General features: G+C 68.7%; 53 protein-coding genes and 1 tRNA gene (1 of these 54 cut by a window edge). 25 read left to right on the top strand and 29 right to left on the bottom strand.

The window, feature by feature from the left end; translation table 11 throughout:
- The first annotated feature begins 89 nt into the window (after positions 1 to 89).
- The 3 genes from EV647_RS34300 to EV647_RS34310 all read left to right on the top strand — a co-directional run bounded on the left by EV647_RS34300 (position 90) and on the right by EV647_RS34310 (position 2921).
- Positions 90 to 563, top strand: a complete 474-nt coding sequence (locus tag EV647_RS34300) for a GyrI-like domain-containing protein (protein WP_134010537.1) — start codon at positions 90 to 92, stop codon at positions 561 to 563.
- A 36-nt stretch (positions 564 to 599) separates the two neighbouring features.
- Positions 600 to 1655, top strand: coding sequence for a DUF5937 family protein (locus tag EV647_RS34305; protein ID WP_134010539.1), 1056 nt, complete (start codon positions 600 to 602; stop codon positions 1653 to 1655).
- 63 nt (positions 1656 to 1718) lie between these two features.
- Positions 1719 to 2921, top strand: coding sequence for an MFS transporter (locus EV647_RS34310; protein ID WP_134010542.1), 1203 nt, complete (start codon positions 1719 to 1721; stop codon positions 2919 to 2921).
- On the opposite strand, the gene EV647_RS34315 is transcribed toward EV647_RS34310, so the two are convergent.
- Positions 2902 to 3954 carry an FAD-dependent oxidoreductase gene (locus EV647_RS34315; RefSeq protein ID WP_134010544.1) on the bottom strand — a complete coding sequence of 351 codons (1053 nt, stop codon included), beginning with the start codon at positions 3952 to 3954 and terminating at the stop codon, positions 2902 to 2904. The two genes, EV647_RS34310 and EV647_RS34315, sit on opposite strands and share 20 nt — an antisense overlap.
- Before the next feature lie 53 nt (positions 3955 to 4007).
- Between EV647_RS34315 and EV647_RS34320 the strand changes: the two genes are divergently transcribed.
- Positions 4008 to 4892, top strand: a complete 885-nt coding sequence (locus EV647_RS34320; protein ID WP_134010546.1) for a LysR family transcriptional regulator — start codon at positions 4008 to 4010, stop codon at positions 4890 to 4892.
- Here EV647_RS34320 and EV647_RS34325 read toward each other — a convergent pair.
- From EV647_RS34325 to EV647_RS34365, 9 genes are all read right to left on the bottom strand, one after another.
- Positions 4868 to 5350: a 2,4'-dihydroxyacetophenone dioxygenase family protein gene (locus tag EV647_RS34325; RefSeq protein WP_134010548.1), complete on the bottom strand. Its 483-nt coding sequence runs from the start codon at positions 5348 to 5350 to the stop codon at positions 4868 to 4870. The two genes, EV647_RS34320 and EV647_RS34325, sit on opposite strands and share 25 nt — an antisense overlap.
- A gap of 10 nt (positions 5351 to 5360) precedes the next feature.
- Positions 5361 to 6035, bottom strand: coding sequence for an SDR family NAD(P)-dependent oxidoreductase (locus EV647_RS34330; protein WP_134010551.1), 675 nt, complete (start codon positions 6033 to 6035; stop codon positions 5361 to 5363).
- Positions 6036 to 6074: 39 nt separating this feature from the next.
- Entirely contained in the window at positions 6075 to 7265 is a 1191-nt protein-coding gene (locus EV647_RS34335; RefSeq protein WP_134010553.1) for a N(5)-(carboxyethyl)ornithine synthase, read from the bottom strand.
- Between the two features lie 51 nt (positions 7266 to 7316).
- A complete protein-coding gene (locus EV647_RS34340; RefSeq protein WP_134010555.1) occupies positions 7317 to 7934 on the bottom strand; it encodes a hypothetical protein in 618 nt (205 codons plus the stop codon).
- Between the two features lie 73 nt (positions 7935 to 8007).
- Complete coding sequence (locus EV647_RS34345) at positions 8008 to 8703, bottom strand: hypothetical protein (protein WP_134010557.1); 696 nt, start codon at positions 8701 to 8703, stop codon at positions 8008 to 8010.
- A gap of 78 nt (positions 8704 to 8781) precedes the next feature.
- Complete coding sequence (locus EV647_RS34350) at positions 8782 to 10308, bottom strand: precorrin-2 C(20)-methyltransferase (RefSeq protein ID WP_134010559.1); 1527 nt, start codon at positions 10306 to 10308, stop codon at positions 8782 to 8784.
- Complete coding sequence (locus EV647_RS34355) at positions 10305 to 10934, bottom strand: precorrin-8X methylmutase (RefSeq protein ID WP_134010561.1); 630 nt, start codon at positions 10932 to 10934, stop codon at positions 10305 to 10307. The genes EV647_RS34350 and EV647_RS34355 overlap by 4 nt, the downstream gene beginning before the upstream one ends.
- Positions 10931 to 12028 (bottom strand): nitrite/sulfite reductase, encoded by a 1098-nt coding sequence (locus EV647_RS34360; RefSeq protein WP_238177547.1) that lies wholly within the window; start codon positions 12026 to 12028, stop codon positions 10931 to 10933. The genes EV647_RS34355 and EV647_RS34360 overlap by 4 nt, the downstream gene beginning before the upstream one ends.
- A gap of 10 nt (positions 12029 to 12038) precedes the next feature.
- Entirely contained in the window at positions 12039 to 13211 is a 1173-nt protein-coding gene (locus EV647_RS34365; RefSeq protein WP_134010563.1) for an MFS transporter, read from the bottom strand.
- A gap of 150 nt (positions 13212 to 13361) precedes the next feature.
- On the opposite strand from EV647_RS34365, the gene EV647_RS34370 reads away from it, so the two are divergent.
- Positions 13362 to 13844, top strand: coding sequence for a MarR family winged helix-turn-helix transcriptional regulator (locus EV647_RS34370; RefSeq protein ID WP_134010565.1), 483 nt, complete (start codon positions 13362 to 13364; stop codon positions 13842 to 13844).
- Between the two features lies 1 nt (position 13845).
- Here the strand turns inward: EV647_RS34370 and EV647_RS34375 are convergent, their stop codons facing one another.
- Entirely contained in the window at positions 13846 to 14790 is a 945-nt protein-coding gene (locus EV647_RS34375; protein ID WP_134010567.1) for a phosphotransferase enzyme family protein, read from the bottom strand.
- A 123-nt stretch (positions 14791 to 14913) separates the two neighbouring features.
- Between EV647_RS34375 and EV647_RS34380 the strand changes: the two genes are divergently transcribed.
- Together EV647_RS34380 and EV647_RS34385 are read left to right on the top strand one after the other, a co-directional pair.
- A complete protein-coding gene (locus EV647_RS34380; protein ID WP_238177548.1) occupies positions 14914 to 16335 on the top strand; it encodes an MFS transporter in 1422 nt (473 codons plus the stop codon).
- Between the two features lie 23 nt (positions 16336 to 16358).
- Positions 16359 to 16985: a TMEM175 family protein gene (locus tag EV647_RS34385; RefSeq protein WP_238175866.1), complete on the top strand. Its 627-nt coding sequence runs from the start codon at positions 16359 to 16361 to the stop codon at positions 16983 to 16985.
- Here the strand turns inward: EV647_RS34385 and EV647_RS34390 are convergent.
- From EV647_RS34390 to EV647_RS34430, 9 genes are all read right to left on the bottom strand, one after another.
- Entirely contained in the window at positions 16927 to 18480 is a 1554-nt protein-coding gene (locus EV647_RS34390; protein ID WP_134010571.1) for a carboxylesterase/lipase family protein, read from the bottom strand. The two genes, EV647_RS34385 and EV647_RS34390, sit on opposite strands and share 59 nt — an antisense overlap.
- Before the next feature lie 56 nt (positions 18481 to 18536).
- Positions 18537 to 19301: a precorrin-6A synthase (deacetylating) gene (cobF, locus tag EV647_RS34395; RefSeq protein WP_134010573.1), complete on the bottom strand. Its 765-nt coding sequence runs from the start codon at positions 19299 to 19301 to the stop codon at positions 18537 to 18539.
- Positions 19302 to 19316: 15 nt separating this feature from the next.
- The gene (frdD, locus tag EV647_RS34400; RefSeq protein WP_238177549.1) at positions 19317 to 19685 is read right to left on the bottom strand and encodes a fumarate reductase subunit FrdD; all 369 of its coding nucleotides are present in this window, start codon (positions 19683 to 19685) and stop codon (positions 19317 to 19319) included.
- Complete coding sequence (locus tag EV647_RS34405; RefSeq protein ID WP_134010575.1) at positions 19667 to 20047, bottom strand: fumarate reductase subunit C; 381 nt, start codon at positions 20045 to 20047, stop codon at positions 19667 to 19669. The genes frdD and EV647_RS34405 overlap by 19 nt, the downstream gene beginning before the upstream one ends.
- On the bottom strand, positions 20044 to 20796 hold the full coding sequence (locus tag EV647_RS34410) for a succinate dehydrogenase/fumarate reductase iron-sulfur subunit (RefSeq protein WP_134010577.1): 753 nt from the start codon (positions 20794 to 20796) through the stop codon (positions 20044 to 20046). Before EV647_RS34410 ends, EV647_RS34405 begins: the two co-directional genes overlap by 4 nt.
- Positions 20797 to 20798: 2 nt before the next feature.
- Entirely contained in the window at positions 20799 to 22541 is a 1743-nt protein-coding gene (frdA, locus tag EV647_RS34415; RefSeq protein ID WP_134010579.1) for a fumarate reductase (quinol) flavoprotein subunit, read from the bottom strand.
- A 2-nt stretch (positions 22542 to 22543) separates the two neighbouring features.
- Entirely contained in the window at positions 22544 to 22777 is a 234-nt protein-coding gene (locus EV647_RS34420) for a hypothetical protein (RefSeq protein WP_134010581.1), read from the bottom strand.
- 84 nt (positions 22778 to 22861) lie between these two features.
- A complete protein-coding gene (gene zwf / locus EV647_RS34425) occupies positions 22862 to 24358 on the bottom strand; it encodes a glucose-6-phosphate dehydrogenase (RefSeq protein ID WP_134010583.1) in 1497 nt (498 codons plus the stop codon).
- 83 nt (positions 24359 to 24441) lie between these two features.
- Positions 24442 to 24819 carry a VOC family protein gene (locus tag EV647_RS34430; protein WP_134010585.1) on the bottom strand — a complete coding sequence of 126 codons (378 nt, stop codon included), beginning with the start codon at positions 24817 to 24819 and terminating at the stop codon, positions 24442 to 24444.
- Between the two features lie 152 nt (positions 24820 to 24971).
- Between EV647_RS34430 and EV647_RS34435 the strand changes: the two genes are divergently transcribed.
- Both EV647_RS34435 and EV647_RS34440 read left to right on the top strand, forming a co-directional pair.
- On the top strand, positions 24972 to 25316 hold the full coding sequence (locus tag EV647_RS34435; protein ID WP_133788012.1) for a YciI family protein: 345 nt from the start codon (positions 24972 to 24974) through the stop codon (positions 25314 to 25316).
- Positions 25313 to 26494 carry an RNA polymerase sigma factor gene (locus EV647_RS34440; RefSeq protein ID WP_134010587.1) on the top strand — a complete coding sequence of 394 codons (1182 nt, stop codon included), beginning with the start codon at positions 25313 to 25315 and terminating at the stop codon, positions 26492 to 26494. Before EV647_RS34435 ends, EV647_RS34440 begins: the two co-directional genes overlap by 4 nt.
- Before the next feature lie 32 nt (positions 26495 to 26526).
- Here EV647_RS34440 and EV647_RS34445 read toward each other — a convergent pair whose 3' ends face one another.
- Positions 26527 to 29043, bottom strand: a complete 2517-nt coding sequence (locus EV647_RS34445) for a tetratricopeptide repeat protein (protein ID WP_134010589.1) — start codon at positions 29041 to 29043, stop codon at positions 26527 to 26529.
- A gap of 95 nt (positions 29044 to 29138) precedes the next feature.
- Here EV647_RS34445 and EV647_RS34450 point away from each other — a divergent pair, with 95 nt between their 5' ends.
- The 3 genes from EV647_RS34450 (at position 29139) to EV647_RS34460 (ending at position 30527) form a co-directional block, all read left to right on the top strand.
- Positions 29139 to 29441: a hypothetical protein gene (locus tag EV647_RS34450; protein ID WP_134010591.1), complete on the top strand. Its 303-nt coding sequence runs from the start codon at positions 29139 to 29141 to the stop codon at positions 29439 to 29441.
- Positions 29442 to 29517: 76 nt separating this feature from the next.
- On the top strand, positions 29518 to 30147 hold the full coding sequence (locus tag EV647_RS34455; RefSeq protein WP_134010593.1) for a maleylpyruvate isomerase family mycothiol-dependent enzyme: 630 nt from the start codon (positions 29518 to 29520) through the stop codon (positions 30145 to 30147).
- Complete coding sequence (locus EV647_RS34460) at positions 30144 to 30527, top strand: VOC family protein (RefSeq protein WP_134010595.1); 384 nt, start codon at positions 30144 to 30146, stop codon at positions 30525 to 30527. The genes EV647_RS34455 and EV647_RS34460 overlap by 4 nt, the downstream gene beginning before the upstream one ends.
- Here the strand turns inward: EV647_RS34460 and EV647_RS34465 are convergent.
- Genes EV647_RS34465 through EV647_RS34475 form a run of 3 tightly spaced genes read right to left on the bottom strand, consistent with a single transcriptional unit; the run spans position 30514 to position 37347 of the window.
- Complete coding sequence (locus EV647_RS34465; protein ID WP_134010597.1) at positions 30514 to 34422, bottom strand: AAA family ATPase; 3909 nt, start codon at positions 34420 to 34422, stop codon at positions 30514 to 30516. The genes EV647_RS34460 and EV647_RS34465 overlap by 14 nt on opposite strands.
- The gene (locus tag EV647_RS34470) at positions 34419 to 35783 is read right to left on the bottom strand and encodes a triacylglycerol lipase (RefSeq protein WP_134010599.1); all 1365 of its coding nucleotides are present in this window, start codon (positions 35781 to 35783) and stop codon (positions 34419 to 34421) included. The genes EV647_RS34465 and EV647_RS34470 overlap by 4 nt, the downstream gene beginning before the upstream one ends.
- A 43-nt stretch (positions 35784 to 35826) precedes the next feature.
- Positions 35827 to 37347, bottom strand: coding sequence for a serine hydrolase (locus tag EV647_RS34475; RefSeq protein ID WP_134010601.1), 1521 nt, complete (start codon positions 37345 to 37347; stop codon positions 35827 to 35829).
- A gap of 98 nt (positions 37348 to 37445) precedes the next feature.
- On the opposite strand from EV647_RS34475, the gene EV647_RS34480 reads away from it, so the two are divergent.
- Complete coding sequence (locus EV647_RS34480; RefSeq protein WP_134010603.1) at positions 37446 to 37979, top strand: helix-turn-helix domain-containing protein; 534 nt, start codon at positions 37446 to 37448, stop codon at positions 37977 to 37979.
- A gap of 43 nt (positions 37980 to 38022) precedes the next feature.
- On the opposite strand, the gene EV647_RS34485 is transcribed toward EV647_RS34480, so the two are convergent.
- Positions 38023 to 39042, bottom strand: a complete 1020-nt coding sequence (locus EV647_RS34485; protein WP_134010605.1) for an aldo/keto reductase — start codon at positions 39040 to 39042, stop codon at positions 38023 to 38025.
- A 112-nt stretch (positions 39043 to 39154) separates the two neighbouring features.
- Between EV647_RS34485 and EV647_RS34490 the strand changes: the two genes are divergently transcribed.
- Entirely contained in the window at positions 39155 to 40018 is an 864-nt protein-coding gene (locus tag EV647_RS34490; RefSeq protein ID WP_202876416.1) for an AraC family transcriptional regulator, read from the top strand.
- 228 nt (positions 40019 to 40246) lie between these two features.
- On the opposite strand, the gene EV647_RS34495 is transcribed toward EV647_RS34490, so the two are convergent.
- Positions 40247 to 40318 (bottom strand) — tRNA-Arg (locus tag EV647_RS34495).
- Between the two features lie 195 nt (positions 40319 to 40513).
- Here EV647_RS34495 and EV647_RS34500 point away from each other — a divergent pair.
- The 11 genes from EV647_RS34500 (at position 40514) to prmC (ending at position 52698) form a co-directional block, all read left to right on the top strand.
- Complete coding sequence (locus EV647_RS34500; RefSeq protein ID WP_134010607.1) at positions 40514 to 40699, top strand: PspC domain-containing protein; 186 nt, start codon at positions 40514 to 40516, stop codon at positions 40697 to 40699.
- Between the two features lie 46 nt (positions 40700 to 40745).
- A complete protein-coding gene (locus tag EV647_RS34505) occupies positions 40746 to 41276 on the top strand; it encodes a hypothetical protein (protein WP_134010609.1) in 531 nt (176 codons plus the stop codon).
- Between the two features lie 62 nt (positions 41277 to 41338).
- On the top strand, positions 41339 to 42997 hold the full coding sequence (gene argS, locus EV647_RS34510; protein ID WP_134010611.1) for an arginine--tRNA ligase: 1659 nt from the start codon (positions 41339 to 41341) through the stop codon (positions 42995 to 42997).
- Positions 42994 to 44400 carry a diaminopimelate decarboxylase gene (gene lysA, locus EV647_RS34515; RefSeq protein WP_134010614.1) on the top strand — a complete coding sequence of 469 codons (1407 nt, stop codon included), beginning with the start codon at positions 42994 to 42996 and terminating at the stop codon, positions 44398 to 44400. Before argS ends, lysA begins: the two co-directional genes overlap by 4 nt.
- Positions 44397 to 45704, top strand: a complete 1308-nt coding sequence (locus EV647_RS34520; protein WP_134010616.1) for a homoserine dehydrogenase — start codon at positions 44397 to 44399, stop codon at positions 45702 to 45704. Before lysA ends, EV647_RS34520 begins: the two co-directional genes overlap by 4 nt.
- Before the next feature lie 5 nt (positions 45705 to 45709).
- Positions 45710 to 46774 carry a threonine synthase gene (thrC, locus tag EV647_RS34525; protein ID WP_134010618.1) on the top strand — a complete coding sequence of 355 codons (1065 nt, stop codon included), beginning with the start codon at positions 45710 to 45712 and terminating at the stop codon, positions 46772 to 46774.
- 4 nt (positions 46775 to 46778) lie between these two features.
- Positions 46779 to 47747 (top strand): homoserine kinase, encoded by a 969-nt coding sequence (gene thrB / locus EV647_RS34530; protein ID WP_238177550.1) that lies wholly within the window; start codon positions 46779 to 46781, stop codon positions 47745 to 47747.
- 323 nt (positions 47748 to 48070) lie between these two features.
- Positions 48071 to 50275: a transcription termination factor Rho gene (gene rho, locus EV647_RS34535; protein WP_134010620.1), complete on the top strand. Its 2205-nt coding sequence runs from the start codon at positions 48071 to 48073 to the stop codon at positions 50273 to 50275.
- Between the two features lie 111 nt (positions 50276 to 50386).
- Complete coding sequence (rpmE, locus tag EV647_RS34540; protein WP_130387310.1) at positions 50387 to 50593, top strand: 50S ribosomal protein L31; 207 nt, start codon at positions 50387 to 50389, stop codon at positions 50591 to 50593.
- 204 nt (positions 50594 to 50797) lie between these two features.
- The gene (gene prfA, locus EV647_RS34545; protein ID WP_134010622.1) at positions 50798 to 51874 is read left to right on the top strand and encodes a peptide chain release factor 1; all 1077 of its coding nucleotides are present in this window, start codon (positions 50798 to 50800) and stop codon (positions 51872 to 51874) included.
- The gene (gene prmC, locus EV647_RS34550) at positions 51871 to 52698 is read left to right on the top strand and encodes a peptide chain release factor N(5)-glutamine methyltransferase (RefSeq protein ID WP_134010624.1); all 828 of its coding nucleotides are present in this window, start codon (positions 51871 to 51873) and stop codon (positions 52696 to 52698) included. The genes prfA and prmC overlap by 4 nt, the downstream gene beginning before the upstream one ends.
- Before the next feature lie 107 nt (positions 52699 to 52805).
- On the opposite strand, the gene EV647_RS34555 is transcribed toward prmC, so the two are convergent.
- The 3 genes in view from EV647_RS34555 to EV647_RS34565 are tightly spaced (at most 19 nt apart) and all read right to left on the bottom strand, a layout consistent with a single transcriptional unit that may run on beyond the window.
- Positions 52806 to 53702 (bottom strand): endonuclease/exonuclease/phosphatase family protein, encoded by an 897-nt coding sequence (locus EV647_RS34555; RefSeq protein ID WP_134010625.1) that lies wholly within the window; start codon positions 53700 to 53702, stop codon positions 52806 to 52808.
- The gene (locus EV647_RS34560; protein ID WP_238177551.1) at positions 53699 to 54652 is read right to left on the bottom strand and encodes a hypothetical protein; all 954 of its coding nucleotides are present in this window, start codon (positions 54650 to 54652) and stop codon (positions 53699 to 53701) included. Before EV647_RS34560 ends, EV647_RS34555 begins: the two co-directional genes overlap by 4 nt.
- 19 nt (positions 54653 to 54671) lie before the next feature.
- Positions 54672 to 57429 carry the 3' portion of a BTAD domain-containing putative transcriptional regulator gene (locus EV647_RS34565; RefSeq protein ID WP_134010628.1) on the bottom strand. Its footprint extends 50 nt past the window's final position, so 2758 of the gene's 2808 nt are visible here — the last part of the coding sequence; its start codon lies off the right edge, out of view; its stop codon occupies positions 54672 to 54674.

Here is a 57429-nt window from a genome sequence, read left to right on the forward strand (position 1 = left end):
CCCGCTCTCAGTAGACGCTCAGTAATCCACCGCGGCAAGCTCCGCAGGGGTTAAGTTGAGCGCAACGACGTCCTTGGAGGGAATACGTCATGCCGGAGATCGTGGAGGTTGGGGAGCGGCCGTACGTCGCTCTGCGGGGCAAGGTCGCGATGGACGGGATCGCGGCGTTCGCGGACCGGATGGGCGAAGTGATCGACTGGCTCGCGGCCAAGGAGATCGCGCCGAACGACGCGCCGTTCTTCAAGTACGACGTGGTCGACATGGACGCCGGCCTGGTGATGGAGATCGGGTTCCCGGTCGACGACCTGCGCTCCGGCGAGGGCGAGATCGTCACCGGCGTACTGCCGGCCGGACGCTACGCGACCGCCACCCACCACGGTCACCCCGACGGCCTGCTGGGAGCTACCCGCGATCTGCTCGCCTGGGCCGAGGAGCAGGGCCTCGAATGGGACACCGACGGCACGCACTGGACCGCCCGCCTGGAGATCTACCGCTCCGACCCGCGCGAGGTCCCGGACATGAACGACTGGGACACCGACCTCCAGTTCAAGCTGAAGGACTAAGGGCGTGACTTCCGCTCCCGCGCCAGACACGCCCTAGTGCCGACCGTTCTCGCCGGCGTGACCCGGCTCGAGCCTGAGCGGATTCGTCACGTCGCCTCGCCGCTGATCGAGCTCGGCTGTGCGCTCCATGTGCTGGCCGAGCCCGCCCACCACGACCGCGTTGACTGGGCTGCTGCGCTCCCGCTGTCCGCTGAGCTCCGTGAAGAGCTGGAGCAGTGGAGCTGGACCGTGCGCGCCGTACGGGCTCGCTTCTTCGCCACCAGCGCCGCCACCGGTCTGCCCACCTGGTCCGACGAGCTCTCCGCCCTCCGCGAACGCCCGCCCGAGGAGGTGGCCGCGGAGCTCGTCAGGCCGTTGCGCGGTCGCCCGCTGAGCAGCCGCTCCATCGACACGGACGCCGTACAGCACTGGGCTCGCAGCCGCGGTCGCTCCGTCGCCGCACTGGTCGAGGCCCTCCTGACAGCACCTGCTGAGCCGGTACGCCGTTTCCTCGACGTACTGGATGCCTGCTGGCACGAGTGGTTCGGTGCGCTCTGGGAGGAGTCCAAGGACTCGCTGGCCGCCCGTGGACGGCACGATCGGGACCTGGCCGTCCGGAACGGTGTTGCGACCATGCTGCGCTCGCTGGACAGTGCGATCGACCTGCGGGACGCAGACAGCGTCGTCGTACAGAAGGTACAGAGCAAGCGCATCGACATCAGCAGCCGCTCACTGTTGCTTGTCCCGAGCAACTACATCGCGCCGCACCTGTTCGTGGGTGAGGTCCCCGGTGAGCCGATCACGGTCATCTACCCGGCCACCGGCCGTGCGGCCGCCGTACCGACCGCGCAGCAGATCCGTGCCCGCCTGGACGCGCTGGCGTCCGCCGACCGCCTCCAGGTCTGCCGCGCCGTGGCCAGCGAACCACGCACGGCCGGCGAGATCGCCGCCCTCTGGGGCCTGCACCCGACGCAGGTCACCCGCCACCTCCGAGCGCTCACCCGGGCCGGCCTGGTCACCGCCGAACGCCAGGGCCGCTTCGTCGCCTACCGCCTGGACAACGACGCCCTGACCGCCCTCGGCGCCGACCTACTGACGCTGATCATGCGCTGACGGACTGACGGAAGTCCGCAGTCCAACAGCAACGCCGGGAAACCGCTTGTTGGATGAGCAGCTGTGACCTCTTCTCTCTCGCCTGCCGTACGGCGGCTGATCGCCGCGACGCTCGTCAACACTCTGGGGAACGGTGTCTACGCAGCAGTCGGGGCGCTCTACCTGACCCGCGCCGTGGGACTGTCCGTCGGTCAAGTCGGTGTGGGTCTGACAATCGCCGCACTGGTCGGACTGGTGGCGAGTACGCCGCTCGGCGTCGTCGCCGACCGGCTGGGTCCCAAGCGGGCATACGTCGGGTTCCTGCTACTCCAAGCCATCACCATGACCGCGCTGACCCAGGTGCGGTCGTTCGGCTGGTACGTCGCCGTAGCGGCGGTGACCGCTATCGCGGACTCGGGGCAACGCGGCGCGAAGGGAGCGTTGATCGCCGGAGTCGCACCGGCCGACCAGCGGGTGCGGACGCGGGCGATCCTCCGGGTCGTCACGAACATCGGCATGGCCGTCGGCATGGCGGCTGCCGGTGTGGTGCTCGCGGTCGACCGGCGCGAGGTGTACGTCGTAGCGCTGCTGGCGAACGCAGCGACGTACGTGGTGACCGCCGGACTGGTGCGGTTCGGGATGCCGGCCGTTGCGCGAGTGCCGGCAGCGGCAGGGCCGTCGGGGCTGACGGCGGTGCGGGATCGCCGGTTCCTGGTGTTCGTCGGGCTGGACGGCGTACTGAGCATGCATGGTGCGCTCGCGCAGGTCGGCATTCCGCTGTGGGTCGCGACTGCGACGGATGCGCCGCGGTGGATGATCTCCGTGCTGCTGGTGCTGAACTCCGCTGCGGTGATCCTGCTGCAGGTACGCATCTCGCGCGGCACAGAACGTCTGACCGGCGCCGCCCGGGCTGGGCGACGAGCAGGAGTGCTGTTGGCGATCACCTGTCTCGTGCTGGCGCTGAGCGATGCGACGTCCGGTGCAGTGACGATCGGTCTGCTGATCGCGGCGGCGCTGGCGCATGTCCTGGGCGAGATGCTGCAGTCTGCGGGCGGCTGGGGGATCAGCTTCGAGCTGGCGCCACCTGGTGCCCAGGGGCAGTACCAAGGCGCCTATGCCATGGGGCATCAGATCGGTGACCTCGTGGCACCGCTGCTCATCACGACGGTCGCAGTGTCGTGGGGCTGGCCGGGTTGGTTACTGACGGCAGGTGTCTTTCTGGTCGCCGGGCTCTTCGTGCCGGTCGTGGTGCAGGAGCCAGAACCCGCTATGCAGCCAGCGGTTTGAGGAGGTCCCGTAGCGCGCGGGCGGCGGTGAAGCCGGCGCGGTTGGCGCCGATGGTGCTGGCCGACGGGCCGTAGCCGACGAGGTGGATGCGCGGGTCGGCGACGGTGGCGGTGCCGTTCATGCGGATGCCGCCGGACGCTTCGCGGAGATGCAGTGGTGCGAGGTGGGCGAGGTCGGCGCGGAAGCCGGTCGCCCAGAGGATGGTGTCGACGTGCAGGCTGCTCCCGTCGGCCCACTCGACACCGTCCGGCGTGATGCGCGAGAACATCGGCAGGCGGTTGTAGACACCACGGGCCCACGCAGCCTGCTCCTGCGGTCGCAGGTGCAGGCCGGTGACGCTGACCACGCTGCGAGGCGGCAGACCGGCGCGGACGCGTTCCTCGACGCGCGCGACGACCTGGCGTCCGTACTCGGGAGTGAAGTCCTCATCGGTACGCCACTCCGGCGGCCGACGTGTCACCCATGTGGTGTTCGCGACCTCCGAGATCTCAGCGAGCAGCTGCACAGCAGACGCTCCACCACCGACAACCAGGACCTGCTGCCCAGCCAGCTCGGCTGCGCCGCGGTAGTCGGCGGTGTGCAGCTGACGCCCCTGGAACGTCTCGATCCCCGGGTACCAGGGGATGAACGGCCGGTCCCACGTCCCACTCGCGTTCACGATCGAGGCGGCCCGATAGAGGCCCTTGGACGTGTCCAGTTCGAACCCGTCGTCCACCGAGCGGACGCTCTCGACCGCTACAGGCCGCAGTACCGGGAGGTCGAACTGCTTCTCGTAGTCCGCGAAGTACGCCGGCACGAACTCGTTGGCTCGTTCCGCACCGGCACTGGACGGCACCGGTACGCCGGGCAGGTTCGCGATCCCGTGGACGTCGTGCATGGTCAACGAGTCCCACCGGTGCTGCCAGGCGCCACCGGGTTCCGCGTTGCGGTCCAGGACGACAACCTCGTCGTACGGCGTGAACCCCATCCGCACCAAGTGGTACGCCGACGACAGGCCTGCCTGTCCCGCTCCGATCACTGCTACGTCCAGCACACCAGGAGCAACGCCGGACCAGGTCGGGGTCTTCCCGGCTACCGTGGACGACCATGGATCTCGGCGCGATGTACGGCGTAAAGCTGGACTGGATCGTCAGTTTCGTCGCAGTCGCGCGGTACGGCGGGTTCTCCGCCGCCGCGAAGGCGGTGTACCGAGGCCAGTCCCGGATCAGCGAGCATGTCGCGGAGCTCGAACGCGCGCTCGACGTACAGCTCTTCGATCGCACGGCCCACCCGCCCCGCCTCACTCCCGAGGGCCGCGCGCTGCTCCCGCAGGCCGAGGAGATCCTGCGCCGCGTGCAGAACCTGTCCGCCGGGGGAGCCGTCCGCTTCGGCGCCTACCCGAGTGCTGCGGCCTGGCTGTTCCCACAGGTCGTACGACGTCTTCCGGACCGCATCCGCCTGCTGCTGGTCGAAGGGCCGAGTGTGGACCTGGAGGCCGCCCTGGTCCGCGGAGACATCGACCTCGCGATCCGCCCGGTGCATCCGCTCGTCGCAGACGAGTCCCTCACCCACGAGATCCTCTGGCGCGAACCGCTCACCGCCGTCTTCCCCGAGAACCACCCGCTGGCTTCCTGCCCGTCGGTCACCCTGGCGCAGTTGGCCGAACTGCCGCTGATCTCGATCGGCGAGAGTGACGGGCCCCGACAGTTCGAGTCCCACCTGGCCTTCGCGCAGAAGGGCCTCAGCCCGGAGTCCACCTTCCGCACGAACCAGCCGCAGACCCTGCTGTCGCTGGTCCGCCACGGCCTCGGCGTTGGCGTCACCAACGAACTGGCGGTGACGACCGCGAACCTCGACGGGGTCCGGCTGATCCCGATCCACGACGCCGGGGTGGAGCGTCAGGTCGCGCTCTTCACCCGGCGCGACCGACCGCAGTCCCCAGCGCTGCGGAAGGTTGTCGAGGTGCTTCAGCGGATGAACTGGTCCACGTAGTCGGCGCCGAGGCCGTTGGCGCCGTAGTGGTCCCGGCAGAGCTGGATCTTGGTGAACGTGTCCTCGTAGCCGGTCTGGTTGCCGGCCTCGTCGACGTAGATCATCGCCCCGGAGATGTTGAAGAACGTGATCATCTCGGTGCACTCCTCCGGGACGCGGAGCGTGTGGATCTCCCCGGGCGGCTCGTACACGAACGAGCCGGCGTCGGCGACCCAGTCGTGTTCGTCGTACTGCCACTGGCCCTTGATCACGTAGCCGAAGACTGCGCTCGGATGCCGGTGCCGGGAGACGATGCCGGCCCGGGTGACCTTGAGCAGGTTGCACCACTGGCCGGTGACCGTGTTCAGCATCAGCGGCCGGAACCACACGTCGGGAGCCTGCGGCACCCAGAGCCGCTCGTCGTCGGGGACCGCCTGCACGGCGATCTCCGCCGGGACACCTGCGGATACCGGGATCATCGGGTTCTCCTCACATGCTCAGATAGCCGCCGTCGACCGGTACGACGGCGCCGGTGACGAAGCCCGCGTCGGGGCCGGCCAGGAAGGCGATCACGCCCGCGACCTCGTCGGGCGTGCCCCACCGGGCCATCGGCGTACGGGACAGGATCCGGTCGGAGGCGACCGGGTCAGACTGCAGCGCGGCGGTGAGGTCGGTGGCGATCCAGCCGGGCGCGACCGCGTTCACCCGGATCCCGTCCGCCGCCCACGCGACCGCCAGGGACTTGGTGAGCTGCACGATGCCGCCCTTGGAGGCGCTGTACGCCGGAACGAGTGGTCCACCGAAGTAGCTGAGCATGGACGCCACGTTGACGATGCAGCCCCCGCTCACGGCGAGCAGGTCGTGCGCAGCCTCGGCTGCCCGCATCGCGCCGGTCAGGTTGATCTCGACCACGTCCCGGAACACGTCCGGCCGGTGCTCGTCACCTCTCCGGATGATTCCGGCAGCATTGACCAGTACGTCGAGACGCTCGAGCGACCCGATCAGCTCCTCCACCGAGCCGTCGATCCGCAGATCCAGCTCGACCTGCTCAGGACCCGCACCGAGGCCCACCGCGACGACGTGCAGTCCGTCCGCGGCGAGCCGCCGTACCGCGGCCGCACCGATCCCGCTCGTTCCTCCGACGACGAGCGCGGTCCGTGTCATGCCGCCCAGCTTGACGGTCGCTTGTGCCCGCGGCCAGCGTCACCCGGAAGCCGGATCGGACCGATCCGCGGCGAGACGTGGGTACGGGTGCTCGGGGGAACGGTGCTGGAAGGAGAGGATGTCCGGATTGCGGATGGTGCCGGCCTCGATCTCGATCGCCCGGCTGATGGTGGGGTCGGCGTGCCAGGCGGCGGGACCTTCGAGCACCGTGCGGATGAACGGCAGCAGGGCCTCGCTGATCTCCCAGGTCGCCGAGTTCCACAGGTACGACGGACTGTGGTCGACGCCGTAGTACGTGATGTTGTCGCCGACCACGAACGTCGGGTCGTCGAACCCGGTCGGCCGGGCCCAGCTGAACCCCATGCCCAGGTCGCAGGAGACGTCGACGATCAGGCTGCCCGGCGCGAAGTGCGCGAGATCCTCCTCGATCAGGAACGTCAGCGGCGCGTTCGGGTCCTGCAGCACACAGTTCACGACCACGTCGTGCTCGGCCAGGAACCCGGCCAGCGGCACCCGGCCCTCGTCGGTCAGCGCGTGACTGCGGCGCGGATCGAGGGCGGCGCCGGGATCGACCTCGTCCTGGTCGTACTGGACCATCCGCGCCGAGTGGATCGGTGAGCCGACGGCGGCCACGTCACGGCCGGTGAGGACGTCGACGTCGTGGATGCCGTGCGCGTTCAGCGCGGTGACGGCTCCTCGGGCGGTCGCGCCGAAGCCGATCACGACCGCTCGCAGCCGACGTCCGTAGTCGCCGGTCGAGCCGATCAGCTCGAGCGCCTGCAGCACGGAGCAGTATCCGGCGAGCTCGTTGTTCTTGTGGAAGACGTGCAGGCTGAACTGGCCGTCGGCGGTCCAGTGGTTCATCGCCTCGAACGCGATCAGCGTGAGCCGCCGGTCGATCGCGAGCTGGGTGACCTCGTCGTCCTGGACGCAGTGCGGCCAGCCCCACAGGGTCTGCCCGACCCGCAGCCCGGCGAGATCCTCGGGCTGCGGTTTGGGCAGCACCACGACGTCGGCGACCGCGATCAGCTCGTCCCGGCCGACGACACCGGCCACCGATTTCGCCAGGTACTCGTCGGAGATCCCGAACCGCTCGCCGTACCCGGTCTCGAGGAAGATGTGCTGGCGCACATCCTCGTCGATCCGCTCGAAATGGTGCGGATGAATCGGTAGCCGATGCTCGTTCTCCTTGCGGGAACGACCGACGACACCGAGCGTTAACTGGTCCACATGGGCCCCTTTGGTTACTGCCCGTTGTAGCACAGCGGGCCGCGGGGCGGCTCAGTCGGCGCTGGTCTCGATGTCGTCGTGGCTCCCGCCGGCCTTTCCGCCCATCACCGCCGCGACCAGCGTGATCAGCGCAGCGGCGCCTACCGCGATCAGACCGCCCAGGGTCAGTGTCTGGTCCGCGATCGGCACCGACGGCAGTTTCATCCGGTCCAGGACGTCGTACTGCGAACCCGCCGTCCCCGCGAGCACGGCGACGATCGCGGTCACGACGATCCCGATCAGCCAGACGCCGAACCCATGCAGGGCGCCGGCGGAGCCCGCCAGCCGTCCGGCGACGTATCCGCCGTGGTAGTACGCGAACCCCAGGATCAGGAGCAGGAGCACACCGGAGACGATCCCGATGGTGCCGGCCGTGTTCGCGCTGTTCATGGCGTCGTACCAGTCGAAAGTGCCCGAGTAGTCGACCGCTGCCGCGATCGCGCCGGCGATCCCGGTCAGCAGCGCGGTCAGCCCGATCGCGACCAGCCAGCCGTAGAACGTCCCGCCGCCTGTGGAGCGCCTGTGGACCCGTTCCCGGGTGGGCGGTGCGCTTCGCTCCTCCTCGTCGTACAGATCGGACGGGCCGAGCCGGTCGACGCGTGTGTCTTCCTGATGTTGCTGCTGGGTCATCTCAGCTTCTCCTCATCGGACAAGCCCCGTGTGCTTGTCCGGTACCCAGCGCGGAAACTGACAGTCTGTTTACTTACAACAACTCGTCGATGCGGTCGTGGTAGCGCCTGCCGGACTTGCCGCCGACGATCGCGGCCAGGAGCGTCAGAATCAGCAGGGCGGCCGCTGCGGCGATGCCGCCGAGCAGGAGGGTGTTGTCGGCGAGCGCGACGTTCGGCCAGTTGATCTCGTCCACCAGGCCGTACTGGCTGTCCAGCACCCAACCGGCGCCGCCGGCGAGCGCTCCGACGAGCAGAGCGATCATCCAGACGCCGAAGCCCTGGCGTCCGCCGTCGAAGCGAGCCAGCCGGCCTGCGACGTACCCGCCGATGTAGAACGCGAGCGTCACCATGAAAATCGTGACCCCTGCCGCGGTGAGCGAGGCCGCGCCGGGCTGCGCCTTCGCATCGCTGGTGGTGTAGTCCAGGATCTCGGCGGTGCCGAGCGCGGCCGCGGCCACGGCGGCCATCAGCAGCACCGACATCGAGATTGCGATCAGCCACCCGAAGAAGGCCGCACCGAACTTGAACCCGCGGTACGAGAGCAGGTCCAGATCGACCTCTGGCTCGGCCTCGGCGGCCGGGGGCGTGCGCAGCGGCTGGTCCGGGTCGATCGCGATCGTGCTCATCGCCCGGCTCGCGGCCGCGCGCGCCTCCTCGTACCGCTGCGTGCTGGCGTCGCCGGCGGGCGTGGTGATCGTGGCGGTGTCGCCGGGGTACTGCTGAGTCATCTCCGCAGGCTCCTCACAGGTCGGTTCGGGGCGGTCCCTACCCGTCCGCACTGCGCCTGACACGGCTGGAGCACTGATTTAACCGGCTCCTGGGGTGTCCTCACTCACCGTCGCCGGATATCGACGCGGAGTGAACACCAGCGAGCCGGCCGGCCGGGGCACAGTACGGGTCTGTGACGAGCCGATCAGGAGCAGGCACCGCATGTCAACCGTTTGAGGATCCAGTTCCGCCAGTGTTGTCACCGTGATCGTCTCCTCCGGCCCGCCCACGTCGCGTCCGACCACGACCGGCGTACCGGGGGAGCGGTGCTGCAGCAGCAGGTCACGGGTCGCCTCCACCTGCCAGGTGCGGGACCTGGAGGCGGGGTTGTAGATCGCTATCGCCAGGTCTGCCTGCGCGGCCGCGGTCAGGCGCTGGGCGATCACCTCCCACGGCTTGAGCCGGTCAGAGAGCGACAACACGCAGTAGTCGTGTCCCAACGGCGCACCGACCCGGCTGGCGACCGCCTGCGCGGCCGTCATGCCAGGCAGCACCCGTACGGCGATATCGGCGTACTCCGGCTCTGCTGCGATCTCTGTGACCGCACTGCCCATGGCGAACACACCCGGGTCACCGGACGAGACCACAACCACCGTGGAGCCCTTACGGGCCAGATCGAGTGCGAACGCGGCCCGCTCCGACTCGACGCGGTTGTCCGAGCCGTGCTTACGCTGACGGGCCCGGTCCGGCAGGCGGTCGACGTACGTCGTATAGCCGATCACGTCGTCCGCACCGGCGATCGCGGCGCGTACCTCCGGCGTCATCCACTCCGGGCCGGCCGGTCCGAGGCCGACGACGGTGACGGAGCCTTCGGTGGCGGTCTTGGTGACAGGGGTGGCGAAGGTGTTGTTGATGGGGCTCGGGAGAAGGGCGAGGGAGAAGTACGGGACCTCGTCCGGGTCGACCTCGTTGAGCGGTGCTGTGCGCTGGGCGTCGGTTGTCGCCCGTTCGACGTACCAGGCCTCGTCGGCGCGGCCGGCGAGTTCGAACGCCTCGCGGACCCCGGCGAACGTGCGGCCGAGCTTCATCACCGCGGCCGCGTCGGTGGAGCGGAGGCGGTCGGCCAGTACGTCGGGTGGCAGGGTGCCGGGCAGGACGGTGAGGATCTCGTCGCGCTCGCACAGTGGGCGGCCGAGTACGGCGGCCGCGGCGCTGACCGAGGTGACGCCGGGGACCACCTCGCACGGGTAGCGGTCCGCTAGGCGCTTGTGCATGTGCATGTACGAGCCGTAGAACAGCGGATCGCCTTCCGCGAGCACGACCACGTCCCGGCCGGCGTCGAGGTGCGCTGCGAGTCGGGCGGCGCAGTCGGCGTAGAAGTCGTCCATCGCGCCCTGGTACCCGCCCGGGTGGTCGGTCGTCTCCGTCGTGAGCGGGTAGACGAGGTGCTCCTCGAGTTGGCCGGGTGTCAGGTACGGCGCGGCGACCGACCGCGCGATGCTCCGCCCGTGCCGCGCACTGTGGAACGCGATCACGTCCGCGGCCCCGATCAATCGAGCCGCTTTCACCGTCACCAGCTCCGAGTCACCAGGGCCCAGCCCGACCCCCCACAGCCGACCAGTCACTCTGCCTCACTCGCAATCGCGTTGATGGCGGCCGCGGTGATCGCGCTGCCACCCCGGCGTCCTCGGACGACGAGGTACTCCAGCCCGAGCTGGTTTGCCGCCAAGGCTTCCTTGGACTCTGCCGCGCCGATGAACCCAACCGGGATGCCCAGCACCGCCGCAGGCCGCGGACCGCCGCCCGCGATGACCTCCAGCAAGCGGAAGAGCGTGGTCGGCGCGTTGCCGATAGCAACAACTGCGCCTTCCAAGTGGTCGAGCCAGAGGTCGACTGCCGCAGCACTCCGGGTGGTCTCGAGCTGCTGCGCCAGCTCAACCGTTCGCGGGTCCTGCAACGTGCAGATCACCTCGTTGTCCGCCGGGAGCCGTCGCCGCGTGATGCCGGCCGCGACCATCTGCGCGTCGCACAGGATCGGTGCGCCGTTCTGGAGCGCGGTCCGGGCGTTCTTCACCACGTTCGGCGACCAAGCCAGGTCGGCGACCAGGTCGGTCATCCCGCACGCGTGAATCATCCGTACGGCGACCTGTGCCACGTCGGCCGGAAGCCCGTCGAGCGCCGCCTCGGCCCGGATCGTCGCGAACGACCGCCGGTAGATCTCCGCGCCGTCCCGCTCGTACTCGTAACTCACACCCGTTCCCCGTCCACCAGATAACCGTTGCCTACAGCAAGAACATCGACGAATCCGGCGCCCGGCTTCCCGCACCGCCGCTCACAACCCGACCAGTGCACCCGCCGCCCCCGCCCAACCACGTGCGCCATCCCACCTTGCATTCTGGCCGCGTCCGCGCGTACATCTGCCAATGCCTTCGCACACCCCGGCTGACCCGCACAGGCCGTGACACCTTCCCAGATGGAATCGGGTGTGGTCACCAGTCCGACCTCTTCCAGCCCGCTGCTATCCGCCGGCACCACAACAGACCGCCACGGCGTGATCCGAACCTCATCCCCAACCCGCACCAACGCGGCAGCCTGCTCCTGCGTCAGACTTCCCAGCGGAACCGTGACAACGAGAGCAGTCCCATGCACCCCAGCGACCACCCGCGCCGTCTCAGCCGGCAGCGCCTCAGTCGCCTGCAACCCAAGCCGCTCCAGGACTAACTTCTCACCACGAGCGACTTCCGCGATCCGCCACTCCTGGTCGCGCACCTCCAGAAACGCCTCCGCCGCAGCCAGCATGAGCTCCGGCACCACGTCCCACTCAACCCGCACAGCGCGGGTCCCGAGGCTCAGCAAGGCAGTGCGCTCGTCCAGCGCTCGCACAGCCACATCTGCCGCTTGCTCGGCCAGATCCCCGCGTCCATCGTCCAGCGCGAACAGGAACCGTCCCGGCAGGTCAGCCAGTGCGGGGCGGTCGCACAGTGCCCTGTCCAGGGCAGTGGCTACAGGAAGTACGTCGTACCTCGATTGCTGGTCCAGACCGGAGAGTGGTGACGCCAGGATGTTGCGGACGCGTTCATGTGCGATCGAGGGCAGCAGACCGGCTGCGAAGAGCCGGTCCGACAGGTCCTGGGGCCCGTCGGCCTGGAGTCCGCGGATTTGTACGTTGCCTCGCGACGTGAGCTCCAGCCGACCGTCACCCAGTTCAGCGGCAGCAAGACGCAGTACGTCGAGCTGCGTCGCCGTGAGCCGTCCACCGGGGACCCGGACGTGTGCGAGACCGCCGTCTGCCGCTTGGTGCACTGCCAGCACACCAGGGCATCGATCGCCTTCAGTCCTCGCCACAGCCGTGATGCTACGTCCCCCGAACCTGGTGTGTTCTGGCACACAGCAGGAACCCGACTGCCAGCAGCGCACACCCGCCTCCGGCCACCATCGTCACCGGCACCGACCACGCGTCCACCACCAGCCCCCCGAGTAGCGCCCCGGCCGACAACACCGCCTGGAACGAGGAGGTGAACCAGACGGTCGCCGCCTCCCGTGACTCGGGCACGGCCTGGGCGAACATGCTCATCGAGCAGACCGGTACGCCGCCGTACCCGAGTCCCCAGACCACGAGGAGCAGCAACGCTCCCGCCGTACTGCGGCCAACCATTGGCATCAGGAGCGTCGCTGCGGCGATCAGCGCGGCACAGGTGGCGAACGTGGTGAGGAGACTGCGAGCTGCCCACAGGCCGGCGACGACATTGCCGATCAGACCTGCGGCGCCGTAGACGAGCAGGAACAGGCCGACGAGCTCTGGGCGCACGACCTCGCGGAGGAACGGCGTGACGTAGGTGTAGGTCGCGAAGTGCGCCGTGACGATCAGAGAGGTGACGACGAGAGCGGTGCGACTGCTGCGGAAGGCCTTGCGGAGTGCTGCGGCGTGGGTGACCTGCAACGGCGGCAGTGGCGGCACTGTGGTGCGCAGTGTGAGTAGTGCCAGTAGAGCGAGAACGCCGAGCGCTGCGAACGACGTACGCCAGCCGGCGAGCTCACCGACGAACGTCCCTGCAGGTACGCCGAGCACCGAGCCGAGGGGGACCGCGGAGAAGATGACGGCTGTCGCTCGCGGCGCCCAGCGCTCCGGGACGAGTCGTCCGGCGAGACCGGCGCCTATGGACCAGAAGCCACCGATAGTCAGGCCGACGAGGAAGCGGGCAACCAGTTCGAGCCAGAACACCGGCGCGGCCGCTGCGAGGAAGCCCGCGACCGCCAGCAGGACCATGAGGACGCAGAGCATGAGGCGTCGGTCCAGCCGAGCCGTCGCGAGCGTGACGACTGGTGCGGCGACAGCGGCGACAAAGCCGGGCATTGTCATCAGCCAGCCGGTGCGGCCCGGGGTGAGCGCGAAGTCGGTGCCGATCGGGCTGAGCAGGCCGATCGGGAGGATCTCGGTGGTGACAATTGCGAAGATCCCCAGCGTCACCGCGCCGACCGCGAACCACTGGATCGTCCGTGGTGCGGTCCGAGTTGTCAGAACAGTCATACGTTCCAGGCAACGTGCCGCGACGCGGGACAGCTCGCGGTTTCGCGACAGCGCGCTCGGCACCCGGCAAGGCGTCGCATTTCCGCGCCCGGAGGAATGATCCGGCTCGGGATGATCTCTGGGTAGATGATCCGAGCTAGTCTCGAAGGTATGGCGCAGCTTCCGGAACGTACCGTCCCCGACCTCACCGGCTACCTCACGCACGCCGGCCACGTCCTGGAGACCCAGCTGTCCGCGGCGCTGGCGGAGATCGGCCTGACGCTGCGGATGCAGTGTGTACTGCGGCACGCACTGGAGGCCGAACGTACGCAGATCCAGATCGCCGAGCTGGCCTACATGGACAAGACCACGATGGTCGTCACCGTCGACGCGCTCGAGAAGGCCGGGTACGCCGAACGCCGGCCCTCCGCGACCGACCGCCGCGCCCGCATCATCGCCGTCACCGACGCCGGCGCCGAGATCGCCGCCGCGGGCCAGCTGATCGTCGACCGCGTCCATGCCGAGGCCCTCGAAGCCCTCGCCGCCCCGCACCGCAAGACCTTCGTGGACGCAGTAACCACCCTCGTCGAGGGCCCCCTCGCCACCCCCGTCACCGCCCAGCCGGTCCGCCGCTCCCGCCAGCGCGCAGGCTGAACTATCCCGGCAGGTACTCCGTCAGCTCCTGCCAGGACAGCTTGCTGTCCTGCGAATCGGCGTGCGGCTCCCGGAACAACTGGACGTACGACGCGATCTCGGACAGCACCCACCAGGCGTCGAAGAGCTCCAACGCCGCGGCCCGTGGGCTGACCGGGCCCGCCTCCGCCTGGTAGGCCGCGAGGACGTCGGTCGGCCCGCCGAGGACCGCCTTGAGGTCGCGTTCGCGCGGCGCGAGCCGCACGGTCACCCAGTCGACCAGGTGCATCCGGCCGTCAGCGGTGCGCAGGACATTGGCACTGTGCGGCTCGCCGTGCGTCACCACCCAGGGCTCGTCCGACGCCTCGATCTCGCGGACCAGCGCGTCGTACCGCGCGAGCTCGCCGCGAACGTGGTCGAGCGCACCGACCAGCCGCAGTCGAGTGGGCTCGGCGTACGGGCCCGCGGACCACGGGCGGTCGAGGTCCGCGAAGAGGGTGTCCCGGGCTGGTATGGCGAAATCCCAACGCTGTAAGGCTTCCGGGGCTGATGCTGTGTGGAGCCGACCGAGGATCCGAGCGATCTGTGCCCGCTCCACTGGATCGTCCCACGTGCCGTCTTCGGTGCTCCAGCCGTCGAGATGCGGCAGGACCGCCAGAGTCCACCCCGGCAGCACCTCGCGAACCAGCCGACCGGATCGATCGGTCAACGGCGACACAACGAACTCGTAGCCGCGGTCAGCCAGTTCCTTGGTCGTCTGCATCGCCGCTTCGATCACCGGCCCGCCGGTCGAGCCGACCCGATCGGCGGTGACGAACCATCGCGGTACGCCGGCGTCGGAGGCGATCCAGTGGTGACTGCCGAAGCCGACCGGCGCATAGGTCACCTCGGCGGCCTGGAAGCCCCAGTGCTCGTTGAGGATCTCGGCCACCAGGTCCCGCGGGATCTCGCTCGGCTCGTCCCTCACCCGGCGACCTTAACCGCGGCCCCGGTCGAGGGGCAGCTCAATTTCGTGGATCATTCGGTAGGAGATCGTCTGTTACAGAACTATCTGTTATGGTCTTTTCAGTCAACGACTGAGGAGAGACCTGTGGACGTGGATGTGGTGGAGTCGGTGGGGACGCGGGCGCGGGGGAAGGCGCTCGTCGTTCTGTGCGTGATGCAGTTGATGATCATCTTGGACGGGACTGTGGTGACGGTTGCGTTGCCGACTGTTCAGGCGGAGTTGGGGTTTTCGCAGGCGGGGTTGGCTTGGGTGATGAACTCGTACCTGATCGCGTTCGCCGGCCTGCTTCTGCTGGCGGGACGGATCGGGGATCTGATCGGGAGCAAGCGAGTCTTCGTCGCGGGGCTCGGGTTGTTCACCGCGGCGTCGTTGTTGTGCGGGGTGGCGGGCAGTGCGGAGGTGCTGATCGCCGGCAGGTTCCTGCAGGGTGTCGGCGGGGCGCTGGCCTCGGCGGTGATCCTGGGCATGATCGTGAGTCTCTACCCGGCACCGGGGGAGCAGGCGGGGGCGATGGGCGTCTACAGCTTCACGGCTGCCAGCGGTGCGTCGATCGGGCTCATCTTCGGTGGGGTGATCACTCAGACCATCGGCTGGCACTGGGCGTTCCTGATCAACGTCCCGATCGGTGCGGTCGCACTGGCGTTCGCCGTACGTCTCCTCGCGCACCAGCCGGGACTCGGTCTCGCCAACGGTGCTGACGTACTGGGCGCCATACTGGTGACCGCAGGGCTCTCGCTGGGGGTCTACACGATCGTCCAGACCGCTGAACCGCAGGCGATGCTGACTCGCACGCTGGTACTGGCCGCTGCCTCGCTCCTGCTGCTGGCCGCGTTCGTCGTACGCCAGTCGCGCATCAAGAACCCGTTGCTTGCCCTGCGCATCTTCAGGCGCCGTCAACTCACGGTCGCCAACGGCGTAGTCGTACTACTCTTCGCCGCCGGTTTCGGCTTCCAGTTCACCACCGCCCTGTACGTGCAGCGCGTGCTCGGCTACGACTCGCTCACCACCGGCCTGGCCTTCCTGCCTGCGCCGCTCATGAACGGGCTGATGTCCCTCTCCCTCGCACCGCGCCTCACCGTCCGCTTCGGCCCACGGAAGATGCTGATCGCCGGACTGGTCGTCTTCCTGCTGGCGCTGCTCTGGATCAGCCGTGCACCAGTAGACGGCTCGTACGTCGTCAACGTCGGACCAGTGCTTGCAGTGATGGGTGCCGGCATCGGTGTGGCCATCCCGGCCTCGATCATGCTGGCCATGTCCGGTGCGGACGTCAGCGACGCTGGACTGGCCTCAGGACTCAACAACACCGCCCAGCAAGCCGGTGCAGCTGTGGGCACCGCGGTACTGGCCACCCTGGCCGCATCCACCACCTCACACCGCCTCGCCGGAGGTGCCGGCGACCTGCTCGCATTACGTGACGGCTATGGCGCCGCGTGGCTCGCAGCGGCCGGTTTCGTACTGGCAGCCCTCCTGCTGTCGATCAGCCTGCTCCGGACCAGCCCCCGCTGACGGCTACTGTGGCAGGGGTGAGTATGTCGAGAGACCCCGACCGCCTTGTTCTGTTCTCCGACGCGGTCGTGGCGATCGCCATCACCTTGCTGGTGCTGCCGCTGGTCGACCTCGTGCCTGAGGTGAAGGCGGAGGGTGGTGACGCGGTCAGTGTGATCAGCGAGCACCGCCAGGAGATCTTCACGTTCCTGCTGAGCTTCGTGGTGATCGCGAGCTTCTGGCTGGGGCACCACCGGCTGTTCGAGCACATCCGCGCCTACACCCCGGCCATGATGCGGGTGAACCTGCTGTGGTTGCTCACCATCGTCGTACTGCCGTTTCCGACCGAGATCGTCGGTGCCTTCGACAGCGACGAGTTCACGGCCGGTCTCTACATCGGCACGATCCTGGCGCTCAGTGTGTGTCAGTCCGTGCTCACGTGGATGGTCCGTGGTCACAAGGAGTTGGAGAGCCCGGACAACCCGATCGGGCAGCAGGAGCTTGTCGGCTCTCTGCTGCTGACCGGGTTGACCGTGCTTGCCTACCTCCTGGCGTCGCTGGTGCCAGGCGTGCACTTCTACGCGATGTTGCTGCTGCTGTTGTCGCCTGTCTTCATGCGGGTGTGGAAAGGCCGCTCCAGAACCCGCACTGGTGCTCAGCAGTCAGATTGACCCGCTTGATGCCGCCCTGGTCCGTCGGCGCGAGTGAGAGCCCGTCGACGGCGTGTACACCGGTCGGCGACCAGTGCGGTCGGTCGGGTCCGTTCGGGTTGCCGGTCCGCGCGAACGCCGTCCAGTAGTCGATCATCTGGTTCGACAGCCTCTGCTGCGGCTGCGACATCGGGAAGTCGTACCCGCCGAGCCGGAACAGATACGGGAGCTCCATAGCGTGCGCGGCTCCCAGCCCGGGCGCAGCGATCGGGGAGTGCTTGTCGGCGAACTCGTACGCGTACACCGGGACCTTGCGCGCCGCCTGCTGATCCGTCGCGACCTGGGTGCACGACCAGATCCGGTCCGTGGTCACAGCACCCCACGCTGCAGCTGGTGACTCGTAGCGCGACTGCGGGTAGTGCCGCAGTACCTCAGCCGCCTTCGACGCGCCGACCATGTTCTTCACCAGCGCCGGGTAGTCCTTGATGTCCCCGAACGCGGCCAGCCACCCGTTCGCCTCGTCGTGGTTGTTCCCGGAGATGATCGGCACCCGGTGGAACAGCCCGGCCTTCATCGCCTTCGCCGGACTGAGCGGTACGACGGGATTCCCGCCGTACCCGATCTGGGTGAACTGGAGCATGTCGTCAACCAGTACGTCGGCCTTCATGCCGCGCAGGCACTCGAGCGTCGTGCAGTGCTTGCCGGCGGCCCACTCCTTGCCGTTCGCCTGCACCCGGCTGACCGGGATCCAGGGGGAGTCCGCGGCCTGACCCGGGTACTGGCTGTTGTCGGCCCAGTTGAAGGCGCACGAGCCGCTCTGCATGATCGCCTTCGCGAACAGGCCGGTGGCGGTCGGCGAGGTCAGCTGTGCGCACACGCTCATCCCGCCGGCGGACTCACCCGCGACCGTGACGTTGCGCGGGTCACCGCCGAACGCGCCGGCGTTGCGCTGCACCCAGCGCAGGGCGGCCTGCTGGTCCTGCAGACCGAACGTGCCGGAGCCCGGCAGGCCCGGGTACCCGAAGAAGCCGAAGATGCCGAGGCGGTAGTTGACCGTGACAACCACCACGTCACCGCGGGCGGCGAACTTCGACGCCTCGTAGCTGCTGCCGGCCCCGGAGAAGAACCCGCCGCCGGGGATCCACACCACGACCGCCCGTGGTTTCGCGGACGGCTTGGCGGGAGTCGTCACGTTCAGATACAGGCAGTCCTCGGCGGTCGAGCCGTCCGGCGCCTCGGAGTTCGCCTGCTGCGCGCACACGCTGCCCGGCTTGGACGCCCGTACGCCGGTCCAAGCCTGCACGGGCTGCGGCGCCTTCCACCGCAACGCCCCGACGGGCGGAGCAGCGTACGGAATCCCGTCGTACACCAACGCATCCCCGACAGTCTTACTAGCCACCAACCCGCTGTCAGTCCGTACAACGTTCTGCTGCGCCGCTTCACCAGGTCCGGCCAGGCCCACCAACAGCCCTACCGGCGCCAACGCGGCCGCCACACTCACCAAGAGTCTCTTCATGCCAGGAGCGTCGCCTACAGCACCACGGCCCGACTTCGGTCCTGCGGCCAGAGCTATTAAGACTTTGGTCTACGTCTGAGCAGGTAGGTGTCCATGATCCAGCCCTTGCGGTCGCGGGCCTCGGCGCGGACCTTCTCGATCTCGGGTGCGACCTCCCGGAGCGGACCGGAGATCAGGAGCTCGTCGGGCGTACCAAGGTAGGCGCCCCAGTAGATGTCAGCGTCCTGATCGACATGCTCGGTGAACGCGGTCTGCGCGTCGAGCATCACCACGACGTCGTCCACCCCGTCCGGCCACTCCTTCGCGAGCCGGCGGCCGGTGGTGATCTGGATCGGGCGCCCGACCTGGTTCAGCCCGACCTTGTGCCGCGCGGCGAGTGTCGACACGCTGCTGATCCCGGGAATCACCTCGACCTCGAAAAGGAGTTCACCGCGGGCAAGGATGTCGTCCAGGATCGCCAGTGTGCTGTCGTACAGCGACGGGTCGCCCCACACCAGGAACGCGCCCACCTGGTCCTCGCCGAGCTCGGTCGCGATCAGGTCCGCGCAGACGTCGGCCCGGCGCCGCCGCCAGTCGTCGACCGCCTCGACGTACGCCGACGTCGTACGATCCCGCTCCGGGTCCTGCCCGACCACGACCCGGTAGTCCTTCGACGTCGCGTACCGCCGCAGGATCTCCGACCGCAGATCCACCAGCTCCTGCTTGACCTCGCCCTTGTCCAGCACGAAGAACACGTCGACGCGGTTCAGCGCCGACACGGCCTGTATCGTCACCTGCTCCGGATCACCCGCACCGACCCCGACAACCACAATCTCCCGCATGCGCGGCAGCCTATGTCAGACCGTCAGCAGCAGTCCGGCCGCGATGACACATCCCACAAGAGCGCCGCCGTAACACAGCACCACGATCGGTACGGCGTACCGCTTGAGCTGTAAGCCGTCGTACAGGGTGTAGCGGAATCTGTGCGCCCAGTGGAACAACGCCAGCGCGCACAGGCCGAACAGCACCAGGCGGGTCAGTGGATTGTGCAGTACGGCGTACAGGTGGGCGTGGGAGGGTGCCGACAGCAGACCGACGGGAAATGCGATGCCGAACAGGAACAGCAGGATCGGCACCATCAGTGCGGCCACCATGCCGCCCGAGCTGAACAGCATCCACAGCAGGGGTTCGGGGGAGCGGCGGTGGTTCATCTCAGTACCAGCCACGCGACGGCAGCCGACAACACCAACCAGGCCAGGTAGTGCGCGGCAACGATCTGCTGCGCCGGCACTCGGCGTCCGCGCACCTTGATCGCGATCGCCCGCGGTGCCAGACCGAACCACGTCACCACATGCAGCAGCACGAACAGCATCGCGACCACATTGATCGCCACCACCCACCACTGCCCGCTCCAGTCAAGGAATCGCTGGTACGACGCCGTGCCGTCGCTGACCGCATTCACCAGCAACAGCAGGAACACCACGAACCACGCGACGAAGACGCTGCTGAGCTCACGCAGTACGAACAGCACATACGCACGGCGTTCGAGCCACCAGAGGAGGTGAACCGGCCGCTGGTAGACGCTCACCGCCTGCTCCGAGAAATCCGCGGCATCAGCAGTTCCTTGATCGACTGCGTCGCGGCCGTCAGCTTGTAGCGCTGGATCGCGCCGGCCGGATCCACGCCCTTCGGGCACACGGCACTGCATTCACCCACGAACGTGCAGGCCCAGACCCCTTCTGGCGAAGACAGTACGTCGCGACGCTCGTCGGCACCCTCGTCGCGCGAGTCGAGGTTGTAGCGCTGTGCCAGGGCGATCGCCGCCGGGCCGAGGAAGTCCGGCTCGAGGCTGTAGACCGGGCAGGCCGAGTAGCACAGCATGCAGTTGATGCACATGCTGAACTGCTGGTACTCGTCGAGCTCCTCCGGCGTCTGCAGGTACTCGCCCTCCTCGACCGGACTCTGCACCTCCCGGACCACCCACGGCTTGACCTTCGGCAGCTTGGTCATGAAGTCGTCGATGTCCACCACCAGGTCGCGGACGACCGGGAAGTTGTGCAGCGGCTCGACCCGGATCGGGCCGGGAGCGTAGTCGGTGAGGAAGGTCGCGCAACTCAACTGGGGTTCGCCGTTCACCGTCATACCGCAGCTGCCGCAGATCCCCATCCGGCACGACCACCGGAACGACAGGGTGCCGTCCAGATGGTCCTTCACGTAGGTGAGGCCGTCCAGGATCGCCCAGTGCTCCCGCAGCGGGACCTGGTAGGACTGCATGACCGGCTCGCTGTCGACTCCTGGCCGGTAGCGGGCCACCTCCAGCGTGATCTCGGTTGCCATCGCTATCTCCCGTAGATCCGTTCGCCCGGCGGCCAGCGGGTGATCGTCACCGGGAGGTACCCGACCCGGCTGGATCCGTCCGGTTGGCGTCGTACCAGCGAATGCGCCAGGAACCGTTCGTCGTCGCGGGCCGGGAAGTCCGTCCGCTGGTGCGCGCCACGCGACTCCTCCCGGAGCGTTGCGCTGTCGATGATGCACTCGGCAACATCCAGCATGAACCCGAGTTCGAGCCACGCGATCAGCTCGGTGTTGAAGTTGGTGCTGTGATCGTCGATCCCCGCATGCCGGAATCGCAGTCTCAGTTCCGCGAGCTCGTGCGCGGCCTTGGTCAGCGAGTCGCCGTCCCGGTAGATCCCGGCGCCGTTCTCCATCGTGGCCTGCATCTCGGTCCGGATGTCCGCGATCCGCTGGTGGCCCTCGACCCGCCGGCCCAACTCCGTCGCCAGCCGGCGCGCTTCGTCCCGCCCCTGCGCGACGATCGACGACGGCACCTCGCGGTGATAGCGAGCCGCGAACACCGCGGCGGCGCGGCCGGCCCGGTTGCCGAAGACGAGGCACTCCGGCAACGAGTTCGACCCCAGCCGGTTGGCGCCGTTGATGCTCACGCACGCCACCTCGCCGGCGGCGTACAGGCCTTCGAGCGGGGTCGCGCCGCGAATGTCCGTGTGAACCCCGCCCATCATGTAGTGCACGACCGGGCGCACCGGGACGAGCTCGGTCACCGGATCGATGTTCTGGTACTTCGAGCACAACTCCCGCACGAACGGCAGCTTGAGGTCGATCAGCTTCGCCCCCAGGTGCCGCAGATCCAGGTTGACGATCGGTCCGTACGGCGTATCGATCGTGTTGCCCTTCTCCATTTCGTGGACGAACGCCTGCGACAACCGGTCCCGTGGGCCGAGTTCCATGTTCCGCAGGACCGGTTCGGGCGTCGGCGTACCGAGGTCGTAGTCCTGCAGGTAGCGGTAGCCGTCCTTGTTGAGCAGCCACCCGCCCTCGGCCCGGGCCGCCTCGGTGATCAGGATCCCGGTGAACGGCAGACCGGTCGGGTGGTACTGGACGAACTCCATGTCCTTGAGCGGGGCGCCGGCCCGATAGGCGAGCGCCATCCCGTCGCCGGTCTTGATGTTGGCGTTCGTCGTGAACGGGAAGACGCGTCCGCAGCCGCCGGTGCACAGGATCACCGCGTTCGCCGTGATGGTCTCGATCCGCCCGGTCGCCAGTTCGATCGCGACCACGCCGTACGCGCGTCCGTCGTCGACCAGGATCTTGGTGACGTACCACTCGTCGTACCGGACGATGTCGGAGTAGGAGAGCGCGGTCTGGAAGAGCGTGTGCAGCAGGTGGAACCCGGTCCGGTCGGCCGCGAACCAGGTGCGCTTCTTCTTCATGCCGCCGAACGCGCGAACGGCGATCTTCCCGTCCGGCTGCCGGCTCCAGGGGCAGCCCCAGTGCTCGAGCCGCAGAAGCTCCCGAGGGGCCTCGGCGACGAACGCCTCGACCGCGTCCTGGTCGCACAGCCAGTCGCTGCCGGACACTGTGTCGTACGCGTGCTCGTCGAGCGTGTCGTCGGGTGCGGCCACGGCCGCGGCACCGCCCTCGGCGGACACGGTGTGGCTGCGCATCGGATAGACCTTCGAGATCACGGCAACGCGCAGTGCCGGGTTGGTCTCGGCCACCGCAATGGCAGCTCTCAACCCGGCACCGCCACCTCCGACCACGACCACATCGTGATAGTCAGCCATGATCAGGCTTCGTGATCGCCGCTGTGCTCGTCCATCAGCACTTTGCCGTCGTGCCGCACCGTCCGGATCCGGACGCTGCCGTCGTGGAACTCGTGCCGCATCTGCCGGCACCCACAGGCGAACAGCTTGTCGTCGAGCCGGAAGCCCTCGAAGTCGTCTTCCTGGCTCCGGTCGGCATCTCCGAGCCGCCCACACGGCGCCCGTTCCCCAGTGAGATGCGTCTTGGTCCCCGTCATTCCCCCACCTCCTGCCCCTCCGAGGTGTTCGTGACCTACATCACACCATCGATAGTGCGCCTCGGCCGACGGGACGGCAATGGGTCAGTGCTTGGCCTGACGCCACTCGCGTTCGAAGGGCAGCCGCCAGGCGCGCGGGGCGATCAGCTGGTGGATCGCGTTCGGTCCCCAGGTGCCGGGCTGGTAGGGCTTGACCGGCGGCGGGTCCTCGAGCAACGGGGCGGACCGGTCCCACAGCGACTCGATGCCCTCGGCCGTGGTGAACAGCGTGTGGTCCCCGCGCATCGCGTCCAGGATCAGCCGCTCGTACGCCTCCAGTACGTCGCCCGCGCTGCCGGTCTCCTGGGTGGAGAACTGCATCGACAGCTTCTCCAGCCGCATCCCCGGACCGGGCCGCTTGCCGTAGAACGACAGCGACACCCGCGACGAGTCGGCGAGGTCGAAGGTCAGGTGGTCCGGGCCCTCCGAGCCGACGCCGGAGCCGGACGGGAACATCGTCTTCGGCGCCTCCTTGAAGGCGATCGAGATGATCCGCTGGCCCTCGGCCATCTTCTTGCCGGTGCGCAGGTAGAAGGGGACGCCGGCCCAGCGCCAGTTGTCGATCTCGACCTTCAGCGCGATGAACGTCTCGGTGTCCGAGTCCGGCGCCACGCCCTCCTCGCCGCGGTAACCGGAGTACTGCCCGCGGACCACGTCGCCGGGGTTGATCGGCAGCATCGACCGGAAGACCTTGTTCTTCTCCTCCGAGATCGCCCGCGGCTCCAGGGCGGTCGGCGGCTCCATCGCGACGAACGACATCACCTGCATCAGGTGTGTGACGACCATGTCCTTGAACGCGCCGGTCGGCTCGTAGAAGGTGGCGCGCTGGTCCAGGCCGAGCGACTCCGGGATGTCGATCTGCACGTGGTCGATGAAGTTCCGGTTCCAGATCGGCTCGAACAGACCGTTCGCGAACCGGAACGCGAGGATGTTCAGCGCGGCTTCCTTGCCGAGGAAGTGGTCGATCCGGAAGATCTGCGACTCGTCGAACGTCTCGTGGACGAAGTCGTTCAGCTCGATCGCGCTGGCCAGGTCGTCGCCGAACGGCTTCTCCATCACCACCCGGGCGCGTTCGACCAGGTCGGCGTCGCGCAGCATCGCGATCACGGCCTGCGCCGCCTTCGGGGGCACCGACAGGTAGTGCAGCCGGCACGCGTCCGGGCCGAGCAGCTCCTCGGCGGCCTTCACCGCGGCCGCAAGCGCCTCCGGCCCCGCGGTCACCGGCACGTACTCGAGCCGCTCCGCGAACTGCGCCCACTCCTGGTCGCTCATCTTGTGGGTGCCGAACGTCTCGACCGCCTTCCGCGCGCGATCGCGGAACTCGTCGCAGCTCAGGTCCTCGGTGGCGGTCCCGATCACCCGGACGTCCGGCGCGAACTTGGACTGCTGCAGGTACGCCAGGCCGGGGAGCAGCTTGCGCTTGGCGAGGTCGCCGGTGGCCCCGAACAGCACGATCACATGCGGCGCCAACGGCTCCGGGTCCCGCCGTGAGGGCCGCGACCCGGGTGCCGGATACGCAATGGTCTGAGTACGGTCAGGCATTCAGTCCTCCCGAGGACGCCACCGGAGCCAACACACTCCCTACATCTCTTGGCAGTCTAGGCGGCCCCGGTGACGCCCAGTGGTCAGGCCGATTGCCAGAGACCGAGAATGTTGCCCTCCGGGTCCTTGAAGTACCCCGCGAAGCCCATGTCGCCGACCGGCACCTTCTCGCCGACCTGTTCGCCGCCGAGGCTCTCGATCGTCTTCCAGGCCGCGTCGATGTCCGGTACGTCGACCGTCAGCATCGGCCCCTTCAGATCCTCGGTGCGCTGGAACATCCCGCCGTTGATGAAGCCCGGCTCGGCCGGCATGGACTGCTCGTCCACCGGCCCGGTCGAAGCCATCGTGTAGTTCATGTCGGGCATCTCCATCAGGTTCCACCCGAACGCCTCGCGGTAGAACGCCCGCGCCCGGTCGCCGTCGTCGTACGGAACCTCGAAGTGCACGATCCGCCCTGTCATCGCAGCCCCCTCCCATTGGCACGCCACTATGGATCGACGCTAGACCCGGTACGCCGTACCGGCCAGGGCAAGGGGTGAGTCTTCTACGGTAGGGGTGTCTGTTCTCGCTGAAGCCGTTCGTCGGTGGGGTGAAGGCACTCTGGAGGAGGACCGTGAAGTACTTGCTGATGATCTGTGGCGACGAGTCGGCGGCTGCGCATGCCAATGACGGCTGTGGTGGCTGGACGGAGGAGATGGAGTCTCGTGGGGTCGTGGCCGGTGGGGCCGGGCTGCGGCCACCGGACGAGGCGACCACGGTACGGGTGCGGGAGGGCGAGCTGCTGCTGACGGACGGACCGTTCGCGGAGACGAAGGAGCAGATCGGCGGATTCGTGCTGATCGACTGCGCGGACCTGGACGAGGCGATCGAGATCGCGTCGAAGCACCCTGCGGCGGGCTACGGGACGATCGAGATCCGGCCGGTCTTCGAACCGCCCGTGCTGGAACGGCCGGTGTGACGTTCGAGGAGATCTACCGGCAGGACTGGGGCCAGGTGGTCGCCACTCTCATCCGGGTCACCGGCGACTGGGAGCTCGCGGAGGAGTGCGCGCAAGAAGCGTTCGCCGCGGCGCTGGAGCGGTGGCCGAAGGACGGCGTACCGGATCGGCCTGGTGCGTGGCTCACCACGACCGCACGCAACCGTGCGATCGACTGGCTGCGTCGCGAGGCAGTGGGTACACAGAAGCTGCAGGAGGTGGCTGCGATGACGCATGACTCAGAGCCGCCGTACGACGTACCGGACGACCGGCTGCGGTTGATGTTCACCTGCTGCCATCCCGCACTGGCGATGGAGGCACGGGTGGCGTTGACCCTGCGGACACTGGCCGGTCTGAGTACGACGGAAATCGCGCGGGCGTTCCTGGTGCCGGAGACGACCATGTCGAAGCGCCTGACCCGCGCGAAACAGAAGATCCAGCACGCCGGCATCCCGTACCGCGTGCCGCCCGCACACCTCCTCCCGGAGCGGACGCCCGCCGTACTGGCTGTCCTGTACCTCCTCTTCAACGAGGGGTACTCCGACGTTGTCCGGAGCAACCTGAGCGGTGAAGCGATCCGACTGGCCAGACTGCTCGTCCAACTCATGCCGGACGAACCTGAGGCCGCTGGACTGCTCGCACTGATGCTGCTGCACGACGCACGCCGGGACACCCGCCTGGCACCGGACGGCGCCTTGGTCACGCTGGACGAACAGGACCGCACCCAGTGGGACAACACGCGCATCACTGAAGGTGTGGACCTCCTTGACTCCGCACTGCGCCGCCGCGAACCCGGCCCGTACCAGGTCCAGGCCGCGATCGCTGCCTGCCACGCCACCGCCCGCACCGCAGCCGACACCGACTGGCCGCAGATCGCCGCCCTCTACGCACAACTCCCACAAACGCCCGTAGTCGCCCTCAACCGTGCCGTAGCAATAGGCATGGCCGACGGCCCAGCCGTCGGCCTCCGTTTGGTGGACGAGCTGGCTGCCGGCGCCTTGAGCGGCTACCGCCTGCTCCCGGCCACCCGTGCCGACCTGTTGCGGCGACTTGGACGCTATGCCGAGGCCGCGGTGGCGTATCGGCAAGCGATCGAACTCGTTGCGACCGATGCGGAGCGGCGGTATCTGACCAAGCGCTTGGCCGAAGTGTCCGACTGAGCAGTACACACTCCGCCGATGATGAGCCGGCGTCAGCGACGTCGTCGGTTGTTGCGTGCTGCAGCCCGTTCCTGTCGCCTCCTGTCGCGACGCGACATCGGGACCTGTGTCAACGCGCGCCGCAGGAGCTGCGCCTCTTGCACCATCGGATGCTCGCGGCCCAGCGTCCTCGACGCGAGGTCGATGATGTCGTTCGCTTCGGAGGCTGCGGACGCCCTGTCAGCCTGCGCGATCAGGGGCACGAGGTCCAGTCGCGTCCGCAGCGTGCTCGGATGCGCATCGCCGTACATGCGGCGCTCGATTGCCAGCACGTCTCGCAGTGCGGTCTCGGCCGATGCGGTGTCGCCCATCAGCGCGTCCAGCCCGGCGAGGTTGGCCCTGCAGGCCAGGATTCGCGGATCCTCGTCACCCCAGAGCGGCCGCGCAAGATCGAGGACGGCTTGATATTCGGCTCTGGCGGCAGCATGTCTGCCCTGGCGTCGCAGCGTGATCGCGAGACCGTGGCGCGCGGCCAGCGTGGCCTCGGATGTGTCCCCTCCCTTCCGCGAGCAGATCTCCACGAGGGAGCGGAACTCCTGTTCCGCGGCGTCGACCGACTCCGGCTGCTGCGCGAGGACCGTCGCGTATCCGTCCAAGGTGATCAGTGTGCTGTCGTGCTTCGGTCCCAGGACCCTGCGATGGGCTGCCAGTGCGGCGCGGAACTCTGTCGTCGCCTCCGCGAGTTTGCCCTGCTTGGACAGCGAGAGGGCGAGTCCGTGCCAGACCGCCAAGGTACCGACGTAGTCCGTTCCGTGATCCTCTCGGAGGATCTTCAGCGCGTGCCGGTAGGTCTGCTCCGCGGCGGACCACTCGCCCCGATCACGACGGCGTCCGGCCAGCGCGTGCAGGGTGCGCAGTGTGTCGACGTGCCGCTCTCCCAGGACACGCCGTTGAACGTCGAGGACCTCCTGCAACTCGTCCTCCGCCTGGGCCGGCGACGTCCGCAACAGGGCCAGGTCCGCGCGGGTGGCGAGTGTCTCCGGGTGCAGTTCGCCCAATGTTCGTTGCTGCGTCTCGAGGATCGCCCGGATGTCCAGTGCTTCCTGCTCGGCTTCATGGACGTACCTGCGAAATGTTGCCGCCCGGCGAACCATGGCGATCGCTCGCTCGACGACCGGCTGCGGGACCTGGTCGAGCTGCGCCCGGCAAAGCTCGAGCGCGGACTCGGCGTGCGCGGCCAGGGCCTGCCAGCGAGGCCACGTCTGCGGCGTCATCGCATACCCGTCGGTCGTGGCCGAGAGCAGTTCGACCACTGTGGAGATGTGCTGGTCGACATCCAGCTCGCTACCGGCCTGCTGACGGCTGGTATCGCGGACGAGAGGGTGCAGGCTCAGCGCCTGCCGACCGTCGAGCTCGGCGCGATCGACGAGACCGAGGTCGAGCAAGGCCGGGAGCAGCCGCGCGATGGACTCCGGGGTGATCTTCGCCCACATCGGCGCCGCGGCCATCAGCTCCGCATCGAGCATGTCCACCGGAACCGGCGCCTGACCGAAACAGGACAGCAACCGCAGCAACTTGCGTGCCAGCGGGTGACCGCGGCGCTCCAGCAGGTCGAGCGACAACTCCCACGTGCGGGAGATCAGCTCTCGTTCTCGACGCTGGTCGTCGTGATCGCCTGGCAGAGCGTCCAGCACACCGACTCGTTCGTCGAGCGCGGCCAGGTAGTCGGCAAAGGTCTGCGGAGTTTCGGCCCCTGGCACCAGCAGCCGCTCGTCGCTGGATGCCAGGTAGCTGCCTGCGAGCCGCAGTGCCAGAGGCAGGCCACCAAGACGTTTCCCCAGGCGTTCGGCCTCCGTGGGGCTGCCCGCCCGCGATCCGGCCAGGTCCATCAGCACCTGGCCGGCGTCGGCCGGCTCGAGCGACGTCACCGGGCGAAGAACTGTGCCTGGTGGCCAGGTCCGTGGGCTGCCCTGCCGGCTGGTGACGACGACGAGCCCGTGGTCGGATCGAGGCGTTCGGAGCCAGCCGTTGCCCTCCGAGAGCCGACCTGCCCCGGCCAGGACGTCGGGGTCGTCGGCGTTGTCCAGAATCAGCACCCATCGGCCCGTGAAAGCGTTCAACGCTCTCCAGAGCTCGTCGGGCGCGCTGCCGTACCCGGCCCATGCCATGGCGACTTTCTCCGGATTCGCTTTGGCCTGGATCGCCACTTCACGGAGTCCCTCGGACAACGTCTGTGCGTCGTCCGCGGACACCCACCAGACGAGCCTCTGCTGGGCTGCGGCTTTGCTCGCGAGCCACAGCGCGAGGGAGCTCTTTCCGCTACCGCCCGTTCCGTGCAGGACTACTGCGTGGCCCGGCGAATCGACAACCTTCTCCAGAAGCTCGGCCGAGATCTCGTCCCGCCCGCGAAGGTGTTCCGGCAGCCGTCCCGTGGGAGCCGCGACCGACACGAGGCCGGGCCTGTCTTTCGGGGCGATGGTGATGTCGATGATGTCGCCGCCGGCCTGATTGATCTTGGCGTTCGGTGCCGCGTACGCCCACTGCCGGATCGTCGGTCGGTCGTCGTCCACGCTTCACCTCCGGCGGCCAGGCTGTAGCGCCAGATTCAATCACGCAACGGTGTCATCCGGATACGATGGGAGACGCGGCACGAGGAGGGCTTGAGATGCGCGGATGGATTCTGACGTCGGCTGCCACGACGGTGGCGACAGCGATCGCGATCGCGGTGAACCTTGCCACCGACGGACGGCACCACCCTTGGGCCTGGATCGCGACAGTCGTGCTGACGGCGCTCGGTGGCGCGTTGTCCGAGTGGCAGCGCCGCAGGGACGTGCGGAAGGCCGAGGCCCGGACACCGCCGTCGGACCCACGGCCGACTGCACCACACGTGATTCAGACTGTGGTCGCGGGCGAGGGTGCTTCGGTCCAGCAGGCGGCAGGCGATATCAACAACTCCACGTCGCCCTGAGCACTCGCAACGCTCGTGATCAGCGTTTGATTGTGCGGAGGTGTCTGTGCGCGCCTGAGTCGTTCGTCGGTGGGGTATGACGGATATCAGGAGTGCTGTAGCGCACGAGCGGTCCGAGCTGGCGGGGGTGCTGGCCGGGCTGCAACCAGAAGCCTGGGACGAGCCGACGCTGTGTGCCGGCTGGCGGGTGCGCGAGTTGGTCGCGCACATCACCATGCCGTACCGGATCTCGATGCCGCGGTTCCTGGCCGGGATGGTCCGGTCCGGCGGCAACTTCAACCGGTACGCCGACCGGCAGGCCCGGCAGGATGCGGCGGACCTGACGCCGGCGCAGCTGGTCGAGTGTCTGCGCCAGAACATCAACCACCCGTGGAAACCGCCTGGTGGCGGCTATGCGGGTGCGTTGTCGCACGACGTGGTGCACGGTCTCGACGTGACCGTTGCACTGGGCATCGATCGTCAGGTGCCGTCCGAGCGGCTGCGCATCATCTTCGACGCGATGAAACCACGCCAGATCAAGTACTTCGGTGTCGACCTGACCGATGTCCAACTGCAGGCCACCGACCTCAACTGGACCTACGGCGCCGGCGTACCGCTCGCCGGCACGGCACAGGACCTGCTGCTGGTCCTCAGCGGCCGTAGCCTCCCACCCAACCACCTCTCCGGTCGCGACGCCGACCGCTTCACCACTGGAGTGACCCGATGATCATCTGCCTCCCGATCGAGGACCGGCCGCGCTCGTACGCCTTCTACCAGGAGGCGCTGGGCCTGACACCGGTCGGAGAACCGGACGAGGACGGCATCCCCGAACCGCTGCAGTTCCAGCTGGCCGACGACGTCAGGATGATGCTGATCCCGACCGAAGGCTTCGGCTGGGTACTGGGTGATCAGCCGGCCGCGCCCTATGGCCAGAGCGAGTGCGTCCTCACCATGGAGGTCGATAGTCAAGAGGCTGTCGACGCAGCGGCTGCCAAGGCCGTCGCGGCCGGGGCGGTACAGGTGACGGCACCGGCTCAGAGGCTGTGGGCCTACATGACCACGTTCACCGACCCCGACGGACACCTCTGGATGGTCACGGCTCCTTGAGTTCGAGGGCGTAGTCGCCGTGGGTGGCGGTCCGGAGCAGGATCCGGCCGGAATCGACGGCCAGCTGCGTGATCGGGTCGTCGACGTACAGCCCGGCGACCCGGGTGCCCGCTGCCGGATCCCAGACCGCGACGTTGCCGCCGGTCGACCCGGTGACCAGCACGGTCCGCGTGTTGAGCGATCCGACTGCCACACACTGGACCGCTGACGCGCGGTCCGCCGGACTCTCGATCCGCTTCCCGTCCGTGATCGTGTACACCCGAGCCCGCCCGCCGCAGGCCACGGCGACGACCCCGCCGTACCCGGGAAGGTTGCCCAAGGCCACAGAGGTGGCCTGCTCCAGGTTCGGCTTGGCGTACAGCAGGTTCCAGCCCTGCTCGAGAACGTACGACGGCAGCTCGACGAACGGCCCCGCGATCGCGCGCGGACGCTCGCCTTCCCGATGGTCGGGAGACAGGGTCCGCCGGTCCCAGACCCAGACGGCGCCCTCGACCGATCCCGTCGCGATCACCGGCACGCCGTCCACCTCACCGGTCGCCGCGACCGACTGCGGCCAGCCCTCCGGCCGATCCAGGTCCAGCGGCCGACCGCGGGACTCGTGTCGCCGCGGCTGTTTGCCGAGTTCCTCGGGGACAGCTGTCGGCACGAACCGGTCGTAGCGCCACTGCTCGGCGGTGTCGTTGCGGAGCCGCGAGAGGTTCGCACTGGTGCGGCCCGTGCTGAACCTGAATTGCTGCAACTGCACCAGGGCAGTGTCGTCGTAGTCGGGCGCCGCAGCGACGATCGGATGTCCGCCGACCACGCCGATCGCGATGGCCCGAGCACGCTCGTCGTACGGCGACTCCTCGACGTGCGCGTGCCGTTCGGTGAACCAATGCAGGTGGTTCCCGATCCCCGCGACGACCACGAACGGCGCGCCGATCCGGGCCCCGGCCATGACGTCCAGCAGACTGCCGCCGTCGAACTGGATCGGAGCGGTCCGCCAGACCTCGCGGCTATCGGCGGGATTGATCAGCAGAATGCGATGGGCGCGGTCCGGGACCGGCTCGTCCTGCACGGCCAGCAGCACCAGCGCGCCGTCGTCCTCGATCCCGAAGCCACGAACGTCGAGGGCCTCGAGCGCCGGTGGAACGTCGAACGGCTGCAAGGTCACGGCGTCGACCATCCTCGGCGTGCGGTCGATGTCGACACCGGCGATGACCAGCCGCCCGTCGACCCGGCCGACCCCGATGGCGTGACCGAGGCCGACGTCCGCCGCGGCGATGCGTTCCTTGGTGCGGGCGTCCCATACCTCGAGGATCCGGTCGTACCCGGCCGAGGTGACCACGACCGGGCGACCATCGATGACGGACATCGCCACGGCGGTCGCGCGGTGCTCGAGCGCGATCATCGACATGACATCCGGTACGCCGGTCCGCGGATCCCACAACTCGATCCGGGTGTCGACCGCGATCGCGACCACGGGCCGGTCGTCGACGTGGCCGAAGCCGAGACCACGGACCTTGCCGGTAGTGCTGTAGGTCGACTCGAGATCTGCTCTCCAGTCGAGGCTGCCCTCGACCATCCGCAGCCAAGGCACGGTCGCGAGTCGGCCGACCGCATCGCCCAGCCCGGTCATCGAGGGGCCGGGGTACTCCTTCAGCCGGGCGTGCAACTGACCCGCGAGCTGGGTGGGGTCGCGAGTGAGAGCGGTCCGGCTCCGGCGGAGGGCCCGTTCCATCACGTCAACGGTCTGGAACCTGGTCACCGTCGCGTCGTCGCGCGACGTGTTCTGTTCGATCACGGCCCTGGCCGCGGTGATGACCGCGTCGGTCTGGTCGACGCCCAGCAGGCCGACGGCGCGGGTCAGCCAGCCGGCATCGGTCACCAGGTCGACGACCGCCTCGGAAGCCGGTGCGATCCGGTCCGCGTCAACCACCAGATGCTCGGCGAGGTAGCGAACCGGGTAGAAGTTCGCGTCCGCCCAACCGTCCGTCGCCGACCGCTGCCGCCCGGCCAGCGCTCGCGCGATCCGCCGGTGGCCGGCGGCGTACGACGGTTGCGCGTGGAAGTGCTCCACGAACGTCTGGTGGGCCAGCCGGTACGTGCTTTGACCGTGCTCCCCGTCGAGCATGACGTACGGCGCCGCCGCAACCAGCAGGTTGTCGAGATCGGCCTCGCCGGGCGGGCTTGGCGTGAACGCTCCAGCGGCTGTGGCCCAGATGCCGTCGGCCCGGGGCAGACCCCGGCCGCGGGCATGGGCAAGGGCTTCCAGCAACGGACGGAAGCTGCGGTCGGCAACTGTCAGCCGCTCTACCGCGGTCGCGAACAAACCACGATGGTCCTGCGCCAACAGGTCTGCGAGCTCGGGCCGCGCCTCAGCGGTCAGCAACTCGGGCCGGGCGAGGATCTCGTGCACAGCCAGCCTGGCATGGAGGAAGTGCCTCTTGTGTGCGCCGACGCTGCGCGCGGCCGCGGCCGCGGTGCCCGTGTCGATCGGCAGCGAGTTCAACCGATGCTCGACGTACCTCGTCACCGCGTCGGCATCGAGGTCGACCGTCACGGTGCCCGCCGGCTGGAGATGGTCGAGCAGGTTCGTGTCCACCGGCTCCAACAGGTCAGGGCCTTCGCTGGTCGAACGGCGGGTGCCGACGACGACCCGGCAGCCGGGGACCTCGGACAACTGCCGCAGTACAGCGGCTGCCGCGAGCGGGTCCTGGGCCTCGTCCAGCGCATCGACCATGACCGTGCGGCCCTCGACCGCTGTCAGTAGGCCGTCGAGCGTGGTGGAGGCATCCTGCTCCCCCCGGAGATCGGCGTTCAGCCGGTTGACCATCTCGGTGGTCGTCAGACCGGTGAGCAGGACCGTGGCATCGAAGACGTCGTCCGGCGGCTGCTCCGGTGCGGCCAGCTGCTTGACCTGACTGGCGCGGATCAGCAACTCGCGCAGTGACGGGTTGCTGTGGACGACGAGGTTGCCCAGGACGGCGGACTTGCCCGAGCCGGCCGGCCCGGTGACGGCGAGCAGCCCGGAACCAGTTGTGCGCAGCCACTCGGAAATTTGCCGTTGCTCGCGGCCGCGTCCCTCGAAGTACCAGGTCGGCTCACCGAGCTCTGCCCCCTGCGCCTTGGGCACGAAGAACTTGCGCTGATCCGTCGGCAGACCGGCAAGGAATGCCTCCAGCTCGAGATACACGTCCTGGGTGGCGGTGACGCCGGCGCGGAGCGGCCGCGGTGGCGGGACGAGCGGCCGGGCCGGGCCGAGCCCGATCGGGATCGCGAAGCCGAACGCCAGAAAGCCTTCCGTCCGGCCGACCAGGTCGGCCACCCGGATCACCTCATCGTTGGCCGTGAAGGACTTCAACGCCAGTTCCAGCGCCTTCGGCACCGCCTTGAGGAAGCCCGATCCGGTGCCGCCGCCACCGAGCAGCGCGAAGCGTTTCGCCGGATTCGTCGTGGACAGGATCTTCGCCGCGAGCAGTTGGACGAACCGCTCCGCGCCGCAGGCCTCGATGACGACCAGCGCCCATGCCCCGGGGTCATCGCTGCGGCCGGCCCATTCGTCCGCCAGGTGGGTCGCCAGTTCCTCCGCGTGGTGGCCGGAGCCCTTCATGTGCTGCGTGCTGTTGTACGACGCCAGCCAGGCATCCTCCGTGTCCGACTCGCCATGGCCCACCCAGACGAGGACCGAACTCCGCGGCCCATCACGCCCGGCCCAAGCGCCCAGTTCCTGCTTCACCCACTCGGCGTTCGGCTGGGCGTCGGTCCAGTGGTGTACGACCCCGCCGTACGGCGTGAGCAGGTCAGCGATCGCCTTGGCGTCGTCCTCGGCCGGGATCGACGCGAACGGCCGCCGTACCTCGGTGCTGTAGGCAGCGATCGGGATGGGATAGATGGCGAAAGCCGGCTCGCTCATTGGCCCGCCTCTTCTGGTGGGACCGCAAGTACCTGCTCGGTGACGGCGGATGCGCCGCCGCCCTTCACCTCGACCCGGTAGACGCCCGGCTCCCCGAGAACGACCGATGCGGTCAGCGCCCCGTCGCGACGCTGCAACGGCGGCACGGCGACCTGCCAACGGCTGAAGACGTCGACGACCCGGCACGTCGTACCGGTCGCGTCCGCACCGGTCACTGTGATCGTCAGCGGCTCGGCCACGGAGACGACATCGGGTACGTCGATCCCGATCTCCCCGGGGCCGAGTGGGGGACCGGCGATGTCGTTGGTCAGGACGTCGCGCACGTGGGAGATGGCTTCCTCGGTCGCGGCAACGGCGCCGTGGGACTGCGGGAGCGTGCCGGGGGACAGGCCGAACCCGGCGGCCGACCGGCGGAACACCGTGCCGTCTCCGCGCAGATCCAGCCGCTCCCTGATCACTCCGGCCGGGTCGGTGATGCAGGTGTGCATGAGGGGCGTCAGTACGCCGTCGCGCACCGACATACTCTGCATCGTCGGCTGTTCGACGCCGATGAGCAGCCGCAGACTGCCGGCGTCCCCTTCCATCAGTTTGTCGTGCCGTAGAAGGGATTCGCCGGCAAGTTCCCGGTCTCCATCGAGACTCGCGATGTCATTCGGCTCGAGCCGGCGGGCAGTCGCACCCTCGTCGACACACCGGTAGAAAGGCAGCAGGTCGTACAGCCCGGGCATGTGCCGGACCAGTGTGCGGAGCCGCCTGCGGGGAATCGGCAGGCCGTCTCCCGAGCCCAGGATGTACGCCGACTTCACGGAGCCGTAGTACGGCGTGCCGAGCGTGACCGTCGTACGGACGTCGGACGCACCGCCGAGCACGTGCAGGTAGTACCGGGCGATCAGGCCGCCCATCGAGTGCGCGACCAGGACGACCTTCGCGTCGGCGCTGCCCGACGGATGCGCCTGCCACTGGGACAGGTGCCGGTCGACCAGTCGCTCGAGTTCGTGCGCGTTGTGTTCCACGGACAGCCGCCAGTCGTAGGGAAACTCGCACAACGCATCCGGATGTGCGAGCACGGGTCCGATCCCCGTCAGCAACTTCGTGTACGGCTCGAAGCCTTTCAGCACCGGTGCGAACGCCGGGAAGCGCAACAGCCCGCCGGCACGGACGCGGCCGGTCCGGCCGGCCCGTTCATCATCCGTGACAGCCAAACGTTTGAGCGCTCTTCCCGTCGTCCACGCGCTGACCCACCAACTCGCGTCGTCGAGGCCCCACAGGACGTCTCCCGACTCGACATCGACCAGCGAACTCCCCATGATTCCCGGGATCACGATGACGGCGTCCCGCGACACGGCCCCCATTACGTCCATCCGAACCCACCCCCGGATTCAGTCTCGATCCGGGTCGGGCGAATTACCAGACCGTGGCGGGGTGGCGGAGCTTGGCCGGACGGAGTGTCTTCTTGGTGGCTGGTTGACGGCGGAACAGGCGGCCGCCGTACCGGAGCCATTCGACCTGTCCGTCGGTGCCGCGGACGAAGTTGGCGCGGACGTGCGTCGGCGTGCCGTCCGGGTTCTGCGCGAGAACGTAATCCTTGCGATAGAAGGCGAATCGGAACAGAGCCTGTCCGCCCACGCCGGCGACCAGTTCGCCGCTGTCGGCGGTGAGGTCGAGGCCGAGCTCCTCCGGCTTGCCGTCGAAACCGATCTGCTGGGAGACATAGGTGCCTTCGTAGGCGGCCAGCCGGCTCGGCGGCAGCTCCCGCGGTACGGCGGGCAGGTTGGTGACGCCGGCGAGCTCCTGCAGTGCCCAGTCGTCCGCGAACAGCTCTGCCACCAGAGATGGCCCGCTCTCGGAGTTGGTGAGCAACGTGATCGCGAAGTCCCGCTGCGGTACGAACAGGAAGCCGGAGTGCTGACCTGACCAGTCCCCGCCGTGCTGCACCACCGTCGGGCCCTGGGCGGTCGGACGCAGCATCCAGGTGACTCCTACGCCGTTCAGCTCGACGAACAGCGTGCCGCCCGGACCCGGGTGCGATTGCATTGCAAGCCTGCTGCGGTCGCTGAGCAGTTGGGGGATGTCCCGGTGCCCCAGGTGGTACCGCGCGTACCGGAGCTGGTCCCGTGCGCTCGAGATCAGGCCGCCGACCGAGTGCAGCGCCCGCGGCATCGCGTCGAACGACGGCTCGACGACCGGCTTTCCGTCGACGATGTTGTGCGACGCGGCGACGCTGAAGCCGTCGAGCTCACTGCGGAAGAACCGGCTGTGCGCGAGTCCGAGCGGATCCACGACCAGCTCGCGGGCGGCGGTCTCGTACGGCTTACCGGTCACCACCTCGATGATCCGCCCGGCCACACCGATCGCCGCGTTGTTGTACGAGAACACCTTCCCGAGCGGCGTGAGCTGCGGGACCTTCGTCATACCGGCGACGTACTGCGCGAGCGCCTCGTCGCCCTGGCCGGTGTCCTCGAAGTAGTCGCCCTGCCAGCCGGCCGTGTGGTTCAGCAACTGCCGGACCGTGACTCGCGCCGCGACCGAGGTGTCCTGCGTCGCGAAGTCCGGCAGGTACGCGCGGACCGGTCGGTCCAGGCTGATCCGGCCGCGTTCGACGAGCCGCATGATCGCGGTCGCGGTGAACGTCTTGGAGGTCGAGCCGATCCGGAACACGGTGTCGCCGGAGACCGGTTCGCCGGTGTCCACGCTGGTGACCCCGAAGCCGTGGACGTACTCCCGGCCGCGGTACCAGACGCCGAGACCGGCTCCGGGGATCGCGTACTTCGCCATCCCGGCCTCGATCTTCTCGACCAGCCGGCCGATCGCGGCCGGTTCCCTGCTGGTGGTGGCCGATGAGGGCAGTGTGGTCAACGTGGTCAACGCAGCAACCGGTACGGCAGCGGCCGCGGACTTGAGCACGGTACGACGGGTGAGCGACACGTCACGTCTCCTCGGGCGAGTAGGAATGCTTCCGATTCCGCTATTATTACCAGAGTTGGTATCAATGGATACCCTGAAAGATCCCTGATGGAGAGCCGATGGAGGAGTCGCCGACCCCGGTGCTGGACGTTCTGCTGCACCCGATCCGCTGGCGCATCGTGCAGCGGGTGCTAGGCCGTGAGGTCACCACCACGGACCTGAAACGCGACCTGCCCGACGTCCCCGCCACGACGCTCTACCGGCACGTCGCCGCGCTGATCGACGCCGGCTACCTGACCGTCGTCCGCGAGCGGAAGATCCGCGGCACGACGGAGCGCACACTCGGTCTCGACCAGACGAAGGTCGGCCGGATCGACGAGCGCGAGGCGCGGGCGATGACACCGGACCAGCATCGGCAGGCGTTCCTGATGATGCTGACCCGCCTGGCCGCCGACTTCGATCGTGTCGTCGAGAGCGGTGACCTGTACCCGCGGCTCCACCAGTTGGGCTACTCACAACTGGCCCTCTACCTCAGCCCGGACGACATGACCGCGTTCCGGTCAGCCTTCGAGGAGCTGATCGCCCCCTACCTGGCCGAGTCCCCAGGCAAGGACCGCGTAGTCGTGTCGATGTTCTCGCTACCCGACAGCTGACCCCATTCCGTGCAGGCGATCTGGACTACTGCCGCGGCAGGCATCAGGTGAGGCGCCGGCGCAGGTGAGCGTGCTCGATCGCCGGGGGAGTGGTCGCGTAGTTGTCCGCCGCGTCCAGTTCCGTGCCCGGCGGCACGATCTCGTCGATCCGGTCGAGCAGGTCCGCGGACAGCTCGATCTCGGCGCCGGACAACAGGCTGTCGAGCTGCTCCTGGGTACGAGGGCCGATGATCACCGACGTCACCGCCGGATGCGCGCGGACGAACGCGGTCGCCAGGTGCGGCAACGTCATACCGGCCTCGGCTGCGAGAGCGGCGAGCTTTGCCGCTGCTTCCGCCTTCGCCTGACTGGTCGGACTCGAGGGGTCGTAGCTGGACGGCCGGATCGTCGCCCGGTGGCTCGCTGCCAGGTCTGTGCGTCCTGAGAGCCAGCCTCCGTTCAACGGGCTGAACGTGAGGACTCCCAGCCCGTGCCGCTGCGTGACCGGGAAGACCGATGCCTCCGGTCGCCGGGTGAAGATCGAGTACATGCACTGCTCGGTCAGGTACCGGTGCGTGCCGCGGCGCTCGGCGGCCCACTGCGCCTCGACGATCGTCTCCGCCGGGAACATCGAGGAGCCGAAGGCCAGGATCTTCCCGGCCTGGACGAGATCCGACAACGCGGACAAGGTCTCGTCCTGATCGGTGTCGTGGTCGGGGCGGTGCAGCTGGTACAGGTCGAGGTGGTCGGTGCCGAGCCGCCGCAGGCTGTTCTCGACGGACCGCACGATCCAGCGCCGGGAGGCCCCGCGCTGGTTCGGGTCCGCGCCCATCGGCATGCCGAACTTGGTCGCCAGGATCACCTCGTCGCGCCGGTTCCTGATCGCCGTACCGACGATCTCCTCGGACTCGCCGCCGGAGTAGACGTCGGCGGTGTCGATCAGGTTGATGCCCGCGTCCAGGGCGTTGCCGATGATGCGTACGGCGTCCTCGTGGTCGGGGTTGCCCATGGTGCCGAACATCATCGCCCCGAGTGCGAACTCGCTGACGGACAGGCCGGTCGCGCCGAGAATGCGTCGTTTCACTGCCGTACTCCGTTCCTGCTGTGGATACCTGCTCTCGATCAGACCAGCCGTCGCGGCGGCAGCGTGAGCGCGATCCTGGCGCGGGCTTGCCCGATCCTGTCAATCTGGAGACGTGGATCTGCTCGACGAACTGCGGGCCCTCATCTGCCGGTACGACGCGGGTCGCCACCAGGAGCACGCCCGGCAGCTGCTGCCGGGTGTCCGGATCAGCCGGCGCGACGCCCCGACCGAGCCGGAGGCGGGTGTCGCGGAACCGTCGGTGGCGATCGTTGCCTCCGGCCTCAAACGGACCCTGCTGAACGGGGTCCCGTACGAGTACGGCGCCGGGCAGTACCTGGTCGCGTCACTGGATCTGCCGGTGATCGGCCAGGCGGCGAAGGCGAGCCGCGACGAGCCGTTCACGGTCGTCAGCCTGCGGCTCGAGCCGGCCGAGATTGCGCCGCTGCTGCTGGAGACACCAGCCCGTCCGGCGCAGTACGGCGGCCTGGTGGTGAGCGATGCGAGCGACGAGTTGCTGGATCCCGTCGTACGGCTGCTGCGGATCGCGGACCGCCCCGACGACGTCCGCGTGCTGGCGCCGGGCATCCGCCGGGAGATCCTTTGGCGGCTGCTCACCGGCGAGCAAGGCGCCCTGGTCCGTCAGATCGGCCTCGCCGACGGCATGCTGGCCCACATCGCCGAGGCGATCCGCTGGATCCGCCGCAACTCGAGCCGGCAGCTCCGCATCGCCGACCTGGCCGACCTGGCCGGCATGAGCCCGTCGACCTTCCACCGCCACTTCCGCGCCGCGACGTCGATGACCCCCATCCAGTTCCAGAAGCAGCTGCGCCTCCAAGAGGCCCGCATCCACCTGAGAACCCGCTCAACCCCCGTCGCCACCATCGCCCACGAACTCGGCTACGCCAGCCCCAGCCACTTCACCCGCGACTACCAAAGAGCCTTCAACACCACCCCCGGCGAAGACAGAACCCCCTGACCCCAAACCACGGCCACACCCCACCCGAGCCCCTCGGACACCACCACCAGCCCAAGCCGCACACCGCAACCCATGCCCCTCGGACACCACCCCCCGCCCCACCACATCCCAAGGGGGGTCCGGGGGGCGAAGCCCCTCCGGGCGGGGCCTGGGGGTCGCACCCCCAGAAAACACAAAGACCGATCAATGTGCGCGCATTCTGCGCACAGAGATCGGCCAGATCGGTCGCGCCCCCGGCAGGATTCGAACCTGCGCACCCGCCTCCGGAGGGCGGTGCTCTATCCCCTGAGCTACGGGGGCTCAGGAACGTGCAGAACAGTAGCAGGAAGTTCGGTGAAATCCCGAATTGGGGGCCGGTGCGGTGCGAGCCCCGTCCATCGTCGTACGGGGGAGCCCTGAGCGGACCCTGGAACACCGCTCGAGGGGGATCAGATCCGTCGTGGGCACCGTCATAGTGGAGGTAAGCCCAACGGTGGAAAGGAAACGGTACTCATCATGGCAAGCTCACTGGTCCGCCCGTCACACGATCGCTGGATCGGCGGTGTCTGCGCCGGTCTGGCTCGCCGGTTCGGTATCTCCTCCAACACGATGCGCCTGATCTTCGTGATCAGCTGCCTGCTGCCCGGCCCGCAGTTCCTGATCTACATCGCGCTCTGGATCATCCTGCCGTCAGAGGACTGACCCCCGCCAGCCGACCGTCACGACGCACCTGGCAACCTGACTTTCCATGAGAGCAGGCAGGTGGCGCCGGGCGGTCGGTACGGCGGCGGCGCTGCTCCTCGCGAGCAGCGTCGTGGGTGGTTGTCAGGTCGGACCCGCACCGCCGGCGGCCGCCGACCTCCGGACCGGCGCACCGCCGTGGGACGCTCCCCGCGACGCGGTCTCTTATATCGACAAGGCCGGGTTCGAACGCCTCCCGCTCGATTTCTCCGGCCCCTCGCCGTACACGGTGAACATCGCGGTCACGGTCGACGGCAAACCGGTGCAGGTCCCGGCCGGGATCGGCGTCGACAAGCGCCGCGCCGAGCAGGCCGCCGTCCACACCCACACCACCGACGGCGTGGTCTGGGTCGAGGCGAAGACGGCCGACGAGAAACCGACGCTCGCTCAGTTCTTCACCCTCTGGGGAGTCCGGTACGACGCCGGCTGCCTCGCCGATGCCTGCGCGGACCTCAAGGTCACCGTCGACGGCAAACCGGCCCCGTGGGACACCCCATTGCTCCGCAACGCCCGGGTCACGGTGAGTGCTCAGCACTGACTGCGTACCGGGCTGTGGATGGTGAGTCAAGGGTTTGGGGGTGCGGCCATTAGGCTGAGGCGGTGACTCCGGAACAGCTCGCTGAGAAGATCCTGCAGGCCCTGGCCGCGCTCGCCGCCGACGGCACCATCACCGTCGAGGGCGGGCTGCCGCGCGAGCTGAAGGTCGAGCGACCCAAGAACCCCGAGCACGGGGACTACGCGACGAACGTCGCCATGCAACTGGGCAAGCGGGCCGGGATGAACCCGCGCGCGTTCGCCGAGCTGCTCGCCGCCGAGCTGCAGGGCGACGAGGCCATCACCGCGGTGGAGATCGCCGGCCCCGGTTTCATCAACCTCCGGGTCGCGGCCGACGCCCAGGGCAAGGTCGCGCAGGCGATCCTCGACGCGGGCCCGAAGTACGGCACCAGTGACAGCCTGCAGGGGCGGGCGATCAACCTCGAGTTCATCTCGGCGAACCCGACCGGCCCGCTGCACCTCGGCCACACCCGCTGGGCCGCCGTCGGTGACGCGCTGGCCCGCGTGCTGGCCGCCGCCGGTGCGAGCGTCAGCCGCGAGTTCTACATCAACGACCGCGGCAACCAGATGGACAAGTTCGGCGCCAGCCTGCAGGCCGCCGCGCACGGGCACAAGATCCCGGAGGACGGGTACCACGGCGAGTACATCCTCGACCTGGCGAAGCGGATCGCCGACGAGGTCCCGGACATCCTGACGCTGCCCGAGGACGAGCAGGTGATCGCGTTCCGCGAGGCGGGGTACGAGCGGCAGCTCAAGGAGCAGCAGGACCAGCTCGAGCATTTCCGGACCAAGTTCGACGTCTGGTTCTCCGAGCGCAGTCTGCACGAGCAGGACGGCGTACCGCACGCGATCCAGAAGCTCCGCGACCAGGGGCATCTGTACGAGGCGGACGACGCGCTGTGGATGCGGACCACGGACTTCACCGACGACAAGGACCGCGTCCTGATCCGCTCGAACGGCGAGCCGACGTACTTTGCCTCCGACGCGGCGTACTACGTGAACAAGCGTGAGCGTGGTTTCGAGACGTGCATCTACATGCTCGGCGCCGACCACCACGGGTATGTGAACCGGCTGAAGGCGATCGCGGCCTGCGCCGGCGACGACCCCGAGCACAACATCGAGGTCCTGATCGGCCAGCTGGTGAAGATCCTCAAGGGTGGCGAGGAGATGAAGCTGTCCAAGCGCGCCGGCACCATCGTCACACTCGCCGAGCTGGTCGAGGAGGGCGGCGTCGACGCGCTGCGCTACACGCTGTGCCGCTACCCGACCGACTCGCCGCTGACCCTGGACATCGAGGAGATGACCCGGCAGGCCAGCGAGAACCCGGTGTACTACGTGCAGTACGCGCACGCCCGCCTGGCCTCGATCGTCCGGAACGCCGACGAGCTCGGCATCAAGCTCGACGAGTTCGATCCCGGCCTGCTCAGCCACGAGCGTGAGGGCGACCTGCTCCGCGCGCTGGCCGAGTTCCCGCGGGTCGTCGCGACTGCCGCGGAGCTCCGCGAGCCGCACCGCGTCGCGCGGTACCTCGAGGACACCGCGTCCGCTTTTCACAAGTTCTACGACAGCTGCCGCGTGCTGCCGCGCGGCGACGAGGAGGTGGAGCCGGTGCACAAGGCTCGTCTCACCCTGGTCTCCGCGACCCGGACCGTGCTCGCCAACGGGCTCGACCTGCTCGGCGTCTCCGCACCGGAGCGGATGTGAGGGCGCACGAGGCGGGCGCGCTGCACGCCGACATCGGCCACCGGGCGCCGCAGTGGCTGCGCGCGCCGCGTGATCCCAACGACCTGGTCACGGCGCTCTGGTCGTACACGGCCAAGAAGAACGGTGAAGGCGCCCTCGAGGTCGGCGGCGTCGACGTCCGGGACCTGGTCGCCGAGTACGGCAGCCCGGCGTACGTGCTGGACGAGGACGACTTCCGTTCCCGGGCCCGCGCGTTCAAGCACGCGTTCAAGGACTTCGACGTCTACTACGCCGGCAAGGCGTTCCTGTGTACGACGGTCGTCCGCTGGGTGATGGAAGAGGGCCTGAACCTCGACATCTGCAGCGGGGGAGAGCTGGCGGTCGCACTCCGGGCCGGCGCCGATCCCAAGCGGTTGGGGTTCCACGGCAACAACAAGTCCGAGTCCGAGCTGGCCCGCGCACTGGACGCCGGCGTCGGGCGGATCATCGTCGACTCGCAGTACGAGATCACCCGGCTGATCGAGCTCGCCGCCGAACGCAACGTGGTCGCCCCGGTGATGATCCGGGTCACCGCGGGCGTCGAGGCGCATACCCACGAGTACATCGCGACCGCGCACGAGGACCAGAAGTTCGGGTTCTCGATCACCTCCGGCGCCGCCTTCGAAGCCGTTGCCCGGGTCAACGAGTCCCCGGAGCTGGAGCTGCTCGGCCTGCACTCGCACATCGGCTCGCAGATCTTCGACTCGTCCGGGTTCGAGGTGGCCGCGAAGCGCGTGATCGCCTTGCACGCAAGGGTTTCCGACGAGCTCGGCGTCGACATGCCGGAGCTCGACCTGGGCGGCGGCTTCGGGATCGCGTACACCACGCAGGACGACCCGTCCGACCCGGCGCAGCTGGCCACCGAGATGGGCAAGATCGTCGAGCACGAGTGCCGTGCGTTCGACGTCGAGATGCCGAAGGTGTCGATCGAGCCCGGCCGCGCGATCGTCGGACCGGCGATGTGCACGGTCTACGCGGTCGGCACGGTCAAGGAGGTCGAGCTGGACGCCGGCGCTGCCCGGACGTACGTGTCCGTGGACGGCGGGATGAGCGACAACATCCGCACCGCGCTGTACGACGCCGACTACTCCTGCACGCTCGCCGGCCGGTACTCCGACACGCCGCCGACGTTGGCTCGTGTGGTGGGCAAGCACTGTGAGTCCGGCGACATCGTCGTGAAGGACGAGTTCCTGCCCTCCGACGTCCGGCCGGGCGACCTGATCGCCGTGCCCGGCACCGGCGCGTACTGCCGGTCGATGGCGAGCAACTACAACCACGTACCGCGGCCACCGGTGATCGCGGTCAAGGACGGCCACATGCGCGTCGTCGTACGCCGTGAGACCGAAGACGACCTGCTTGCACTCGACATGGGGGCCGCCGAATGAACGACACCGTGAACGACGAGAAACCTCTCAAGGTAGGCCTGCTCGGTTGCGGAGTGGTCGGCACCGAAGTGGTGCGGATCCTGACCGAGCAGGCGGACCATCTCGCGGCCCGCGTCGGCGCCCCGCTGGAGATCGCGGGCATCGCCGTACGGCGTCCCGGCCGCGCCCGCGACATCGCCGTCGACCCGGACCTCATCACCACCGATGCCCAGGCCCTGGTGTCCCGCGGCGACCTGGACCTGGTGATCGAGGTGATCGGCGGTCTCGAACCCGCCCGCAGCCTGATCCTGACCGCGCTCGAGCACGGCGCCTCGGTCGTCACGGCGAACAAGGCGCTGCTCGCCGAGGACGGCCCGACGCTGTTCGCCGCCGCGGAGAAGTACCAGCGCGACCTGTACTTCGAGGCCGCTGTCGCCGGCGCGATCCCGATCCTGCGGCCGCTGCGCGAGTCGCTCGCCGGCGACGACGTGACCCGGGTGATGGGGATCGTCAACGGCACCACGAACTTCATCCTCGACAAGATGGACAGCACCGGCGCCGGTTTCGACGAGGCGCTCGAGGAGGCCCAGGCGCTCGGGTACGCCGAGGCGGACCCGACCGCGGACATCGAGGGTTTCGACGCCGCGGCGAAGGCCGCGCTGCTGGCCAGCCTGGCGTTCCACACCCGGGTCTCGATCGCCGACGTGCACCGCGAGGGCATCACCGAGGTGACCGCGACCGACATCGCGTCGGCCCGCGAGATGGGCTGTGTGGTGAAGTCGCTGGCGATCTGCGAGCTGGACGAGGCGACCGACTCGGTGAGCGCCCGGGTGTACCCGGCGATGATCCCGGTCACGCACCCGCTGGCCAGTGTCCGGGACGCGTACAACGCCGTTTTCGTGGAGAGTAAGGCGGCTGGACGGCTGATGTTCTATGGTCGTGGTGCCGGCGGCGCCCCGACGGCCAGTGCAGTCCTCGGGGATCTGGTGTCCGCCGCGCGCAACCGGCTCAAGGGTGTGCCGGGGGTCGGCGAGTCGTCGTACACCCAGCGGGCCGTGCGGCCGATGGGCGACGCGATGACCCGCTACCACGTGTCGCTGGACGTGGCCGACAAGGCCGGTGTGCTCGCGGCGGTGGCCCATGCCTTCTCCGAGCACGACGTGTCCATCCAGACCGTCCGCCAGGAGGGCCGGGGCAGTGACGCGCAATTGGTGGTGGTCACCCACACCGCGACCGACGCCGCGTTGTCCGCGACCGTGGAGTCCTTGCGGGACATGGACATCGTCCGTGAAGTCAGCAGTGTGATGCGGGTAGAAGGCGAGTAACCACAATGGTTCACCAGTGGCGTGGCGTGATCGAGGAATATCGTGACCGGTTGCCGGTGTCGGCAGACACCCCGGTCGTCACGCTCGGCGAGGGCGGAACGCCGCTGGTGGCCGCGCAGTGGCTCAGCGAGCAGTCCGGCTGCGAGGTCTGGCTCAAGGTCGAGGGCAACAACCCGACCGGCTCGTTCAAGGACCGCGGGATGACGGTGGCGATCTCGCTGGCCGCGCAGGCCGGTGACAAGGCGGTCGTCTGCGCATCCACGGGCAACACCTCGGCGTCGGCCGCGGCGTACGCCGTTCGCGCCGGGATGCTGCCGCTGGTGGTGATTCCGGCCGGCCGGATCGCGAAGGGCAAGCTGGCCCAGGCGGTCGTGCACGGCGCGAAGCTGGTGCAGATCGACGGCGGGTTCGACGACTGCCTGCGGATCGTCCGCGAGCTGGGCAAGAACTACCCGGTCGCCCTGGTGAACTCTGTCAACCCGGTCCGTCTGGAAGGGCAGAAGACCGCGTCCTTCGAGGTCTGCGACGCGCTCGGCGACGCTCCGGACCTGCACCTGCTGCCGGTCGGCAACGCGGGCAACATCGCGGCCTACTGGAAGGGCTACCAGGAGTACGCCAAGGACAAGCTCGCCACCCGGACGCCGAAGATGTGGGGTTTCCAGGCCGAGGGGGCGGCGCCGATCGTGCGTGGCTCGATCGTGGAGAAGCCGGAGACCGCCGCGACCGCGATCCGGGTCGGGAACCCGGCGTCGTGGACATTGGCCGAGGCCGCGCGGGACGAGTCCGGCGGCCGGATCGAAATGGTCACCGACGAGCAGATCTTGACCGCGCAGCGTGAACTCGCGTCCCGCGAAGGTGTCTTCGTGGAGCCGGGTTCGGCGGCCGGCGTCGCCGGGCTGTTGCACGCCAAGGCACAGGGCTGGTTGCCGGGCGGGTCGACGGTCGTGATCACCGTCACCGGCCACGGCCTGAAGGACATCGACACCGCGCTCGGCCACGCGACCTTCGAAGAACCTCCCGTCACACCGGCGGACACCGACGCCGTTGCCCGCATCGCCGGCCTCGCCTGATCCCATGGGTGACAAGAGCATGGAGGCGGACGGCGGGCGGCGGTCGTGTGATCAGGTGCGGGTTCGGGTGCCTGCTACCAGCGCGAACCTCGGTCCCGGCTTCGACGCGTTCGGCCTCGCGCTGACCTTGTACGACGACCTTGTCGTCACCCCGTGCGGGTCCGGAGTGACCGTCGAGGTCACCGGGTGCGGCGAAGGCGAGGTACCGCTGGACGAGACGCATCTGGTGGTGCGGTCGATCCGGGCCGGGCTCGACGCGCTGGGTGCCTCGGTGCCCGGATTCACCTTGCGGTGCGAGAACCGGATCCCGCACGGACGCGGTCTCGGGTCGTCGTCGGCCGCGATCGTCGGCGGGCTCGCGGCGGCGTACGCGCTGGCCGGCGAACCGGTCGATCGCGGACGTCTCGTCGTACTGGCGAACGAGATCGAAGGACATCCGGACAACGTTGCAGCAGCCGCCTTCGGCGGCTTCACAATCGCTTGGACGGAAGGCACAGCGTCATTTGAAGAGCGTGGCCGAGCGGTTCGTCTGGAACCGGCGGCCTCAACGGCGGTAGTTGCTTACGTACCGGACAATCGCGTGCTGACCAAGGAGGCGCGCGGACTGCTGCCGAGCGTTGTTCCCCACAGTGATGCGGCGGCCAATGCGGGGAAGGCCGCGCTTCTGGTCGCGGCGCTGACCGGGCGGCCCGAATTGCTGCTGACCGCGACCGAGGACCGGCTGCATCAGGAGTACCGCGAGCCGGCGATGCCGGAGAGCCTCGCGCTGGTGCACAAACTGCGGGGCAGTGGACTCGCGGCGGTCGTCAGCGGTGCCGGTCCGACGGTCGCCGTACTCGGCGGTCAGGACGGGAAGAGCCCAGGTCAGGACCTGTTTTTCCGTGGTACGCCGGATGCACCGGACGGCTGGACGAAGTACGAGCTGGAGATCGATCCAGTCGGCGTACAGGTCTGGTCGATGGAAGCCGGCTGATCCGGGAATGCCGGGCTGCTGACACGCGTTGTACCTCCCGAGTCGGCAGAAGGACCTGTTGTGGTGCTAGTCTCGACTCACCCGATCCCCTCCAGGTGATCGGCGTGCTCTCGTCACGATCCGGGCTGTGCTCCCGGCACCCTGTGTTGTGTGGCGACCCTCCTGTGGATGTGACCTTGCGCCGCCTGCGTCGGAGATGTCCGGGGGGACTCAGATCGAACGAGAGACTCTTGTACACCACGTGCCCGTTGTGCGGCCGTGGGTGAATGAATTGGTCGATGAGCCGTGTCGGACATCGACGATCCGTGTGGGAAGGACCTCACGTGACAGAAACTGTTGAAGCCTCCGGTGGAGCTGACGCCGCGGTGACCACCGCGACGCGTCGCCGGAAAGCCGGAGGCGGCCTCGAGGGCATGCTGCTCCCCGAGCTCAAGCAGCTCGCCGGGACGCTCGGCATCAAGGGCACCGGCGCACTGCGCAAGGGCCAGCTGATCGAGGCGATCAAGGCCGCCCAGACCGGCGGGTCCGCCGGTTCTTCCGCGGGCGGCTCTACCAGCGGCTCGAAGGCGAAGGCGCGCTCGACGCAGCCGACGCTCGACGAGGCCGCCGAGGCGCCGGAGGCGAAGACCGCGGCGCCCGCGAAGCGCGAGGGCGGCAGCCGCCGGACCCGCGCCGCCGCCCAGAAGGACACGCCGCAGGACCCGCAGAACGACGCGACCACCGGCGCCACGCTGAACGGTGCTGCCCCCGAGGTCGCCGTCGAAGCGCCGGCCGCGAAGGTCGCCAAGCCGGAGACGGCTGCCCCGAACGGTGCCTCGAGTGATGCCCAGAGTGGCGCCGTCGAGCGGGTGGAGACCCGCACCGAGGAGCGCGCCGACGACCGTGGTGAGAGCCAGGGCCGCACCCGCGAGCGGAACCGCGACAACGCCCGCGAGCAGAACCGGGACACCAACCGGGACACGAACCGGGACAGCCGCGACGGCAGCCAGAGCCGCGATCGCAACCGCGACGCCGGCCAGACCCGCGAGCAGAACCGGGACACCAACCGGGACGGCCAGCGTGACAGCAACCGTGATGGCAACCGTGATGGCAACCGTGATGGCAACCGTGACGGGAGCCGCGACGGCAACCGGGACAACCGCGGTGACAACCAGCGGAACCGTCAGGACCGGCAGGACCGTCAGGACCGGCAGGACGACCGGGGCGAGGAAGGCGAGGGCCGTCGCCGGCGCCGCCGGGGTCGCGACCGGGAACGCAACCGCGACGGCCAGCCCGCCGGCCGTGACGGTGGCCGCGACAGCGGTCGCGACTCCAGCCGCACCCGTGGCCGCGGCGAGCGGTACGACACCGAGCCGACGATCAGCGAGGACGACGTACTCGTCCCGGCCGCCGGCATCCTCGACGTACTCGACAACTACGCCTTCGTCCGGACCAGCGGCTACCTGCCGGGCCCGAACGACGTGTACGTCGCGCTCTCGATGGTGAAGCGCTACGGCCTGCGCAAGGGTGACGCGATCACCGGTGCGGTGAAGCAGCCGCAGGAGGGCGAGCGCAAGGAGAAGTTCAACCCGCTGGTCCGGATCGACACCGTGAACGGCGCCGACCCGGAGATCGCCAAGCAGCGGCAGGACTTCAACAAGCTCACTCCGCTGTACGCGACCGAGCGGCTCCGCCTGGAGACCGAGCCGGGCGTGCTGACCACCCGGATCGTCGACATCGTCAGCCCGATCGGCAAGGGCCAGCGCGGCCTGATCGTCTCGCCGCCGAAGGCCGGTAAGACGATGGTGCTGCAGGCGCTCGCGAACGCGATCACCACGAACAACCCCGAAGTACACCTGATGGTAGTGCTGGTGGACGAGCGGCCCGAAGAGGTCACCGACATGCAGCGCACGGTCAAGGGTGAGGTCATCGCCTCGACCTTCGACCGCCCGGCCGACGACCACACCACGGTCGCGGAGCTGGCGATCGAGCGCGCGAAGCGGCTGGTGGAGCTCGGCCACGACGTCGTCGTCCTGCTGGACTCGATCACCCGGCTCGGCCGCGCGTACAACATCGCGGCACCGGCCAGCGGCCGGATCCTGTCCGGTGGTGTGGACTCGTCCGCGCTGTACCCGCCGAAGCGGTTCTTCGGCGCGGCCCGCAACATCGAGGACGGCGGCTCGCTGACCATCCTCGCCACCGCGCTGATCGAGACCGGCTCGAAGATGGACGAGGTGATCTTCGAGGAGTTCAAGGGCACCGGCAACATGGAGCTCCGGCTGCGCCGCGAGTTCGCCGACCGGCGGATCTTCCCGGCCATCGACGTGGTCGCCTCCGGCACCCGCCGGGAGGAGCTGCTGATGTCCAAGGACGAGACCCAGGTGGTCTGGAAGCTGCGCCGGGTGCTGTCCGCGCTCGACGGGCAGGCCGCGCTGGAACTGCTGATCGGCAAGCTCAAGGAGAGCAAGTCGAACATCGAGTTCCTGCTCCAGGTCAACAAGACCACCCCGTCGACCGGCAGCAACCACAGCACCACCAACGGCGACTGAGCTACCTCGATTACCGGTTTGCCGCCTTCGGGTGGCAAACTGGTACGTCGGTTCCGGTTCACGCTCGCACCGTGCGGGCGACCCGGGGCACCTGAAACCTAGGAGACTGTCTTGAAGAGCGACATCCACCCGACGTACGTCGACACCACGGTGACCTGTACCTGTGGCGCCACGTTCACGACGCGCTCCACCGCGGAGAACGGCGTGATCCACGCCGACGTGTGCTCGCAGTGCCACCCCTTCTACACCGGCAAGCAGAAGATTCTCGACACCGGTGGCCGGGTGGCCCGCTTCGAGAAGCGGTACGCCAAGAAGTAGCTTCCTTACCGCGCGCCGGTTCCGCATCCTTGCGGGACCGGCGCGCGGTTTTTCAGTTCAGTAGCCCGAAAGCAGGTCATGGGGCCTCCCGGTCTGGACTGAGGAGCGCAGGGAGCGAAGCGACTGGAGCGACGAGGGAAGACCGGGAGTCGAGCCCCATGACCACGCCGGTGCCGAAGGCCCGGCCGAAGCAGAGAGTGCGAGATGTTCGAGGCAGTCGAGACGCTGAAGGCGGAGTACGCCGAGCTGGAGCGGCAGATGTCGGAGCCGGAGCTGCACTCCGACCAGGCCAACGCCCGCCGGGTCGGCAAGCGGTACGCCGCGCTGGCCCCGGTGGTCCGTACGTACGACGAGTGGTTGCAGACCGGGGACGACATCGAGGCCGCGCGCGAGCTGGCCCACGAGGACCCGGCGTTCGCCGAGGAGGCGGTCCGGCTGACCGCGCGGCGTGAGGAGCTCGCCGAGCGCCTGCAGACGCTGCTCGTCCCGCGGGACCCCAACGACGACAAGGACGCGATCCTCGAGATCAAGGCGGGTGAGGGCGGCGACGAGTCCGCGCTGTTCGCCGGCGACCTGCTGAAGATGTACCTGAAGTACGCCGAGTCGCAGAACTGGAAGACCGAGGTCCTCGACTCGGCCGAGTCCGACCTTGGCGGGTACAAGTCGATCACGGTCGCGGTCAAGGCCAAAGGTACGCCGGAGCCGGGCGAGGCGCCGTACGCGAAGCTGAAGTTCGAGGGCGGGGTGCACCGGGTCCAGCGGGTGCCCGTGACCGAGTCGCAGGGGCGGATCCACACGTCCGCGGCCGGCGTACTGGTGCTGCCGGAGGCCGAGGACGTCGACGTCGAGATCGACCAGAACGACCTGCGGATCGACGTGTTCCGGTCGTCCGGTCCGGGTGGGCAGAGCGTGAACACGACCGACTCCGCGGTCCGGATCACGCACCTGCCGACCGGCATCGTGGTCTCGATGCAGAACGAGAAGTCGCAGCTGCAGAACCGTGAGCAGGCGATGCGGGTCCTGCGTGCCCGCCTGCTGGCCGCGGCGCAGGAGGCGGCAGACCAGGAGGCGTCGGACGCCCGGCGGTCGCAGATCCGGACCGTCGACCGTTCGGAGCGGGTCCGCACCTACAACTTCCCGGAGAACCGCTTCTCCGACCACCGCGTCGGTTACAAGGCGCACAACCTCGACCAGGTCCTCGGCGGCGACCTGGCGCCGGTGATCCAGGCCCTGACCGAGGCCGACCTGGCCGCGCGGCTCGAGGCCGTCGATTCGCAGTGAGCACCAAGGCTCTGGTCTCCGAGGCGGCGGCGCGGCTGCAGGAGGCGGGGGTTGCCTCGCCCGATTTCGACGCCGCCGAACTGCTGGCCTTCGTCACCGGTTCCAGCCGGCTGAACCTGCGTGAACCGACGCCTGACCAGCAGGTTCAGTACGACGCCTTGATCGCGCGGCGGGCTGCTCGGGAGCCGTTGCAGCATCTGACGGGTACGGCGGCGTTCCGGTATCGGGAGTTGGCGATCGGGCCCGGGGCGTTCGTGCCGCGACCGGAGACCGAGGTCATGGTCGGGTGGATCCTGGAGCGGATCGCCGGCGTTCGCGATCCGTTGGTGGTCGACCTGTGCAGCGGGTCCGGGGCGATCGCGGGCGCGATCGCGACCGAGCGTCCGGACAGCACAGTGCATGCGGTCGAGCTGTCGCCGGACGCGGTGTTGTGGGCTCGCCGCAACCTGGAGGGCACAGGGGCGATCCTGCACGAGGGCGATATCGACGGGTGCCTGCCGGAGCTCGACGGTCAGGTGGACGCGGTGATCTCCAACCCGCCGTACATCCCGTTGACTGCGTGGGAATCCGTGACGGCCGAGGTCCGTGACCACGACCCGGCGCTTGCGCTCTGGTCCGGTGACGACGGCCTCGACGAGATCAAGGTGGTCGCCGCGACCGCAGGCCGGCTGCTCAAGCCAGGCGGCTGGTTCGCCTGCGAACACGCCGACGTCCAGGGCGAATCAGCCCCCGCCATCTTCGCCGCCACCGCCCTCTTCACCGAGATCCGCGACCAACCAGACCTAGCCGCCCGCCCCCGCTTCACCACCGGCCGCCGCATCTGAATCGGCAGCTCGACAGGAGGTGTCGGATACCGACGTCATCCCGCACGCCTGAGCGAGCCGCGTCGAGCCCGCAGTGGACGTATACGTACTGTCGAGCTGCAGAGGTATCACCGGGTGACGCCGTGGCGGCCTGCTCCGCGGGCGGAGCGTGCCGGCGGTCTGGCTAGGTCCTGTTCGCGGATGCGGCCGATCGCCGGTGCCTCGGGGTGCCGGCGTGTGAGCCGGCAGACGACCGGGAAGTGGTCCGCGCCAGGCACTTGCACCACCTCAACCTCGCGCGCCACCAGGTCGGGCGTGGAGAACAGCCGGTCGATCGAACGGCCGTCCGGGGTAGTGACAGGTGGCGGGTCGCCGAACGCGTCGACCAGGCCGAGCGTCTCGCCGAAGAACTCCCGTGGATTCGGCATGTTCAGATCACCCGCCACCACCGCCCGACGAACACCGCGCGCCGCCAGCTCTTCCCGCAGGTACGCCGTCATCTGCGCACCGAACTCCCGCCCAGGGCCCTCGCGATACGTGTACTCGACCCCTGAGGCGCTCCGGAACATGTGGATCGGACACACCTGTCCGCCCACGAGATCGACCTCGCCGAGCGCCCCGAAGTCACCCCGCGCGACCAGGAACCCCTTCGGATGCGGGTCCATCGGCTCACCGGTCCGCCAGTGCAGGAAGTCGATCGACGGGTTCGGCAGGTCGATCCGCTCCAGCTCGGTCAGCGGGTACGTCGACGCGATCCCCACCCCCAGCCGCTCCACGCCAGGGATGTGCGAGTCCGAGAACCCGTGCCGCACGTGGTGCACCTTCCGACCCGGCATGGCTGCCGCGGTCAGCCGTTCGAGCTGATCGGTGTCCGGGTCCAGCTCGGTCACGATCAGCACATCCGGCCGCAGCCCCGCGAGCGCCTGCCCGAAATCCGCCGTACGGTCGGCAGCGTCATAGCCCTCGTAACCGTCGGGGCCGACCAACCGGCCGCCGGCGACGTTGGCGAAGGCGATCGAGATCATTCGTAGACCACCAGTTCTGGGCGGGGTTTCAGGGCCAGGACCTGGGCCGGGGTCATCAAGGGTCCGTGGCGGGCGTCCTCGGTGTAGAAGAGTTTGAAGCCGGCGTGGACCGACGGTGGGAGCGCCGTGGTGAGTTTGGTCCAGGTCTTGAGCTTGTCCGTGCGCGCACCGATCCCGTCGACGGACTTGATCGTCACGACTCCGGGATGCGGCTTCAGTGCCTTCTCGTCGGTGACGATCCGCGGCGAGAGTTGATGGAACACGAACACCTTCTCCGGCAGGCCGTTCGCCCGCACCAGTCCCGAGAGGTACGCCGCGATGCTGTCGAGCTCCGCGCCCGTCGTGTGCCCGAACACCCGGCCGGGCACCTGAGTCGGTCCGACCGCCCACTCAGGGTCGAACGCCAGCCCGACGTCCGGTTCCTTCAGCCACCGCTCCAGCCGTTTCACCTCGGGCAGGACCTTCGCCCGCCCCGGCTGGATGTCGAGCAGCAACAGCATCTTGTGCTTCCGAGCGACCGCCAGGTACTGCTCGATCTTCGCGTCGTCCAGCCGCCCGCGGTACATCCCGTCCTTGCCGCGCGACCCCTTCGCGACAACGGCGATCAGCTCCATCACCGGCAGCGGTGTCCGCCCTGCTGCGTAAGCACGTGACAGCTTGTCCAGCTTGGCCGCCTTCGCCTCCAGGTCCTTGTCCAGCGGCCCCAGCGCAGGCGAGCCCGGCAGTCCGACGTACGCGACCAGCTGGTAGTTCGGGAAGATCACTCGTCCGCCCCGCGGGAGCCCGTTCGGTGCTGGTGGGGGAGTGGGGGTGGAATGCGGCGTCGTCGTTGTCGTCGTCGAGGGAGGAGGCGGCGGCGCGGCCGGTGCGGGCTTGTCGTCGCTGCAGGCCACCAGACCCAGCAGTACGACGGGCAGTACGACGGCCAGCGCCCCACAGACTTTCCGCACCGCACCAGCCAATCACACCTCAAGCGGCAGCGGTGGTCCGCTCGAGTCCACTGGCTGCGCGCTGCACCATCGACTCCGGTCCCTCCTCGAGTGCTAGCTCCAGTGCACGCGCAAAGTGCGGTCGTGCCTGTGCCGGATCGCCCTTCGCCAGCAGCGTCTCGGCCAGCCGCAGATACGCGTTCTGCTGCGACTGCTTCGAATCGCTCTCCAACGCCAGCTCCAGCGACCGGCGTCCGACGTCGATCGCCTCGGCCCACTGGTGCTGCCGCGCGTACGCCGTACCCAGGAACGCGTACGTGTAGATGAGGCTGTAGTCCGCACCCCGCTCCATCCCGAGGTCCCTGGCCGTCGTCAGCGCCGCCACAGCATCGTCCACGCGGTCCAGCTCGAGCAGGCATTCACCGATCCCGTTCAGCACCTCTCCCCGTACGGCGGGATCACCCAGCTCCAGTGACTCCTCGTACGCCGACAGCGCCCGAGTGAACTCACCGCGGTCGCCGTACGTCACCCCGAGGTACGCCAGCACCCGCGACGCGATGCCGGCCTCACCAGCCTGCCGGGCGACCTTCAACGCTTCATCGAGTACGCCGAGCGCCTCGTCGTCGGGATGCAGCTTCGCGAGGCTGTAGCCGATCGACGCGAGCAACCGTGCCCGCAACGCCGGGTCCGCGTCCTGCGGCAGCCGGTCGCGTGCGTCCTGCAGTGTCCGCAGACTCGCCTCGGCGCCGCGCCGGTAACGCCCGAGGCTGCCGATCGACAGCAGCACCCGTGCCTCTACCGACGCGTCCGGAGCGGCACGCAGCGCGAGCTCCAGCGCCTCGTCCATCTCGTAGACCCGCCCGCGCTGGAAGAAGCAGGACGCCACGGCCAGACCGAGCCGCCACGCGTGTTCCGACGCACCACTCGACTCGGTGAACCGGATCGTCGCCAGCACGTTCGCACCCTCGGTGTCGATCCACTCCAGGCCGTCGGACGCCGACGTGAACTCAGGCAACCGCACCGGCACCGGCTCCGGCAGTGGCTGCAGTTGGCTGCTGAAGATCGCCGTACTCGCGGCTGCGGTCGCGTAGAGGTAGTAGTCGAGCAGACGGCGTACTGCGTCTGGCTCGGGGTCGAGGGTGCGCGCGTACTGTCGCAGCAGGTCGTGGAACTGGAAACGGCCAGGACGTAGCTGCAGCACCAGGTTGGCGTCTACGAGCTGTTCCAGCAGGTCCTCCGCGTCAACCGCGTCCACATCGGCCAGCGCCGCAGCGGCGTACATGTCGACGTCCTGACCGGTCATCGCACCGAGCAGACGGAACAAGCGCTGCTGCTCAGACGGCAGATGCTCGTAGGACAAGGCAAACGCGGGGGAGACGCCACCACTGTCAGTGCTGAGCTCCGCCAGCCGCCTGTCCTCGGCGGCGAGTCGTTTGCTGAGGTGCTCGATCGTCCAGCTCGGCCGATGCCGCAGCCGCGAACCAGCCACCCTGATCGCCAACGGCAGGTGACCGCACTGGCTGACCACCTGTGCCGCCGCAGCTGTGTCACCGGCACGGTCTGGTCCGACGATCTCCGCCAGCAGTTCCCGTGCGTCCTCAGGCCGCAGCACGTCGAGCGCCACCCGAGCAGTCGCGTCCAGACCGGTCAGCTGCCGCCGACTGGTCACCAGTACGCCACACTGCGGGCTCCCGGCCAGCAACGGCCGTACTGCGGCACTGTCGGGCGCATTGTCGAGCACTACGAGGATGCGTCTGCCTGCCAACTCAGAACGCCACAGTGCGGCCCGCTCTTCGAGGTCAGCGGGGATGCGGTCCGCCGGCACGGACAGCGTGCGCAGCAAGCGATCCAAGGCCTGCAGAGCCGACACCGGCTCGTTGCCGGGCGTGTAGCCGTGCAGGTCGATGAAGAGCCGTCCGTCCGGGTACACGTCCGCCAGTTGACGTGCCGCGCGTACGGCGAGCGCAGTCTTGCCGACACCCGCCATACCGTCGATCGCAACGACCGCAGGTCCTGGGGTGCGCAGTGCGTCGACCACTTGGGTCAGTGCGTCGTCACGGCCGACGAACGCGGCACCGTCGTACGGCAGCTCGTCGCGGAGCACCGGACGGGCAATCGGCTCGTCGTTGCGCAGAATGCGTTCGTGGATCGCCCGGAGCGCCGGACCGGGCTCCACGCCGAGCTGCTCGACCAGTTCTCCGCGTGTCCGGGTGTAGGTGTCGAGCGCCTCGGAACTCCGGCCGCTGCGCCAGTACGCCAGCATGAGCTGTCCGGCGAACTGCTCGCGCAAGCGATCAGCCTCGACCAGCGCGACCAGCTCCGGCACCAGGTCGCCGTACCGGCCGCGCTCCAGGTCGAGATCGATCCGCTCCGCCAGCACCTTCAGCCGGCGTTCCGTCAGGCGGTGCCGCTCGACAGCGACGTAGTGCCCGGGCAGGCCGCTCAACGGCTCACCCTTGAACAACGCAAGGGCTTCCGACAGGTTCGCCGCCGCTTCGTCGAGGTCGTCCGTCGCATGCGCGGCGCTGACGAGACGCTCGAACCTGGTCAGGTCGAGCGCGTCCGGCGCGATCCGCAGGCTGTACCCGTCCCGCGAGCTGACCAGCACGTCCTTCGGCAGCAACTGCCGCAGCCGATAGGCGTACGTCGGAACGATCCGGGTCCCGCTGCTCGGCGGCGCGTCGCTCCACACCAGCTCGACCAACTCGTCGGCCGGCACCACCTGGTTCGGACGGAGCGCCAGCACCGCCAGAAAGGCCTGCTGGCGCAGCGGTCCGAGCTCCAGCCCGCGATCGCCC

It is taken from the genome of Kribbella sp. VKM Ac-2566 (assembly GCF_004366005.1).
GTDB lineage: Bacteria > Actinomycetota > Actinomycetes > Propionibacteriales > Kribbellaceae > Kribbella > Kribbella pratensis.

What these genes read in the sequence shown, in the direction of transcription:
- EV647_RS34300 (WP_134010537.1), top strand. Translation starts at nt 90, where the DNA reads ATGCCGGAGATCGTGGAGGTTGGGGAGCGGCCGTACGTCGCTCTGCGG.
- EV647_RS34320 (WP_134010546.1), top strand. Translation starts at nt 4,008, where the DNA reads ATGGATCTCGGCGCGATGTACGGCGTAAAGCTGGACTGGATCGTCAGT.
- EV647_RS34325 (WP_134010548.1), bottom strand. Translation starts at nt 5,350, where the DNA reads ATGATCCCGGTATCCGCAGGTGTCCCGGCGGAGATCGCCGTGCAGGCG.
- EV647_RS34330 (WP_134010551.1), bottom strand. Translation starts at nt 6,035, where the DNA reads ATGACACGGACCGCGCTCGTCGTCGGAGGAACGAGCGGGATCGGTGCG.
- EV647_RS34340 (WP_134010555.1), bottom strand. Translation starts at nt 7,934, where the DNA reads ATGACCCAGCAGCAACATCAGGAAGACACACGCGTCGACCGGCTCGGC.
- EV647_RS34345 (WP_134010557.1), bottom strand. Translation starts at nt 8,703, where the DNA reads ATGACTCAGCAGTACCCCGGCGACACCGCCACGATCACCACGCCCGCC.
- EV647_RS34365 (WP_134010563.1), bottom strand. Translation starts at nt 13,211, where the DNA reads ATGACTGTTCTGACAACTCGGACCGCACCACGGACGATCCAGTGGTTC.
- EV647_RS34370 (WP_134010565.1), top strand. Translation starts at nt 13,362, where the DNA reads ATGGCGCAGCTTCCGGAACGTACCGTCCCCGACCTCACCGGCTACCTC.
- EV647_RS34385 (WP_238175866.1), top strand. Translation starts at nt 16,359, where the DNA reads ATGTCGAGAGACCCCGACCGCCTTGTTCTGTTCTCCGACGCGGTCGTG.
- EV647_RS34390 (WP_134010571.1), bottom strand. Translation starts at nt 18,480, where the DNA reads ATGAAGAGACTCTTGGTGAGTGTGGCGGCCGCGTTGGCGCCGGTAGGG.
- cobF (WP_134010573.1), bottom strand. Translation starts at nt 19,301, where the DNA reads ATGCGGGAGATTGTGGTTGTCGGGGTCGGTGCGGGTGATCCGGAGCAG.
- EV647_RS34410 (WP_134010577.1), bottom strand. Translation starts at nt 20,796, where the DNA reads ATGGCAACCGAGATCACGCTGGAGGTGGCCCGCTACCGGCCAGGAGTC.
- frdA (WP_134010579.1), bottom strand. Translation starts at nt 22,541, where the DNA reads ATGGCTGACTATCACGATGTGGTCGTGGTCGGAGGTGGCGGTGCCGGG.
- EV647_RS34420 (WP_134010581.1), bottom strand. Translation starts at nt 22,777, where the DNA reads ATGACGGGGACCAAGACGCATCTCACTGGGGAACGGGCGCCGTGTGGG.
- zwf (WP_134010583.1), bottom strand. Translation starts at nt 24,358, where the DNA reads ATGCCTGACCGTACTCAGACCATTGCGTATCCGGCACCCGGGTCGCGG.
- EV647_RS34430 (WP_134010585.1), bottom strand. Translation starts at nt 24,819, where the DNA reads ATGACAGGGCGGATCGTGCACTTCGAGGTTCCGTACGACGACGGCGAC.
- EV647_RS34450 (WP_134010591.1), top strand. Translation starts at nt 29,139, where the DNA reads ATGCGCGGATGGATTCTGACGTCGGCTGCCACGACGGTGGCGACAGCG.
- EV647_RS34455 (WP_134010593.1), top strand. Translation starts at nt 29,518, where the DNA reads ATGACGGATATCAGGAGTGCTGTAGCGCACGAGCGGTCCGAGCTGGCG.
- EV647_RS34460 (WP_134010595.1), top strand. Translation starts at nt 30,144, where the DNA reads ATGATCATCTGCCTCCCGATCGAGGACCGGCCGCGCTCGTACGCCTTC.
- EV647_RS34465 (WP_134010597.1), bottom strand. Translation starts at nt 34,422, where the DNA reads ATGAGCGAGCCGGCTTTCGCCATCTATCCCATCCCGATCGCTGCCTAC.
- EV647_RS34470 (WP_134010599.1), bottom strand. Translation starts at nt 35,783, where the DNA reads ATGGACGTAATGGGGGCCGTGTCGCGGGACGCCGTCATCGTGATCCCG.
- EV647_RS34480 (WP_134010603.1), top strand. Translation starts at nt 37,446, where the DNA reads ATGGAGGAGTCGCCGACCCCGGTGCTGGACGTTCTGCTGCACCCGATC.
- EV647_RS34500 (WP_134010607.1), top strand. Translation starts at nt 40,514, where the DNA reads ATGGCAAGCTCACTGGTCCGCCCGTCACACGATCGCTGGATCGGCGGT.
- EV647_RS34505 (WP_134010609.1), top strand. Translation starts at nt 40,746, where the DNA reads ATGAGAGCAGGCAGGTGGCGCCGGGCGGTCGGTACGGCGGCGGCGCTG.
- EV647_RS34520 (WP_134010616.1), top strand. Translation starts at nt 44,397, where the DNA reads ATGAACGACACCGTGAACGACGAGAAACCTCTCAAGGTAGGCCTGCTC.
- thrC (WP_134010618.1), top strand. Translation starts at nt 45,710, where the DNA reads ATGGTTCACCAGTGGCGTGGCGTGATCGAGGAATATCGTGACCGGTTG.
- thrB (WP_238177550.1), top strand. Translation starts at nt 46,779, where the DNA reads ATGGGTGACAAGAGCATGGAGGCGGACGGCGGGCGGCGGTCGTGTGAT.
- prfA (WP_134010622.1), top strand. Translation starts at nt 50,798, where the DNA reads ATGTTCGAGGCAGTCGAGACGCTGAAGGCGGAGTACGCCGAGCTGGAG.
- EV647_RS34555 (WP_134010625.1), bottom strand. Translation starts at nt 53,702, where the DNA reads ATGATCTCGATCGCCTTCGCCAACGTCGCCGGCGGCCGGTTGGTCGGC.